Source organism: Micromonospora sp. BL1 (assembly GCF_003667485.1).
Taxonomy (GTDB): Bacteria; Actinomycetota; Actinomycetes; order Mycobacteriales; family Micromonosporaceae; genus Micromonospora; species Micromonospora tulbaghiae.
In genome coordinates this window covers 1-48,145 of the sequence record NZ_RCVK01000266.1, presented here as the reverse complement: position 1 = coordinate 48,145, position 48,145 = coordinate 1, and the positions used below count along the sequence as shown (strand labels likewise).

The 48,145-nt window shown below is 72.6% G+C and carries 48 protein-coding genes and 1 tRNA gene; 26 read left to right on the top strand and 23 right to left on the bottom strand.

Features of this window, described 5'->3' with window-relative positions; translation table 11 throughout:
* Together EAD96_RS19000 and EAD96_RS18995 are read left to right on the top strand one after the other, a co-directional pair.
* On the top strand, nucleotides 1–1,168 hold a 1,168-nt coding region (locus tag EAD96_RS19000), incomplete at its 5' end, for a glycoside hydrolase family 16 protein (RefSeq protein WP_121685255.1).
* Between the two features lie 203 nt (nucleotides 1,169–1,371).
* The gene (locus EAD96_RS18995; protein ID WP_121685254.1) at nucleotides 1,372–2,019 is read left to right on the top strand and encodes a GNAT family N-acetyltransferase; all 648 of its coding nucleotides are present in this window, start codon (nucleotides 1,372–1,374) and stop codon (nucleotides 2,017–2,019) included.
* Nucleotides 2,020–2,049: 30 nt separating this feature from the next.
* Here EAD96_RS18995 and EAD96_RS18990 read toward each other — a convergent pair whose 3' ends face one another.
* Nucleotides 2,050–7,824 (bottom strand): TIR domain-containing protein, encoded by a 5,775-nt coding sequence (locus tag EAD96_RS18990; RefSeq protein ID WP_121685253.1) that lies wholly within the window; start codon nucleotides 7,822–7,824, stop codon nucleotides 2,050–2,052.
* Between the two features lie 108 nt (nucleotides 7,825–7,932).
* Between EAD96_RS18990 and EAD96_RS18985 the strand changes: the two genes are divergently transcribed.
* Genes EAD96_RS18985 through EAD96_RS18975 form a run of 3 tightly spaced genes read left to right on the top strand, consistent with a single transcriptional unit; the run spans nucleotide 7,933 to nucleotide 10,455 of the window.
* A complete protein-coding gene (locus tag EAD96_RS18985; RefSeq protein ID WP_121685252.1) occupies nucleotides 7,933–9,165 on the top strand; it encodes an SLC13 family permease in 1,233 nt (410 codons plus the stop codon).
* Nucleotides 9,166–9,175: 10 nt separating this feature from the next.
* Nucleotides 9,176–9,499, top strand: coding sequence for a nuclear transport factor 2 family protein (locus EAD96_RS18980; RefSeq protein WP_120569723.1), 324 nt, complete (start codon nucleotides 9,176–9,178; stop codon nucleotides 9,497–9,499).
* Nucleotides 9,500–9,555: 56 nt separating this feature from the next.
* The gene (locus tag EAD96_RS18975; RefSeq protein ID WP_121685251.1) at nucleotides 9,556–10,455 is read left to right on the top strand and encodes a GNAT family N-acetyltransferase; all 900 of its coding nucleotides are present in this window, start codon (nucleotides 9,556–9,558) and stop codon (nucleotides 10,453–10,455) included.
* Nucleotides 10,456–10,474: 19 nt separating this feature from the next.
* Here the strand turns inward: EAD96_RS18975 and sigJ are convergent, their stop codons facing one another.
* Nucleotides 10,475–11,341, bottom strand: coding sequence for an RNA polymerase sigma factor SigJ (gene sigJ / locus EAD96_RS18970; protein WP_091418102.1), 867 nt, complete (start codon nucleotides 11,339–11,341; stop codon nucleotides 10,475–10,477).
* A gap of 138 nt (nucleotides 11,342–11,479) precedes the next feature.
* Between sigJ and EAD96_RS18965 the strand changes: the two genes are divergently transcribed.
* Nucleotides 11,480–12,256 carry an SDR family oxidoreductase gene (locus tag EAD96_RS18965; protein WP_121685250.1) on the top strand — a complete coding sequence of 259 codons (777 nt, stop codon included), beginning with the start codon at nucleotides 11,480–11,482 and terminating at the stop codon, nucleotides 12,254–12,256.
* Nucleotides 12,257–12,282: 26 nt separating this feature from the next.
* Here the strand turns inward: EAD96_RS18965 and EAD96_RS18960 are convergent, their stop codons facing one another.
* The 6 genes from EAD96_RS18960 to EAD96_RS18935 all read right to left on the bottom strand — a co-directional run bounded on the left by EAD96_RS18960 (nucleotide 12,283) and on the right by EAD96_RS18935 (nucleotide 17,180).
* The gene (locus EAD96_RS18960; protein ID WP_121685249.1) at nucleotides 12,283–12,690 is read right to left on the bottom strand and encodes a VOC family protein; all 408 of its coding nucleotides are present in this window, start codon (nucleotides 12,688–12,690) and stop codon (nucleotides 12,283–12,285) included.
* A gap of 24 nt (nucleotides 12,691–12,714) precedes the next feature.
* On the bottom strand, nucleotides 12,715–13,617 hold the full coding sequence (locus EAD96_RS18955) for an inositol monophosphatase family protein (RefSeq protein WP_120569719.1): 903 nt from the start codon (nucleotides 13,615–13,617) through the stop codon (nucleotides 12,715–12,717).
* A gap of 15 nt (nucleotides 13,618–13,632) precedes the next feature.
* The gene (locus EAD96_RS18950) at nucleotides 13,633–14,286 is read right to left on the bottom strand and encodes a hypothetical protein (protein ID WP_121685248.1); all 654 of its coding nucleotides are present in this window, start codon (nucleotides 14,284–14,286) and stop codon (nucleotides 13,633–13,635) included.
* Nucleotides 14,283–15,284 (bottom strand): hypothetical protein, encoded by a 1,002-nt coding sequence (locus tag EAD96_RS18945; RefSeq protein WP_121685247.1) that lies wholly within the window; start codon nucleotides 15,282–15,284, stop codon nucleotides 14,283–14,285. Before EAD96_RS18945 ends, EAD96_RS18950 begins: the two co-directional genes overlap by 4 nt.
* A 55-nt stretch (nucleotides 15,285–15,339) precedes the next feature.
* The gene (locus EAD96_RS18940) at nucleotides 15,340–16,116 is read right to left on the bottom strand and encodes a class I SAM-dependent methyltransferase (RefSeq protein WP_121685246.1); all 777 of its coding nucleotides are present in this window, start codon (nucleotides 16,114–16,116) and stop codon (nucleotides 15,340–15,342) included.
* Nucleotides 16,117–16,223: 107 nt separating this feature from the next.
* On the bottom strand, nucleotides 16,224–17,180 hold the full coding sequence (locus tag EAD96_RS18935; protein ID WP_233585994.1) for an LpqB family beta-propeller domain-containing protein: 957 nt from the start codon (nucleotides 17,178–17,180) through the stop codon (nucleotides 16,224–16,226).
* 148 nt (nucleotides 17,181–17,328) lie between these two features.
* On the opposite strand from EAD96_RS18935, the gene EAD96_RS18930 reads away from it, so the two are divergent.
* The gene (locus EAD96_RS18930; RefSeq protein WP_120573759.1) at nucleotides 17,329–17,922 is read left to right on the top strand and encodes an HD domain-containing protein; all 594 of its coding nucleotides are present in this window, start codon (nucleotides 17,329–17,331) and stop codon (nucleotides 17,920–17,922) included.
* A 93-nt stretch (nucleotides 17,923–18,015) separates the two neighbouring features.
* Entirely contained in the window at nucleotides 18,016–18,657 is a 642-nt protein-coding gene (locus EAD96_RS18925) for a dihydrofolate reductase family protein (RefSeq protein WP_121685244.1), read from the top strand.
* 12 nt (nucleotides 18,658–18,669) lie between these two features.
* On the opposite strand, the gene EAD96_RS18920 is transcribed toward EAD96_RS18925, so the two are convergent.
* From EAD96_RS18920 to EAD96_RS18900, 5 genes are read right to left on the bottom strand one after another with little or no spacing between them, the layout of a single operon-like run.
* The gene (locus EAD96_RS18920; protein ID WP_121685243.1) at nucleotides 18,670–19,182 is read right to left on the bottom strand and encodes a hypothetical protein; all 513 of its coding nucleotides are present in this window, start codon (nucleotides 19,180–19,182) and stop codon (nucleotides 18,670–18,672) included.
* An 11-nt stretch (nucleotides 19,183–19,193) separates the two neighbouring features.
* Entirely contained in the window at nucleotides 19,194–19,997 is an 804-nt protein-coding gene (locus EAD96_RS18915) for an ABC transporter permease (protein ID WP_121685242.1), read from the bottom strand.
* Nucleotides 19,994–20,944, bottom strand: a complete 951-nt coding sequence (locus tag EAD96_RS18910; RefSeq protein WP_121685241.1) for an ABC transporter ATP-binding protein — start codon at nucleotides 20,942–20,944, stop codon at nucleotides 19,994–19,996. The genes EAD96_RS18915 and EAD96_RS18910 overlap by 4 nt, the downstream gene beginning before the upstream one ends.
* Nucleotides 20,937–21,584 carry a GNAT family N-acetyltransferase gene (locus tag EAD96_RS18905; protein WP_121685240.1) on the bottom strand — a complete coding sequence of 216 codons (648 nt, stop codon included), beginning with the start codon at nucleotides 21,582–21,584 and terminating at the stop codon, nucleotides 20,937–20,939. The genes EAD96_RS18910 and EAD96_RS18905 overlap by 8 nt, the downstream gene beginning before the upstream one ends.
* On the bottom strand, nucleotides 21,581–22,945 hold the full coding sequence (locus EAD96_RS18900; protein ID WP_233585992.1) for an aldehyde dehydrogenase family protein: 1,365 nt from the start codon (nucleotides 22,943–22,945) through the stop codon (nucleotides 21,581–21,583). The genes EAD96_RS18905 and EAD96_RS18900 overlap by 4 nt, the downstream gene beginning before the upstream one ends.
* 261 nt (nucleotides 22,946–23,206) lie before the next feature.
* Here EAD96_RS18900 and EAD96_RS18895 point away from each other — a divergent pair, with 261 nt between their 5' ends.
* The 3 genes from EAD96_RS18895 to EAD96_RS18885 all read left to right on the top strand — a co-directional run bounded on the left by EAD96_RS18895 (nucleotide 23,207) and on the right by EAD96_RS18885 (nucleotide 27,336).
* The gene (locus EAD96_RS18895) at nucleotides 23,207–23,881 is read left to right on the top strand and encodes a flavoprotein (protein WP_199733228.1); all 675 of its coding nucleotides are present in this window, start codon (nucleotides 23,207–23,209) and stop codon (nucleotides 23,879–23,881) included.
* Between the two features lie 11 nt (nucleotides 23,882–23,892).
* Nucleotides 23,893–26,499, top strand: coding sequence for a class III lanthionine synthetase LanKC (gene lanKC, locus EAD96_RS18890; protein ID WP_121685238.1), 2,607 nt, complete (start codon nucleotides 23,893–23,895; stop codon nucleotides 26,497–26,499).
* A gap of 165 nt (nucleotides 26,500–26,664) precedes the next feature.
* Nucleotides 26,665–27,336: a GAP family protein gene (locus tag EAD96_RS18885; protein WP_121685237.1), complete on the top strand. Its 672-nt coding sequence runs from the start codon at nucleotides 26,665–26,667 to the stop codon at nucleotides 27,334–27,336.
* A 1-nt stretch (nucleotide 27,337) separates the two neighbouring features.
* On the opposite strand, the gene EAD96_RS18880 is transcribed toward EAD96_RS18885, so the two are convergent.
* From EAD96_RS18880 to EAD96_RS18870, 3 genes are read right to left on the bottom strand one after another with little or no spacing between them, the layout of a single operon-like run.
* Nucleotides 27,338–27,637: a phosphopantetheine-binding protein gene (locus EAD96_RS18880; RefSeq protein WP_158614805.1), complete on the bottom strand. Its 300-nt coding sequence runs from the start codon at nucleotides 27,635–27,637 to the stop codon at nucleotides 27,338–27,340.
* A complete protein-coding gene (locus EAD96_RS18875) occupies nucleotides 27,634–29,121 on the bottom strand; it encodes an AMP-binding protein (RefSeq protein ID WP_121685235.1) in 1,488 nt (495 codons plus the stop codon). Before EAD96_RS18875 ends, EAD96_RS18880 begins: the two co-directional genes overlap by 4 nt.
* Entirely contained in the window at nucleotides 29,118–29,657 is a 540-nt protein-coding gene (locus tag EAD96_RS18870; RefSeq protein WP_121685234.1) for a hypothetical protein, read from the bottom strand. Before EAD96_RS18870 ends, EAD96_RS18875 begins: the two co-directional genes overlap by 4 nt.
* Nucleotides 29,658–30,487: 830 nt before the next feature.
* On the opposite strand from EAD96_RS18870, the gene EAD96_RS18865 reads away from it, so the two are divergent.
* From EAD96_RS18865 to EAD96_RS31225, 11 genes are read left to right on the top strand one after another with little or no spacing between them, the layout of a single operon-like run.
* A complete protein-coding gene (locus tag EAD96_RS18865; protein ID WP_121685233.1) occupies nucleotides 30,488–31,522 on the top strand; it encodes a 3-oxoacyl-ACP synthase III family protein in 1,035 nt (344 codons plus the stop codon).
* A gap of 16 nt (nucleotides 31,523–31,538) precedes the next feature.
* Complete coding sequence (locus EAD96_RS18860) at nucleotides 31,539–31,802, top strand: phosphopantetheine-binding protein (protein ID WP_121685232.1); 264 nt, start codon at nucleotides 31,539–31,541, stop codon at nucleotides 31,800–31,802.
* Between the two features lie 11 nt (nucleotides 31,803–31,813).
* The gene (locus EAD96_RS18855) at nucleotides 31,814–32,470 is read left to right on the top strand and encodes a GNAT family N-acetyltransferase (RefSeq protein WP_233585998.1); all 657 of its coding nucleotides are present in this window, start codon (nucleotides 31,814–31,816) and stop codon (nucleotides 32,468–32,470) included.
* Nucleotides 32,463–33,449 carry a TauD/TfdA family dioxygenase gene (locus EAD96_RS18850; protein ID WP_121685230.1) on the top strand — a complete coding sequence of 329 codons (987 nt, stop codon included), beginning with the start codon at nucleotides 32,463–32,465 and terminating at the stop codon, nucleotides 33,447–33,449. The genes EAD96_RS18855 and EAD96_RS18850 overlap by 8 nt, the downstream gene beginning before the upstream one ends.
* Nucleotides 33,446–34,672 carry an aminotransferase class V-fold PLP-dependent enzyme gene (locus tag EAD96_RS18845; protein WP_158614804.1) on the top strand — a complete coding sequence of 409 codons (1,227 nt, stop codon included), beginning with the start codon at nucleotides 33,446–33,448 and terminating at the stop codon, nucleotides 34,670–34,672. Before EAD96_RS18850 ends, EAD96_RS18845 begins: the two co-directional genes overlap by 4 nt.
* 35 nt (nucleotides 34,673–34,707) lie before the next feature.
* A complete protein-coding gene (locus tag EAD96_RS18840) occupies nucleotides 34,708–35,460 on the top strand; it encodes an SDR family NAD(P)-dependent oxidoreductase (protein ID WP_199733227.1) in 753 nt (250 codons plus the stop codon).
* Complete coding sequence (locus EAD96_RS18835; protein ID WP_121685227.1) at nucleotides 35,457–36,398, top strand: ACP S-malonyltransferase; 942 nt, start codon at nucleotides 35,457–35,459, stop codon at nucleotides 36,396–36,398. The genes EAD96_RS18840 and EAD96_RS18835 overlap by 4 nt, the downstream gene beginning before the upstream one ends.
* The gene (locus tag EAD96_RS18830) at nucleotides 36,395–37,312 is read left to right on the top strand and encodes an ACP S-malonyltransferase (RefSeq protein ID WP_121685226.1); all 918 of its coding nucleotides are present in this window, start codon (nucleotides 36,395–36,397) and stop codon (nucleotides 37,310–37,312) included. The genes EAD96_RS18835 and EAD96_RS18830 overlap by 4 nt, the downstream gene beginning before the upstream one ends.
* A 21-nt stretch (nucleotides 37,313–37,333) precedes the next feature.
* A complete protein-coding gene (locus EAD96_RS18825) occupies nucleotides 37,334–37,813 on the top strand; it encodes a DUF2975 domain-containing protein (RefSeq protein ID WP_121685225.1) in 480 nt (159 codons plus the stop codon).
* Nucleotides 37,813–38,031: a helix-turn-helix transcriptional regulator gene (locus tag EAD96_RS18820; protein WP_013476639.1), complete on the top strand. Its 219-nt coding sequence runs from the start codon at nucleotides 37,813–37,815 to the stop codon at nucleotides 38,029–38,031. Before EAD96_RS18825 ends, EAD96_RS18820 begins: the two co-directional genes overlap by 1 nt.
* Nucleotides 38,028–38,192, top strand: a complete 165-nt coding sequence (locus tag EAD96_RS31225) for a hypothetical protein (protein ID WP_174536834.1) — start codon at nucleotides 38,028–38,030, stop codon at nucleotides 38,190–38,192. Before EAD96_RS18820 ends, EAD96_RS31225 begins: the two co-directional genes overlap by 4 nt.
* Nucleotides 38,193–38,224: 32 nt before the next feature.
* On the opposite strand, the gene EAD96_RS18815 is transcribed toward EAD96_RS31225, so the two are convergent.
* Both EAD96_RS18815 and EAD96_RS18810 read right to left on the bottom strand, forming a co-directional pair.
* A complete protein-coding gene (locus EAD96_RS18815; RefSeq protein ID WP_121685256.1) occupies nucleotides 38,225–39,424 on the bottom strand; it encodes an RtcB family protein in 1,200 nt (399 codons plus the stop codon).
* Between the two features lie 30 nt (nucleotides 39,425–39,454).
* A tRNA-Glu gene (locus EAD96_RS18810) sits at nucleotides 39,455–39,527 on the bottom strand.
* Nucleotides 39,528–40,010: 483 nt separating this feature from the next.
* Between EAD96_RS18810 and EAD96_RS18805 the strand changes: the two genes are divergently transcribed.
* A complete protein-coding gene (locus EAD96_RS18805) occupies nucleotides 40,011–40,703 on the top strand; it encodes a DUF6218 family protein (RefSeq protein ID WP_255498996.1) in 693 nt (230 codons plus the stop codon).
* Nucleotides 40,704–40,711: 8 nt separating this feature from the next.
* Nucleotides 40,712–41,935, top strand: a complete 1,224-nt coding sequence (locus EAD96_RS18800) for an exonuclease domain-containing protein (RefSeq protein WP_121685223.1) — start codon at nucleotides 40,712–40,714, stop codon at nucleotides 41,933–41,935.
* Nucleotides 41,936–42,066: 131 nt separating this feature from the next.
* On the opposite strand, the gene EAD96_RS18795 is transcribed toward EAD96_RS18800, so the two are convergent.
* Nucleotides 42,067–42,459: a hypothetical protein gene (locus EAD96_RS18795; protein WP_120569714.1), complete on the bottom strand. Its 393-nt coding sequence runs from the start codon at nucleotides 42,457–42,459 to the stop codon at nucleotides 42,067–42,069.
* Nucleotides 42,460–42,606: 147 nt separating this feature from the next.
* On the opposite strand from EAD96_RS18795, the gene EAD96_RS18790 reads away from it, so the two are divergent.
* The gene (locus EAD96_RS18790; RefSeq protein WP_121685222.1) at nucleotides 42,607–43,380 is read left to right on the top strand and encodes an alpha/beta hydrolase family protein; all 774 of its coding nucleotides are present in this window, start codon (nucleotides 42,607–42,609) and stop codon (nucleotides 43,378–43,380) included.
* A gap of 26 nt (nucleotides 43,381–43,406) precedes the next feature.
* Here EAD96_RS18790 and EAD96_RS18785 read toward each other — a convergent pair whose 3' ends face one another.
* The 3 genes from EAD96_RS18785 to EAD96_RS18775 are packed head-to-tail and all read right to left on the bottom strand — an operon-like array spanning nucleotide 43,407 to nucleotide 45,796.
* Nucleotides 43,407–43,913 (bottom strand): DinB family protein, encoded by a 507-nt coding sequence (locus tag EAD96_RS18785; protein ID WP_091418060.1) that lies wholly within the window; start codon nucleotides 43,911–43,913, stop codon nucleotides 43,407–43,409.
* Between the two features lie 44 nt (nucleotides 43,914–43,957).
* Nucleotides 43,958–44,782 (bottom strand): M15 family metallopeptidase, encoded by an 825-nt coding sequence (locus EAD96_RS18780; RefSeq protein WP_121685221.1) that lies wholly within the window; start codon nucleotides 44,780–44,782, stop codon nucleotides 43,958–43,960.
* A gap of 48 nt (nucleotides 44,783–44,830) precedes the next feature.
* Nucleotides 44,831–45,796, bottom strand: coding sequence for an acetylxylan esterase (locus tag EAD96_RS18775; protein WP_120569711.1), 966 nt, complete (start codon nucleotides 45,794–45,796; stop codon nucleotides 44,831–44,833).
* A 197-nt stretch (nucleotides 45,797–45,993) separates the two neighbouring features.
* On the opposite strand from EAD96_RS18775, the gene EAD96_RS18770 reads away from it, so the two are divergent.
* On the top strand, nucleotides 45,994–47,019 hold the full coding sequence (locus tag EAD96_RS18770) for a LacI family DNA-binding transcriptional regulator (RefSeq protein WP_120569710.1): 1,026 nt from the start codon (nucleotides 45,994–45,996) through the stop codon (nucleotides 47,017–47,019).
* Between the two features lie 15 nt (nucleotides 47,020–47,034).
* Here EAD96_RS18770 and EAD96_RS18765 read toward each other — a convergent pair.
* A partial coding sequence (locus EAD96_RS18765; RefSeq protein WP_147457902.1) for a D-alanyl-D-alanine carboxypeptidase family protein occupies nucleotides 47,035–48,145 on the bottom strand: 1,111 nt, incomplete at its 5' end.

Sequence of the window (48,145 nt, the reverse complement as noted above, 5' to 3'; positions counted from 1 at the left end):
CGTCCCCCACTCCCCCGCGATCGCCGCCCCCGGCGCGGTCACCTGGTCCGACGACTTCAACGGCCCGGCCGGCGCCGCCCCCGACGCGAGCAAGTGGCGCTACGACATCGGTGGCGGCGGCTGGGGCAACAACGAGCTGCAGTACTACACCAACAGCACCCGCAACGCCGCGCTCGACGGCAACGGCAACCTGGTCATCACCGCCCGAAGGGAGAACCCGTCCGGCTACTCGTGCTGGTACGGAAGCTGCCAGTACACCTCGGCGCGGCTGCTCACCAACGGCACGTTCGCGCAGGCGTACGGGCGGTTCGAGGCGCGCATCAAGGTCCCGCGCGGGCAAGGGCTGTGGCCGGCGTTCTGGATGCTCGGCAACGACATCGGCACGAACCCGTGGCCCGGCAGCGGCGAGATCGACATCATGGAGAACGTCGGCTACGCGCCGTCGACCGTCTGGGGCACGCTGCACGGCCCCGGCTACTCCGGCGGCGGCGGCGTCGGCGCGTCCACCTCGCTCCCGGGCGGCCAGGCGCTCGCCGACGCCTTCCACACGTTCACTGTGGACTGGGCACCGGACTCGATCACCTGGTACCTCGACGGCGTGGCGTACTCGCGCAAGACGCCCGCCGACATCGGCGGCAACCGCTGGGTCTTCGACCACCCGTTCTTCATGATCATGAACGTGGCGGTGGGCGGCAACTGGCCCGGCTCGCCGGACGGCAGCACCACGTTCCCGCAGACCATGACCATCGACTACGTCCGGGTCCAGGCGTGGGACAACGGCGGCGGAGGCACCGGCGGGCAGATCGTCGGGTACGGCGACAAGTGCGTCGACGTGGCCAGCGCCGGCACCGCCAACGGCACCCCGGTGCAGCTCTGGACCTGCAACGGCACCGCCGCCCAGCGCTGGACCTGGAACGCCGACGGCTCGGTACGCGCGCTCGGCAAGTGCCTCGACGTGGCCGCCGGATCGACCGCGAGCGGCGCCAAGGTGCAGCTCTACGACTGCAACGGCACCGGCGCGCAGAAGTGGGTGTTCAGCGCGGCCGGAGACATCGTGAACCCCCAGGCGAACAAGTGCCTGGACGCCACCGGTCCCAGCTCGGCCGACGGCACCCGGCTGCAGATCTGGGACTGCACCGGCGCCGCCAACCAGAAATGGCGCCGCTGACCGGCGTCCCCGCCACCCCTCCCCCGCGATCTTGCACTTTCGGCCCGAGCGGCGACGCGAATGTCCCATCCGCCCGGGCACAAACTGCAAGATCGCGAGGGGTGGCGCCTCGCCGGGGGCACGAATGGCGTTGCGGGCTGGGATACCGTGAGGTCCGTTTCGCTCCCGCGAGACCAGGTCATCGATCCCCTGGAAGCGCCATCATGGATGAACCGACCGGCGCGCTGCCGTCGACGAGCGGGTTCACGCCGGAGCCCATCTCCACCGCACGGCTTGACCTGCTGCCCCTGGCCGTCGAGCACGCCCAGGAGATGGCCGCCGTCCTCGCCGACCCGGCGCTGCACACGTTCATCGGCGGCGAGCCCGCTTCCCCCGCCGCGCTGCGAGCCCGCTACGAACGGCTGGTCGCCGGCTCGCCCGACCCGGCCGAGTCGTGGTGCAACTGGGTCATCCGGCTCCGGGACGACGGCCGGCTGGCCGGCTTCGTCCAGGCCACGGTCACCGAGCCACACGAACCGGTGGCGGACACCGCCACGGCGGGTGCGCGCGCGGTCGGGCACCGGCACCTCGACGAGGCGACACCGGCCGCCGCGGGACCGGTCGCGGAGATCGCCTGGGTGGTGGGAACACGGTGGCAGGGGCGCGGGATCGCCACCGAGGCCGCCCGTGGAATGGCCGGCTGGCTGGGGCGACGCGGTGTGCGTACCCTCGTGGCCCACGTCCATCCCGACCACCGCGCGTCGGCGGCGGTGGCCACGGCCTGCGGCCTGGCCCCCACCGACGTGTGGCAGGACGGCGAGGTCCGCTGGACCGGACCGGCCGCCCCGCCTCCCCCGCCTGCCCGGGGTTGACCAAGGAGTTCGTGTCGGATACGGCGGGGATCAGAAGGGGGCGTCCACGGACAGGCGGCGGACCTGGGTGAGGTAGGGGTCCAGTTCGCCCACCTCGAACCGGCACGTGCCGATGACGTGCCAGAACTGGCCGCCCGGGTCGCCGTCCAGCTTGTACCGGCCGTCCGGGCTGACCGCCGCCCATCCGTCCGGCAGACCGATGAGCGTGGTCCGCAACTGGGCGTGCTCCGGGTCGGCCACGTCCCACAGCCGTACCGTGCCGTCGTCGCCGGCGCTGGCGAGCAGGCTGCTGTCCGGGCTGAAGTGCACCGACCAGACACGCCGGGTGTGCGCGGCCAGGGTGCCGTGCAGACGGCCGGTGACCGGATCCCAGAGCCGGATCACCAGATCGTCGCCGGCGGTGGCGAGCAGGTTGCCGTCCGGGCTGAACGCGCAGGACCAGAGCCGGCCGTCGTGTTCGGTGAGCACCAGGCGCCGCTCGCCGGTGACCGCGTCCCAGACCACCGCCGTGCCGTCGTTGCCGGCGCTGGCCAGCAGCGTGCCCTCGCTGTTGAAGCCGACCGAGTAGACCCGGTCGGTGTGGTGTTCGAGGGTGAGGCGGCAGGTGGCGGTGGCGGCGTCCCAGAGCCGTACCGTCTGGTCGTCGCAGCCGGTGGCGATGGTCTCGCCGTCGGGACTGAACGCGACGGTGCGCACGCGCCCCCGGTGCGGGGTGAGCGTGGCGAAGTGCCGGCCGGTACGGCGGTACCAGAGGCGTACCGTGTCGTCGTCGTTCGCGGTGGCGAGGGCGTCGCCGTCGGGGCTGAACGCGACCGCCCACACGTGGTCGGTGTCCACGTTGAGTTCGCGCTCGTCGGCGCCCGTGTCGGTGTTCCACAGGTGCACGCCGCCGTCGCCGCTGGGCGTGGCCACGAGCGGCTCCTCGGGGCAGAACACCACCGACAGCAGCCGGTCGGCCGGGCTGGCGAGCTGCCGCAGCAGGCGGCCCGTGCGCGGCTCCCAGAGCCGGATCACGCCGTCGTTGCCGCAGGCGGCCAGCACCTCGCCGTCGTCGCGGAAGGACAGCGCGGTGACGCGGCGGCCGTGCCCGCGCAGCGTGTGCTGGAGCTGCCCGCTGCGGACGTCCCACAGCCGGGTCGTGCCGTCGTTGCTGCTGGTGGCCACCTGGTTCTGGTCCGGCCGCCAGACCACCGGCCAGACCGAGCCGCGGTGCCGGGTCAGCTCGTGCCGCACCTGCCCGTCGTCGGTGTCCCAGAGCTGGATCGCGCCGTCGCTGGCGGCGGTGGCGAGCAGGCTCCCGTCGCCGTTGAACCGGACGCTGTAGATCGCGCCGCGCTGTCGCCCGAGCACCCGTACCGGACGGCCCGTCTCGGTCTCCCACAGCCGCAGCGCGCCGTGCGTGTCGCCGGTGGCCATCAGCGTGCCGTCGGGGTGGATGTCGAGGGCGTACACGTCGGCCTCGTGGCCGCGCGGCGCGCGCAGCAGCTCGCCGTCGATGGCCCGGCGGATCCAGATCCGGCCGTGCTGCCCGACGGCGGCCAGCAGCCGGCCGTCCGGCGAGTGCACGACCCGGTAGACCACCTCCGGCTCCTGCACCTCGAACGCCAGCTTGCCGGTGGGGATGTCCCAGCCGCGAACCGTGCCGGCGCTGTCGGCCACCACGACCCGCCGCCCGTCCGGGCTGAACGAGGTGCCCCAGATCGGCGCGGAGTGGCCGGGCCACTCGTGGCGCAGGCGGGCGCCGCGGGTGTCGTACAGCCGCACCACGCCCGCGGCGTCGCCGACCACCAGGCGGCCCCGGCGGCCGTCGGTGAGCAGCGGCCACACCCAGCCGGCGAAGACGTCCTCGATGACGTGCCGCACGTCGCCGTGGTCGGCGTCCCACAGCCGTACGGTGAGGTCGGCCGAGCCGGTGACGAGCTGGTGGGAGGCGGCGTCGTAGCGGACCGCGTACACCCGGGACCGGTGTCCCTGGAGCGTGCGCACCGGCAGCCCGGTGGCGGTGTCGCAGAGCAGCACACCACCGTCGTCGCTGCCGACCGCGAGGACCGCGCCGTCCGGGCTGTACGCCACCGGCACCGGCAGCCGGCCCACCTCGAAGCCGTAGCCGACGCCCACGGCGGGCGGGGCCAGGCCCGGCGCGACCGGCCGGCCCGGCGCGACGACGGCGCCGCGCAGTTCCGGGGCGCGCAGCAGCGCCGGGTCGGCGCTGACGTCGATCAACGCGGTGCGGTGCCAGCTGCTGCCGGCGACGCGCGCGCCGCGCAGGTCGGTACGGAACAGGCGCGCGCCGGCCATCTCCGCGTCGCGCAGGTCCGCCCCGGCGAGGCGGGCCTGGTCGAGGCGGGCGCCGCGCAGCCGGGCGTGTTCCAGCCGCGCCTCGGTCAGGTTGGTGGCGACCAGCCGCGCGTCGGTCAGGTCGGCGCCGGTCAGGTCGGCCCCGGCGAGTTCGCGGTGCGACAGGTCCTCGCCGCGCAGCACCGCGCCGCGCAGGTCGGCCCGGTCGGGCAGGCGCAGCCGGGCGGACAGCCGCAGCGCGTTGGCGCGCAGCGTCTCGCCCGCGGACTCGTCGCCGAGCACCCGCGCGGTCCACGCGGTGCAGCGCGCCGGGTCGGCGAGGTCGCCGAGGAACTCCACCGCCAGCGCGGACAGCGACCGTACCGCCAGCGCGGACGGTTCCTCGCCCCTGTTGATCTGCTCGGCCACCCCCTCGGCCACCAGCCACTCCATCACCGAGGTGTGGATGAACCCGAACAGCCCGTCGTCGGTGCGGACCAGCAGGCTGCCCGCGCCGACCGCGTGCGCCGCCTGCGGGCCGGACAGCCGGGAGTCGGCCCGCCCGGCGAGCTGGCCGGTGGACTCGGCCAGTTCGGCCAGGCGAAGGTACGCCTCGCCGCTCTCCCAGAGCTGGAACGCCAGCCGGCTCACCGCCTGCCACAGCTCGGGGCGGCGCAGGCTCACCGGCGCGCCCGGGATGCCCTGGGTTCGGCGTTCCTCGAAGTCCAGCCAGGACTCCAGGATCTCCCGGTACAGCGCGGCGGCGCTGAACGTGCCGCCCGCCCCGGCGACGGCCGCGAGCCGCCCCTCGTCGAGGTTGGCGATGAAGCCGAGCATGCGCGGGTTGCGGGAGAGCCCGAGCAGGTCCTTCACGCCGGCGAGCAGGTCCATCCGCTCGCGGGCGGCCCGCTCGTCGCCGCCGTACCGGTTGCGCAGGAACGCCTCGATCTGCCCGGGGGTGAAGTCCTCCACCGCGAGTACGCGCCGGTGCGGCAGCAGGCCGACCCGCTCGCCGAGCGCGGTCAGCACCTGCGAGTTGGTCTTGAAGTGCTGGGTACGGCTGCTCACCACGATCTTCGCGTTGCCCTCGGCGGCCTGCAGCAACGTCTCCAGGTGGTCGGCCGCCCGGTCGTACGTCACCCGGGCCACCAGCTCGTCGAACCCGTCGAACAGCAGCACGATGCGGCCCTGGCGCAGCATGTAGCGGAACGCCTTGAGGTCGATCACCTGCTCGCCGTGGTTCGCCAGGTGCGCGGCGACCAGGCCGTCCACGGAGTGCGCCTTGTCCAGCGCGCGCAGCTCCACCAGGATCGGGATCAGGTCCGGTGCGGCGGTGGGCAGCCGCCGGGCCACCTCCCGCAACGCGAACGTCTTGCCCCGGCCGAAGTCGCCGAGCACCAGCACGAAGCGGCCGTCCGGCGCGGAGACGGTCTCCAGCAGCTCGTCCACCACGTCGTCGCGGACGCGTTGGTCGGCGCCGACGAGGTGGCGGTAGCGCTGCGGCACGTACTGCCCGGGCGGGTAGAGCCGGTCGGCCTGGAGCCGGGCGGTCTGCGCGGCGACGTACTCGCGCAGGTCGAGCAGGCCCTGGAACTCGGTCAGGTGCAGCACGCGTACGCCACGGCGCTGCGCCTCCTCGGCCAGCCCGCGCGGCACCCGGTCGCCGTCGTAGACCAGCTCCGAGGCGATGTCCGGGTCGGTGGCGTGCACCCGCCGGGCGAAGACGTCCACGTCGGCGGCGGTGGGGGTGCCGACGTGCGCGCCGACGCGCTGCTGGCGGACCACCCCGTCGGAGCGGTAGCTGATGTACAGGTGCGGCGGGTCGGTGTCGACGCGGCGCACCACCACCCGGTCGTAGCGGGCCTCGCAGACCTCGGCGAGCCGGTCCAGCAGCCGCTGCACCGGGGCGACCGGCGCGGCGGCCGCCGCCACGCCCTGGGTGGCCCCCTCGACGGCGACCGGGCGGCGCGGGTCGGGCACCTGCGCCGGTCCGGACGCGCCGAAGGTGGCCTCCGCGTGCGGCCAGGACACGGCGGTCGCCGTGCCGCCGTCGAGCCGGTCGTCGCGGCCGAGCACCCAGCGGGTCATCCCGTCCACGCCCAGCCGCAGCACCTGCGCCCGGCCGTCGCGGGGCGCGGCGGCCAGCGGCACCACCGGGTCCACCCGGGCCGACGGTGCGGCGTCGGCCAGCAGCAGGTTGAGCATCGGGCCGACCAGCCGGTTGACCGAGCCGCGGTCGCGCAGGGACATCGGGTCCGGCGGCACCTCGTCGGCGTACGGGCTGCGCGCCCCCGGGGCGTGCGCCATCGCGCCCAGCCGCAGCCAGCCGGACTGCTGGTAGTGGCGCAGCCGCTGGGCGAACCAGCTGGACTGCGCCTCGCCGAGGAAGCCGTACCGGTCCTCCTCGCGGTGGGTGATGGCGATGGTGGAGTTCAGCCCGGCCACCACCACCCGCAGGTCCGGTACCGGGAACAGCGTCCAGGGCTGCTCGCTGTCGAAGATCCGGTCGTCGAGGCCCTGGTAGAGGTCGTCGAACAGGCGCGCGTAGTGCCGCCACTTCGGCCAGTACGGCGGCTGCGGGTCGACGTCGTCGGCCTCGCAGGTGGCGAAGTACGCGCGGCAGGCGGCCATCGTCACGTCGCGCGGGCCGGGCACCACGACCAGCCGGTGCGGTTCCAGCCCGAGCAGCACCCGCAGGCCGGTGAGGAAGCTCAGCGCGTCGGAGAACTCGCGCGGGCTGCCCGACTCGGTGAGGTTGCCGGCGACGACGAGCAGGTCCGGCCGGGGCACGCCGTCGTTCATCAGCAGCGTGAGGTCGCCCATCAGGTGTTCCTGCACCTCGCCCGGGGTGACCGGCGCGCCGGGGGTGATCACGCCCCGGCCGAAGCGCGGCCCGGCGACCTGGAGCACGGTGACGGTGTCCCGGGCGGTCGGTGGCGCCACCGCGGCCGGTGGGAACGGCGGCGGGTTGATCGGGGTGCGCCGGGCGCGGCGGGGCGCGGGCGCTCCGGCGGCGGGCGCGGCGAGCACCCCGTGCGGGTCGGCCGGGTGGTGCGGGAAGGCCGGCTGCCGCATCGGCTTGGCCCGGCCGTCGAGCGCCTCCCGGATGCGGTCGAGCACCCGGTTGCGGGCCTGCACCGGGTCGTCCACGCCGACCAGGTCCACATAGGTGATGGTGGCGAGCAGGCCGTCGATCGGGCAGTCCTCGACGCGTACCGTGACGAGCTTGTTGCCGGTGCCGTCCGGGTCGGCGCGCAGCGCGGCCTGCCATTCCAGCTTGCCGTACGTCGAGTGCAGGTAGCGCTCGGACAGCACCGCCACCACCACCTCGGCCTCACGGACACCGCGGTCCATGAAGTCGATGAAGTTGGTGCCTGCCACGAAGTCCCACGCCTGCAACAGCGTGCGATAGCCGGCCGCCTCGAACTCCCACGCCAGCCACGTGGCCCAGCGTTCGTCCGCGGGCGAGTAGCTGATGAAGAAATCGATGGGGCGGTCGGACCGGGTGGGGTGCGCGCCTACAACCACATGGTCATTATGGCCACCGACGGTCAACAGATCGACACCCTCGGCAGCTCGGATCGCGCCCGCGTCGGGCTCCTCCGGCCGCGCCGGCGTGTGCGAGGATCATCCCTCGTGGAGACCCCCGGCGATCCGCCGAACGCCGTGCCCGACCGTTCCCGCTGGGGCCGCCTGCACGTGCTGGACCGGATCGCGATCGGGCTCGCGGTGCTCGGGGTGGTGTGCGTGCTCACCGGGCTGCTGCCCCGCGCCGACGCCGAGGGCACGATGCGGCGGATCGTCCCGATCCTGATCTTCCTCGGCACGGTGGTGGTGCTGGCCGAGCTGACCGCTGTGGCCGGTGTGTTCGACGCGCTGGCGACCCGGGTGGCGGTGACCGCGCGGGGCAGCTTCCGGGCCCTGTTCTGGCTCTGCGTCGGTTTCGCCTCGATCACCACGATCGCGCTCAACCTGGACACCACGGCGGTCCTGCTCACGCCGGTGATGATCGCGCTGGCCCGGGCGCTGAACGTGCCGCCGACGCCGCTGGCGATGACCACCGTGTGGCTGGCCAACACGGCCAGCCTGCTGCTGCCGGTGTCGAACCTGACGAACATCCTGGCCAGCGACCGGGTCGACCTGAACCCGGTGCCGTGGGCGGCCCGGATGTGGTGGCCGCAGCTGGTCGCCGTCGCGGTGACCGCGCTGCTGCTGTGGTGGTGGTACTGGCGTCCGGCGCGCGCCGGGGCCGACCCGTTCGTCCCGCCGCCGCCGTACGTGCCGCCGGACCGGGTGCTCTACCGCACCGCGCTCGCCGCCTGCCTGCTGTTCGTCGCCGGGATCCTCGCCGGGGTGGAGATCGGCGTCGCCTCCGGGGTGGCCGCGGCGATCCTGGTCGCGGGCTTCGCGGTGCGGGCCCGGCACCGGCTGCGGCTCGCGCTGGTGCCGTGGCGGCTGCTGGTGTTCGTGACCGGGCTGTTCCTGGTGGTGCAGACCATCGGCCGGTACGGCCTGGACACGGTGATGGGCACGCTCATCGGCGCCGACCCGGGCGCGGAGGGGGCACTGCGGGCGGGCGCGGTCGGCGCGCTGTTCAGCAACGTGGTCAACAACCTGCCCGCGTACCTGGCCGGCGAGGCGGTGATCGCGGCCGACCGGCACACCCAGTTGCTGGCGCTGCTGATCGGCACGAACGTCGGCCCGCTGGCCACGCCGTGGGCGTCGCTGGCCACACTGATCTGGTACGAGCGCTGCCGGGCCGCCGGGGTGGCCGTGCCGCTGGGCCGGTTCGTGGCCACCAGCGCCGCGCTCGCCGTGCTCGCCACCACCGCCACAGTCACGGCGCTTCTTGTCGGACCCGGCGCCTAGCATCGCGACCATGAGCAGCACGCCCGAGATCGTCCGCCGCTACTTCGCGCTCGCCGGCCAGGCCGACACGGAGCCCTACCTCGCGCTGTTCGCCGACGACGCGGTGGTCGAGGACGAGGGACGCACCCACCGCGGGATCGACGAGATCCGCGCCTGGCGCAGCGGCACGCCGCTGGTGTCGTACGAGATCACCGACGTCGAGCAGACCCCGGCCGGGACGGTGGTGACCGCCACGATCAGCGGTGACTTCCCCGGCAGCCCGTTCGCCGGGCTGCGGTTCCGGTTCGAGGAGTACGACGACACGCGCATCCGCCGGCTGCGCATCGCCCCCTGAGCCGGGGCGGGAAAACCGCTTCGGCGTGGTTCCGGCCGCTGGCTACCGTGGCCCGCATGACCGCCGCGCCGACGCTGCACTTCTGCACCGACCCGGGCGAGTTCCTCGCCGCCGCCGAGGCGTACCTGGCCGCCGATCCGGTGGTCAACACCGTCGTCGCGACCGTCGCGCGCCGGATGGCGGCCCGCCGCGCCGAGGGCGTCGCGCTGCCCGAGGACGACTGGTGGCTCGTGGTCCGGGACGCCTCCGGGGCGGTGGTGGGCGCCGCGATGCGTGCCGCGCCGTTCCCGCCTCGACCGCCGTTCCTGCTGCCCATGCCACCGGAGGCCGCCGTGGCGCTGGCCCGGGAGTGGCACCGGCGCGGCGAGCGGGTGCGCGCGGTGAACGGCGCGCTGCCCGCCGTGCGCGCCTGCGCCGACGAGGTGGCCCGCCTCGACGGCCGGCGGGTCGAGGTCGCCCAGCACACCCGGCTGCACCTGCTCGGCCACCTGACGCCGCCCGCACCGGTGCCCGGCGCCCTGCGGGCGGCCACCGCGCACGACGTCGACCTGGTCGCCGCGTGGTTCGGCGCGTTCATGGCCGACGCCGACGAGCAGGCGGGCCGCCCGCGCGGGACGAGCGCCCACGAGGCGCCCGACCACGCCGAACTGCTGCGCCGGATCCGGGACGGGCGGGTCTGGTTCTGGACCGACGGGTCGGGTGCTCCGGTACACCTGACGGCCGCCAACCCGACGTCGTTCGGCGTGGCCCGCGTCGGACCGGTCTACACGCCACCCGAGCAGCGCGGACGCGGCTGGGCCGGAAACGCGGTCGCCGAGGTGTGCCGGCTGCTCACCGCCGAGGGGGCGCGGGTGTGCCTGTTCACCGACCAGGCCAACCCGGTGTCGAACCGGCTCTACGCCCGGCTCGGCTTCCGCCCGGTGGTCGACATGGCCAACCTGACTCTGGGCGACTGAGACGAGTCCGCGGCTCCGGTCAGCCGGCGAGGCCGAGCGCGGCCAGCCGGTGCGGGTCGGCGATCACGTCCACGGCGGCGATCCGGCCGCCGGTGACGGTGAACGCCATCACCGACAGCGGGCGGTCGCCGGCGGTCACCAGCACCCCGGCGGCGCCGTTGACGAGCACCGGCCGGGCGTGCGGGAACAGCCGGCCGAACGTGGTGGCCTGCGCCGCCACAGTCGCCGCGCCGGTCAGCACGACCGTGTGGCGGGCGTGGGCGCTCCCGGCGTCGGAGCGCAGCACCACGTCCGGGTGCAGCACGGCGATCAGCGCGTCGAGGTCGCCGTCGCGGGCGGCGGCGAGGAAGGCGTCGACCACCGCTCGCTGCCGGGTCAGGTCGGGATCGGGCGTGGGCGCCTGCCCGCGTACCCGGCGGCGGGCCCGGCTGGCGAGCTGCCGGGCCGCCGCCGGTGAGCGGTCGACGAGCGGGCCGATCTCGTCGAACGGCACGCCGAACATGTCGTGCAGCACGAACGCGAGCCGCTCGGCCGGGGTCAGCGTGTCCAGCACCACGAGCAGCGCCAGGCCCACCGAGTCGGCGAGCACCGCGGCCTGCGCCGGGTCGCCCGCGCCGGCGTCCACCACCGGGTCGGGCAGGCGTACGTCGAGCGGGTCCTCCCGGCGTGCGGCGCGGGACCGCAACGTGTTGAGGCTGACCCGGGCGACCACAGTGGTGAGCCAGGCGTCCAGGTTGTCCACCGAGGCCGCGTCGGCGCGGGACAACCGCAGCCAGGTCTCCTGCACCGCGTCCTCGGCGTCGGTGAGCGACCCGAGCAGCCGGTACGCCACCGCCCGCAGCCGCGGCCGCTCCCGCTCGAACCGCTCCGCCAGCCCGGTGTCCATCACCTGAGCCTCCCCTCCCGCACACCGTCTCGACCCGCCGGGGAGCGCCGACGTGACCGGACGTGACGACGCTCACACCTGTCACACCGGCGGGCCGGCCCGGGTCGACGTGACAGCACCGACAACGGGAGGACGACGATGAACGCACCCATTCTGGTCACCGGCGGCACCGGCACGATCGGCCGGCACGTCGTACCGCTGCTGCGCGCCGCCGGGCACCCGGTGCGCGTGCTCAGCCGGCGCGGCGGGCGACCCGGCGACGGCGTCACCCACGTGACCGCCGACCTGCTCACCGGCGCGGACCTCGACCACGCCCTGCGCGGGGTGTCCACGGTGCTGCACCTGGCCGGCGGCGCGAAGGGCGACGACCGCGCCGCCGCCAACCTGGCCCGGGCGGCGCGCCGGGCCGCTGTGACGCATCTGGTGCACATCTCGGTGACCGGCGCCGACCGGGTGCCGCTGGCCTGGACGCGGTCCAAGCTCGACGCCGAACGCGCGGTGGCGGACTCCGGCGTGCCCTGGACGGTGCTGCGTGCCGCGCAGGTGCACGACCTGGTGCTGTCCATGCTGGCGGCGATGACGAGGCTGCCGGTGGTGCCGGTGCCGGGCGGGCTGCGGTTGCAGCCGGTCGACGCGGCCGAGGTGGCGGCCCGGCTGGCCGAACTGACGCTGGGCGCACCGGCCGGGCTGGTCCCGGACCTGGCCGGGCCTGATACGTACGGCATCGGCGATCTGCTGACCGGATACCTGGCGGCCACCGGGAAGCGCCGGGCGCGGCTTCCGGTGCGCATCCCCGGGCGGGCCGGCCGGGCATACCGGGACGGCGCGAACCTGGCCCGGCCGGGTGCCGCGAGGGGTGTGCGGACCTGGGCCGGCTTCCTGGCCGACCGACTGCCGTCGCGGCCGGTCGCCTGACCCGCCGCGGCGGCCCTCGCCGCCGGTCAGGCGCCGGCGCGCGCCGTCGGGTGGAACTGCTCGAACATGACCTCGTAACCGTCCGGGTCGAGCCCGTAGAAGATCCGTGCCCAGCCCACGTCCTCCGGCTCCAGCGTCACCGGCAGCCCTTCGCCGCGCCACAGCGTGTACGTGGCGTCCAGGTCCGCGGTGGGCACGGTGAGTACGACACCGAGCCCCGGCGGCCCGGCCTTGACCTCGCGCTCCCGCTCCGCGTCGTGGTGCCCGTGGCGGTGCAGGTCGGACAGGATCAGCCAGGTGTGGCCGAACGTGAGGTAGCGCAGGTTCGGCTGATCCACGTTCGGGATCTCCTTGAAGCCGAGTCGCAGGTAGAGCCGGTGGGAACGGTCCAGGTCACGGACCCGGAGCCCGAGCTTGAGCTGTCTGGCGGCCATCCGGCCGAGGCTAGCGGACCCCGCTCACCAGCCGACCGAGCCGAGGCCGACCGGGGTGAGGCGGCGCACCTGCGGCTCGATCCACTGTGCCGCGGTGACCAGTTTGACCAGCCGGTCGATGGTCTCCGGCGGCCCGGCCACGAAGCTGCGCCGGTCGGCCGGGCAGCCGTACCGGTCGTCGAACGTGCCGCCGTCGAGCGCGCGTACCGCCATGCCGGCCTCGACGGCGAGCAGCATCCCGGCGGGCAGGTCGACCGCCTCGGGACGGTAGCCGACGATGCCGTCGATGTCGCCGCGGGCCAGCATCACCCAGGACAGCAGCGGCGCCCACAGTTGCAGCACCCGGCGCGCGCTGGTGTCCAGCACCACCTTCAGCGCCCGGGCGGTGCTGTCGTCCCGGCGTACCTCGTGCCCCTGGGTCCAGGCCAGCACGGGCGCGGACGGCACCGGGCGGCGCGCGGCCCGCAGCGGCCGCGCGGCCGGGCCGGACGCGTGCACGAACGCGCCCCGGCCGCGCACCGCCGACCAGGTGCGGCCCGCGACCGGGTCGTGCACCACGCCGAGCACCGGCGAGCCGCTGTCGCACAGGGCGATCCCGACGACGTACGCGGGCAGCCCGATCGCCACGTTGTTGGTGCCGTCGAGCGGGTCGACGAGCCACGCCCAGGTGGTGTCCGGGGCGTACTCGCCGCCCTCCTCGGCGATCACGCCGTGCTCCGGCCAGCGGGCCCGGATCCGGTCGACGATCAGCCGCTCGGCGGCCAGGTCGAGGTCGGTCACCAGGTCACCGGTGTCGTTCTTGGCCCGGGCGTGCACCTCTCCCCGGGTGCCCCGGCGCAGCAGGCGGCCCGCCGCCTGGGCGGCCTCCACCGCGAAGCGGTGCGCGTCGCGCAGGTCGGGCCCGCCTCTGCTCGGCTCCACGTCCATGGCTCCTCCAGCCAGTCAGCCCCGTGCCACCAGTCGCGCGATCTCCCGCGCCATCCGCGCGGTCTCCGCCGCGTCGCAGCGGTCCCGGCGTACCCGGTGGCTGCGCCCGTCCACCGCGCCGAGGCTCAGGTCGCACGCGCCGGGAGTGGTCCGGCCGAGCGCCACAGTCACCGCCGGCTCACCGGCGTCCACCTCCGAGGTGTGGAAACCGCCGGCGCGCAGCGCGTACGAGTCGCCGGCGGAGTGCGTCTCCACCGCCGCGGTCATCGCGGTGACCAGCCGGTCGGTGGCGGCCATCTCGTCCACCTCGCCGAGGCTGTGCACCTCGTAGATCCGCCAGGACGGGTCGGCCGGCGCGTCGTCGACCTCGATCAGCTCGTTGCGGACGGTGCCGTGCAGCACGTGGCTGAGCAGATCCCAGCTGTGCGAGTGCATCGTGGAGGTGGTCGGGCGCACCGGCGGCGGGTCGGCCGGCCAGGCGTGCACGCAGATGCCGTCCGGGCCGTCGCGTTCCACTGGCAGGCAGGTGAAGCCGAGCGGGTGCCGGACCGCTCGCAGCGGCCGCCGCCCGTCGGCCACGTCGCCGAGCACGTCCAGCACCCAGCCGCGCAGCATCTCCGGCCGGGTGCCCCGGTCGATCTCCCGTTCGAGGTCGGCGTAACTGGTCATGAGTAGGGGTTCCTCGCCTGGACGGCCTTGCCGATGATGTCGGCGACCTCGCGGTCGCCGAAGGACCGGGGCAGCGTCAGGCCGAGGGCGGTGAACAACCGCCGTACCTGCTCGACCGACGGCTCGTCGTCGAGCTTGACCTGGGCCGCCGCCTCGATCGGCACGCGCCGGCTCTGCCGGCGGCTGTAGTCCAGCTCGATGTTGAATCGGTTGTAGTAGACCTCGCCGCGGTCGATGCGCAGCGCGGGCGTCTGCGGGTTCTCCTGCGTGATGACGACGCAGGAGGAGGAGAGGTCGTAGCGGAACGTGGTCATCTGCGCGGAGAGCCGGACGTCGACGGTGAGCAGGCCGGAGCGTTGCAGGTGCCAGCAGGCGGCCAGCACCGTCGCGTACGACTCCTTGCGGGTGCGGTCGACGGTCCACGGCTCGCCCGGCGCGTCCGGGTCGAGGCTGCGCCGGAAACGCGCGTACCGCTCGCAGACCTCCTCGTCGGTCGGGTCGATGATCTCGATCGCGACGGTGAGCGTGGCGTTGCGCCGCCGGGCGTGTTCCAGGCAGTCGGGCAGCGTGACCGCGCGCAGGAAGGTGCCGGTGCCGCCCTTGAAGCTCCACTGGTCGGTGTGCCGCCGCGCCTCGGCGAGCGCCTGCCCGACCTCGCTGCCGTGCAGCACGCGCACCATGGAGACACTGTCGATGGCCTCGCGGGCCCGGTTCAGCGCGCCCTCCGGCCCGGTGATCTCCTGCATCTGCGGCACCAGGTCGGTCAGCCGGTCACGGGTGTCCGAGATGACCTGGCGGATCTCCCGCTCGGTGGTGCGCCGGCGCAGCCGGTCCCGCAGCATCGCCTGCGCGAGCAGGCCCAGGACCAGCAGGATCGCGCTGTTGACGACCTCCTGGTCGACCGCGTTGGTGAGGCCGAGCACGGACACCGTGAGCGCCAGGACGAGGCCGATGAACGCGTCGAGATTGGTCACGACCCAGGCGAGCAGGCGCGTCATGACATCCCCCGGTCGACGACGGAACCTCCATGATAGCCCGCTGTCAATGTCGCCATCACGCCCTGTTCCGCGGCGGTGGCGGTGCGCCGTGCCGGCGGGCGGCGCAGATCAGCGAACCGCCGAGCCCCGGCGCGGCGCGGGCCAGCCGCCGCGAGGCCACCCAACGGCCGCCCGGCAGCCGCCAGCCGACCTCGTTGGACCGCAGCGCCACCGGGGTGAACCCGGCCCGGCGCAGCGTCCGGCGCAGCAGCGAGGCGGTGAACGGGCGGATGTGCAGCCAGAGGTACGGGTGCAGCGGGTCGACCTGCCGCGGCGCGCGGCCGGCGAGGAACGCCAGCCGGTCCTGCACCGGCGCCAGGTTCGGGGTGGTGAGCACCAGCAGGCCGTCCACGGCCAGCACCCGGTGACACTCCCGCAGCAGCGTCAGCGGGTCGTAGACGTGCTCGATCAGCTCCCCGGCGAGCAGCCCGGCGAAGCTGCCGGCCCGGAACGGCAGCCCGCGGGTGGCGTCCAGCCGGACCGGCAGCGCCCGCCCGCCGGCCGCCGCGCGGGCGGTGCGCAGCGCCGTCTCGGCCATGTCCGCGAGCACCACCGGGCCGGGCAGCGCGGCCGGGTCGAGCATGCCGCGCGGCCCGCAGCCCAGTTCCAGCACCGGCCCGCGCCGGGTCACCCCCTCGGCCATCAGCCGGGCCGCGACCGCGCGGCGCACCCGGTGGTACGGGTCGTCGACGTACCCGTCGACCTCGGCGCCGTCGTGGTAGCGGTGATGGTTGGCGTGCCTGCCGTGCGCCTGCGCGCGGTGCGACGACGTCCCGGTCGGCGGCTCGGCCATCACCCCTCCACAGCGGACGCCGGCCCCTTCGGCGGCGTCCGCTCCAAGCCTCGCACCGGTCACGCCCGGCGGCGCGCATCCGGTCCGTGATGCGCGCGCCCGGTACGTCAGATCGCCCGCGCCCAGTCCAGCCGGGTGCTGTCGTCGTACTCGTCGCCGGGGATCCACCACTGCTCGCCGAAGCCACTGGTGGACACGATGATGTTGCCGCCGTCGGGGTACTCGTTCTCCGGCGGGATCGAGAGCGCGGCGCAGTAGCGGCCGTCCGGGGAGAACACCGGCGACAGGTAGAACCGGGGCTCGTCGGTGAGCTTCTTCAGCCCGGTGCCCCCGATCCGCACGGACGCCAGCGAGTGGTTGCTGGACTCCAGGTCGGGATACCAGCGGTCGGTGCGGAACACCACGCGCCCGGAGTCGGGCGTGAAGACCGGCGAGCCGAACAGTTCACCCGGCGTGCCGGGCGTGTAGAGCCGCCGCGCCGTGCCGGTCGCCAGTTCGAGCACACGCAGTTGCGGACCCTCCGAACGGCTGCGCCACCGCAGGACGATCATGGAGCCGTCCCGGGACCAGTCCGGGTCGGCCATGGAGTGACCCTGGACCAGCACGCGGGTGCCGCCGGTCGCCACGTCGACAGCGATCAGCCGGTCGTTGTTCTCCCCGGTGACCAGGGCGATCTCCGAACCGTCCGGCGACCAGGTCGGCGCGCCGTAGCGGACACCGAACGGGTCGGCGAGCAGCGTGCGCTTCTGGCCGGTGATCCGGTCGTACACCGCCACGAACGGCTCGAGCGTGCCGTCGCCCGAGCGGGCCGTGTTGACCCAGGCCACGTACCGGCCGTCCGGCGACGCCTTCGCGTGGTCCCCGTTGGGCAGCAGCTCTCGCGGCGTGGTCCGGCCCGGGTCGACCTGGAGCACACCCCAGCCGACGCTGACCAGCCACGACCCGTTCACCGCGTCGGCGGCGGACACCGGTGCGGCGGACGCGGCGGAGGGCGCGGCGGCCAGCCCGGTCGCGGCGGCCAGGCCGGTCAGCGCCGCGGTGCGCAGCAGGGCACGACGATTCATTGCGGTCATTCGACAACCCCCGTGATAGACGTGGCCCCCACCCTCGCGAGTGGATCGACGCACCGGAATCGGGCGAGTGGCCGCTTCACGTTCGGCTGCTCGTCCATCACCGCCGGTGAGCCCGGAGCGGCCCGGTACGCTCGCCCCGATGACCTCCGACGCGCTGCGCCGCGCCCTCACCGAACCGGGCGACCCGCCGCTGCTCCCGCTGCCCGGCGTGGCGGTCGAGCTGCTGGACGCCCTGGCCGCCCCGCCGCGCCTGGGCGCGCACCTGCGGCTCGTGCACGACGTCGCCTGGCACCTGACCGCCGCGTTCGCCGACCGGTTCGCCGCGGTGCCGTTCGACAGGCAGGCGGTGCTGTTCGGCGCCGCGGTGCACGACCTCGGCAAGGTCGAGCATCCCGGCGAGCTGACCGGTCCCGGATCGGCGCACGAGGAGGCGGGCTACCAGTTGCTGCTGCGCTTCGGCGTACCGGAGGAGCGGGCCCGCTTCGCGGTCACCCACGCCGCCTGGCACTCCCCCGGCGTGCAGTTGGAGGACCTGCTGGTCAGCCTCGCCGACAAGGTCTGGAAGGGCCGTCGGGTCACCGACCTGGAGCAGCTCGTGGTCGACCGGCTCGCCGGCATCACCGGCCAGGAGCGCTGGCAGACGTTCCTGGACCTCGACGACGTGCTCGCCGAGCTGGCCGCCGGCGCGGACCGGCGGCTGGCGTTCCAGGCCGAGCATCCGGTGTACGGCTGACGCCACGCCCGATCCGGCTCCGGTGCGACGATGAGTCCGGCGCCGGCGGGCGGTCTTCCCGGTGTCGGTGTTCTCCGATCTCCGGGAGGAAGCATGAGCACGAGCGAGGCGCGCGGCCGGGTGCGGGCGTCCATCACCGTCTCCCTGGACGGCTACGTCACCGGTCCCGACGACCACGCGGGCCAGGGGCTGGGCGTCGGCGGCGAGCGGCTGCACTACTGGGTGATGGGCGGCCCCTGGACGTACGACACGCAGCGCGAACCCGGCGCCGGCATGGCGGACGAGGACCGCGCGTACTTCGACGAACTGCTGGCGGGCACCGGCGCCGGGCTGTGCGGCCGGGGCATGTACGACAGCGCGGGCGCCTGGGGCGGCCGGCACCCGTTCCAGGGGACCCTTGTCGTGCTCACCCACCGCACCGCCGACCAGCCCGACCCGAGCACCGGCTTCCTGCTGGTCGACGGGTTCGACGAGGCGCTGGCCGCAGCGAGGCGGGCGGCCGGCGACGGCGCCGTGGCCATCGGCGGCGGCGCCGACGTCATCCGGCAGGCACTCGCGGCCGGCGTCGTGGACGAGCTGGGCATCAGCACCGCACCGGTCGTCCTCGGCCGGGGCAAGCGGCTGTTCGAGGGTTTCGACCGGGACATCGACCTGGAGATCCGCGCCGTGCACCACTCACGCTACGCCGTCCACGTCCGGTACGCCGTCGGCCGCCGTTCGAGAGGCACCGCCTGACGTCAGCGGCGTTCAGCCGGTGACGGCCTCCCACGCCTGCTCGGTGGCGTCCCGCGTCCGCTCGGCGGACCGGCCGTCGCGGGCGGTGACGGTCACGACGAGCGTGTCCGCCCGGCGCCAGCAGGTGATCGACCCGTCGGCGCCACTGTGGCAGGTGGTCTCGGCGCCGGGCGCGGCCGTGCCGCCGCCGAGGCGCGACTGCAACGCCCGCCCCACAGCGGTGATGCCGACCGGATTGCCGTAGTAGGCCTCGAGGGTCAGCGGCGGCGGGATCGCCTCGCCGTACCCGTTGATCACCACGGCGAGCCCGGGTGGGCCGTCAACCAGCGGCGGGAGTTTGTCGCGCCCGGTGTCCTGACGGGGCAGGCCGGCCAGCTCGGCCGGAGCGGTGAGCCGGTCGAGCTCCAGCGGGCCGGACCGGGCCGGATCCGGCTCGTCCCGCCCACAGCCGGCCGAACCGATCGAGACGGCGACGGCCAGGGCACTGGCAGCCAGTCGGGCAGCGCGACGGGGATGTCCGGTCACGAGATCCTCCCTCACCGTGGGGCGGCTGTGTAGCGTCGGTATCTCCAGGTCGCAAGCGGCGCGAACATGAGCAGGATGCCGATAATCCATCCTATCGACATCCAAACCGGATGCTCGGCGGCGAATCCGTTCGGCGGTGCCGTGCCGGCCCCACCGGCCGCCTCTCGGACGGCCTGCGTCACCGCACTCACCGGGTTCCAAGTCGCTATCCCCCGAAGCCCGGAGGGCAGTTGGTCGATCGGCACGAATGCGCTCGACAGGAACGTGGCCGGAAAGAGCCAGATGAGGCTCGCGCTCTGCGCCACCTCGGCGTTGCGCACCGCCAGGCCGAGCGTGGCGGTGACCCAGGTCAGCGCGTACCCGAAGCCCAGAACCAGCGCGCCACCGGTAAGCAGTCCGGCCGCGTCGCCGGCCGGCCGCCATCCCACTGCGAGTCCCGCGCCTGCGCAGACCAGGACCACGAGCACCATGCTGAGCAGATCCCCGGCCGTGCGCCCGACCAGGACCGCGGCACCCGCCATCGGCAGCGACCGGAAACGATCCACGATACCGCGTCGCACGTCGTCCGCGAGGCCGATGGCGGTGATCGCGGAGACCCACACCGCGCTCTGCACGATGACGCCCGGCATCAGGTACGCGCGGTAGTCCGACCCGGGCACCGTGATGGCATCCCCGAAGACGTACGCGAAGAGCACGACGAACAGCACCGGCTGGATCGTGGTGAAGACCAACAGGTCAGGCACCCGGCGGATGCGGATGGCGTTGCGCCAGGTCAGGATCGCGCTGTCGGTGAGCGCCCCGCGCAGGGTCGTCATCGGTGTCCGCCTTCCTCTGCCGCAGTCAGGGCCAGGAAGACGTCGTCTAGACTGGGCCGCTCCGTGCCCAGTTCCAGCGGCTCCACACCGTGCGCACGGAGGTCACCCGCCAGCCCGATCATCGCGACGGTGGCGTCGGCCACCGGCACGGAGAGCCGGCACCCGTCCGGGCTCCGGTCCGGCTCCCGCAGGCCGTGTGCCGCCAGCAGACGCGCCGCGCGGTCAGCGTCCCGCCGGTCCACTGTCACCGCCAAACGATCGCCGCCGAGGCATTTCTTGAGATCCTCGGGCGTGCCCTCGGTCACCAGGCGGCCGCCGGCGAGGATCGCGATGCGATCGGCGAGCCGGTCCGCTTCGTCCAGGTACTGCGTGGTGAGCAGCACGGTCACCCCGTCCTCGGCGAGCCCTCTGACGATGTCCCACAGGGCCCGGCGGCCGGCCGGGTCCACTCCCGTCGTCGGCTCGTCCAGGATCAGCACGTCGGGACGCCCGATCAGCGCACAGGCCAGATCGAGGCGTCGACGCATCCCGCCGGAATAACCTCGGGCCGGGCGGTCCGCGGCGCTGTCGAGCCCCAGCCGCCGGATCAACGATGCGGCTCGGCTGCGCGTGGTGCGGCGGTCGAGCTGGTAGAGACGGCCCACCATGGTCAGGTTCTCCAGACCGGTGAGGTACTCGTCGACTGCGGCGAACTGACCGGAGAGGCCGATCCGGCGCCGGACCTGGGCGGGCGCGGCCACCACGTCGACGCCGCAGATCCGGGCGCTTCCGGCGTCCGGTGGCTGCAACGTCGACAGGATGCGGACCAGCGTCGTCTTGCCGGCCCCGTTCGGGCCGAGGACCGCCACGATGCTGCCGCGCGGGACCGCCAGGCTGAGGCCGTCCAGAGCAGGCGTGCTGCCGTACGACTTGTGCAGGTCGCGCACGTCGATGGCCGGCTCAGTCATCGGCCGGCTCCCCGACGAGACGGCGGGCCACGTCGACGGGCGCGGCGGCGAGGTAGCGGGACAACACCCGTCGCGCGGCCCGGCGGTCCTCGGCCGGCACCGCTTCCGCCGACGGGTGCCGGCCGGGCGAAGCGGCGTACTCGGTGGCGAGCAGCGACGAGACGACGGCGTGGTGGAAGCGCCCGTCGAGGTAGAAGTAGTCGCGGAGCACCCCTTCCACCGTCAGCCCCAACGCCGCCACCGTCTCGATCATCATGCGGTCGAAGGTGGCGGTGACCAGCTCCACGCGGTGGGCGTTCAGGGTACGGAAGAGGTAGCCGAACAACAGGGCGAACGCCTCCCGGCCGGCGTCGGCACCCCAGCGCTCCGGATCGCCCACCACGTGCTCGATCGTGTAGCCGCCGGTGACGCCGGCACGTCGCCACGACAGCGCGCCGATCGGGTCGCCGTGCGCATGCTCCACGACGAGAGTGGTCTGCCGGGTCCCCCCGATCACCTCCCGGGCCTGTGACGGCGTCAGGAACCGCGGCCCTCGCGACGAGTGCACCACGGTCTCCGCGGCCAGCCAGCGCGCCACCAGTGCCACGTCGTCGTCATCCAGGGCGCGTAACCGGACCGACGTCCCACCGAGCATGCTCATCGGGGCGCCCCGGACACCGTCATCGCGTGCTTGATCCTGCTGTACTCGTCCAGGGCGTAGATGGACAGCTCCTTGCCGTGACCGGAGACGCCGAAACCTCCGTGTGGCATCTCCGAGGCGAACCGCAGGTGCGTGTTGATCCAAACGCAACCGAACTCGAGCCGCCGGACGAGCTCCATCGCCGTACCGTGATCGCGGGTCCAGACGCTTGCCGCGAGACCCTGTTCCACCCCGTTGGCCAGGTCCAGCGCCGTCTCCAGGTCGTCGAAGGGCTGGACGGTGACGACCGGGCCGAAGGTCTCCTCCTGCACCAGGCGGTCATGCTGTCGCACGCCGGACACCACTGTCGGTTCGAAGAAGTAGCCGGTCTCGCCGATCCGCCGGCCACCGGTGTGGATCCGGGCGCCCGGTGTCAGAGCGAACAGCAGGGAGGTCAGCCGGTCGAGCTGAGCGGCGTTGTGCAACGGGCCGAGGTCGCAGTCGTCGCCGGGCGGGCCCACCCGCAGCGACTCCGCGCGTTTCACCAGCGCCGCCACGAACTCGTCGTGCCGCTCGGCGGCCACGATCACCCGGGCCGCCGCCACGCAGTCCTGGCCGGCGTTGCCGAAACCGGACGTGGCGACCGCGTCCACGGCCTCGGTCAGGTCCGCGTCGGCCAGCACCACCACCGGCGCGTTGCCCCCGAGTTCGAGGTGTATCCGTTTCAGTCTGTCGCCAGCGGCCGCCGCGACTTCACGACCGGCGCGGGTGCTTCCGGTGAGCGACACCATGGCGACGTCCGGGTGGACCGCCAGCAGTCGCCCCGTTTCGGCGTCTCCGCAGACGACGTTGACCACGCCAGGCGGCAGATGCGCGTCGGCGAGCTCGGCCAACCGCAGGGCCGTGACCGGGGTGGACGGGGCCGGCTTCAGCACCACGCAGTTCCCGGCGGCCAGAGCCGGGGCGAGCTTCCACACGGCGGTCAGCAGTGGGAAGTTCCAGGGCAGGATCTGCGCAGACACCCCCACCGGTTCCCTGCGCACGAGCGAGGTGAGGCCGGCTTCGTACTCCCCGGCGGCCGGCGCCAGTGCGAGGCGAGCCGCCCCGGCGAAGAAACGAAGATGGTCCACGGCCGGCGCGATCTCGTCGGCGGCGACCAGGCGGGCCGACTTCCCGGTCATGGCAGCCTCCGCCTCCGCGAGAGCGGTGGTTTGCCCCGCCACGGCGTCAGCCAGCGCCAGCAGCGCCGCCGCTCGGCGTGCGGGCGGTTGCCACCGCCAGTGCCCGAACGCCGACGTGGCGGCGCGCACCGCCTCGTCCACGTCCGCAGCGTCGGAGCGGGGTGCAAGGTACGCGGCCCGGCCGGTCGACGGGTCGTTCACCGTGTCCCACCGTCCCGACCGGGGCGGCACGGCCGCGCCAGCGATGTGGTTGTCGTATCGCGGTGGGTGATGGTGCTCCGGTGTGCCGGACATGCGCCCCCCTGGTCTGCCGCGGTTCATGTGGGGGCGAAGCTACCGCTCGCCGCGACGCGTTCCGTAGTGGCTGGCCGGTAGCGGCCAGCGGCGTTGACCAGCCGGCGCGGACGTTCCTACGTTCGGCGCACAGTCCGTATGACGAGCCGGGAGTGGGGCTGATTCACCGTGCCGCAGAACGAGCGCGAACCGACCGCCGACAGCGCGAAGGCCGTTCCGGAGTTCGGCGGCCGGCGTCTGCTGCTGGTCAGCAGCGGCGCGGTGGCGGTGATGCACCTGCCGTTCTGGCTCAACTGGATCAGCACCAACTATCCGGATCTGCAGATCCAGGCGGTCGTCACACCGAGCGCCCAGCGCTTCGTCAGTCAGGACGCGCTCACCCTGCTGACCGGACGCCGGGCCCACCTCGACCGGTGGCCGGCGCAGACCGACACTGGCGCACTGCACGCGCAGTGGGTGGAGTGGGCCGACTGCGCCCTGGTCTACCCCGCGACGCTGAATTACCTCGGTCGACTCGCCTCAGGGCTGGGCGACAGCCCGAGTCTGCTCGCCCTCCAGTGCGCTGCCACGATCCCCATCGTGGTGGCGCCGTCCCTGCCCCCCGGTGCCACCGACAATCCAATCGTGCAGGGGAACCTGCGACGGCTGGCCACCCGGCCGAACCTCGTGGTCGCACCCACGCAGCCGGCCCGGAGCGCGACCACCGGCCGGCGCGACGCCGCGGGCGCGGTGCCGGTCTGGTCAGCGATCGTCCTCCTTGAGCGCTGCCGCCGGGCGCTGGCCGGAACCGGCGACGAGCAGGTGACACCACACCGCACGACCCAGCCTATCCGCAGCGCCTGAGGGGGACGCCGATGTTTGAGCTCAAACAGGTCTACTGCTTCGCCGACCAGGTCTTCTTCGACGACGTGAGCAACTGGCGGGACGGACCGGGGTTCGATACGGCGGCGGGATTCCGGGTCGACGCACGTCAGGTGCCGGACGGGTGGACGCGTGTCGAGCGCGGCATCTGGACGGTGCTACGTCCCGATCGGACGGAGGGTCCGGAGCAGGGGTGGAAGATCCACGCCGCTGCCACGCCGCAGAACGCGGACGAGGTGATCTCCCGGGTGTGGGACTACTGCACGGCGCGTGACATCCGGTTCAAGTACCTGCGGAACCCGAACGTGCTGGTCGCGCTGAATGCCAAGTACGCGCCACGCTCGGCCAGCGGCAAGGCCGTGACGATCTACCCCGTCGACGAGGCGGCGCTACGCCTGATCCTCGAGGAGCTCGATCCGCTGCTCGCCGGGCTCTCCGGCCCGTACATCCTCAGCGACCTTCGCTACGGCGCCGGCCCGCTGTACGTCCGCTACGGCGGCTTCCGCCGCATGGAGTGCCTCGACGACGCCGGTCAGCTCGTGCCCGCGATCCGGGACCCCGACGGGACGCTCGTGCCGGACGTCCGGCGGCCCGTCTTCGCGCCACCCTCGTGGGCGACCCTGCCGGAGTTCCTGCGGCCACACCTCGCAGCGCGTACCGCGGGCAGCGGCGGTGAGCTGCCGTACCGGGTGGAGCGGACCCTGCACTTCTCCAACGCCGGGGGCGTCTACCAGGCCGTCCGCACCACCGACGGCAAGCGGGTGGTGCTCAAGGAGGCGCGGCCGTACGCCGGTTTCGACGAGCACCGGCAGGACTCGGTGGCCCGCATGCGGCGGGAACGATGGGCGTTGGAAAAGCTTGCCGGTGTTCCCGGCGTGCCGGAGGTGTACGGCTCTGTCGAGGCCGGCGGCCACCACTTCCTGGTCCAGGAGTTCCTGGATGCTCAGTCGTTGCACGTCTGGCTGGGCTGCAACCACCCGTGGGTGGTACTGGCCGACCCGACCCCTGACGACTTCGCCGCCTTCACCAAGCGGGCGCTGGCCATCGCCGAACGGATCGAACGGCTCCTGGCCGCCGTCCACGAGCGCGGGGTCGTCTTCGGGGACCTGCACCTGGGCAACGTGATGGTGCACGCGGACGACTCGGTCTCCCTCATCGACTTCGAGCTCGCCTTCGATGCCGCGCAGGCCGACTGGCGGCCGGGGCTCGGGGCTACCGGCTTCACCAGCCGGGACCGCAGCGGCGCCGACCTGGACCGGTACGCGCTGGCCGCCGTCCGCCTCGGCATGTTCATGACCTTGAATCGTGTCGTCGCTCTCGACCCCGACAAGGTGGTCCAGTACGCCCACGAGGCAGAGCGGCACTTCCCGCTCCCGGCCGGCTGGGCGGACGAGATCATCGCGGAGCTGCGCCCACCCGGCGCGAAGGTCCACAAGCCGTGTGGCGACGAGCCGCTCGCGGTCGACCTAGACGCGTCCCTCCCGGACTGGTCCGCTGCCACCCGGTCGATGGCACGGGCCATCATGGCCTCGGCCACCCCGGACCGGGAGGACCGGCTGTTTCCCGGCGACACCCGGCAGTTCTCGGTCGGCGGGCTGAACCTCGCCTACGGCGCGGCGGGAGTGCTGTGGGCCCTGTCGGCGACCGGGCAGGGGCGGTGGCCCGGTCACGAGGAGTGGTTGCTGTCGGCGGTACGACGGCAGACGGGCATGCGACCGGGCTTCTACGACGGGGCAGCCGGTGTGGCGTACGCCCTGCACCACCTGGGGCACGAGGAGGCCGCGTACGACCTGGTGGCACGCTGGGGTGGCGGGCCGGGCGCCGTGCTGCCGATGGACCTCTTCTCGGGGTACGCCGGCGTCGGGCTCAACCTCCTGCATCTCGGCCGAGCGGCCGGGGAGTCGAGCTGGCGGACCGACGCACTCGCCATCGGCGACCGCCTGGCCGACGCGGTCCGGTCCGGTAACCCGAATCTTCCCCGGGGCGAGCGGCGCCCGCCCCGCACTCCGGTGGAGGCGGGCCTGATGCGCGGCTGGTCGGGCGTGGCCCTGTTCCTGCTGCGTCTGTATGAGGAGACCGGTGACCGCGGCTTGCTGGACGCGGCGGTGACCGCGGTGCACCGAGACCTCGACAGGTGCACGACAACCGCCGACGGATCCCTCCAGGTCGAGGAGGTCGGGGTCCGGACGCTGGGGTACCTCGAGGTGGGCAGCGCCGGCATCGCCCTGGTCGCGGACGAGCTGCTGGAACACCGCGACGACGAACGGGTGCGGGCGAGTCTGCCCGCCCTGCTGAGTGCCTGTGCCCGGGGCTTCGTCATCCAGGTCGACCTGTTCCGGGGACGGATAGGGCTCGGCGCGACGCTCGCCCGGATCGCTGGCAGGCACGGCATCACCGACGTGGAGTCCGCTGTGGACCGGCATCTGCGCCGGCTCTCCTGGCACGCCATCGCCTACCGCGGTGAGCTCGCTTTCCCCGGGGACCTCGACTTCCGGCTGTCGATGGACCTCGCGACCGGCACCGCGGGTGTGCTCCTGGGTACCGCCGCGGCGACCGGGCGCACCCCGGACTTCCTGCCGTTCCTCTCACCTCGCCCTTGATCGCCCCCCGGGGGGGCACCGCGCCGGTACGCCGCCGTCCGCACCAGACGGCCGTCTCACGAGGACAAATCCGGCGCCGTCCGGGACACGGCCCTACAATGGTCGTGCCCCGGACGCCCACCCCCGGCTGAACCGAGAGGGACCACCCGTGACCAGGAGGCCACGATGATCGCCGGTCTCTTCGGCCTCGCCCTGCTGGACAGCCTCAATCCGTCGGCGCTCGCCGTCACGGTCTATCTGCTGCTCTCGACGAGACCGCCCGGGGCCCGCGTGCTCGTCTACGTGGGTGCCATCTACGCCTCGTACCTCGCCCTCGGCGTGCTGCTGTTCCTCGGCGCGGATTCGTTCCTCGACCGGGCGGGTGGATACCTCGCCAGTGACGCGGGCTACGTGCTGCAGGGTGTGGTCGGCGTGGCGCTGCTGCTCTATAGCTGGCTGGCCGGCCGTCGCCGAGGCGGCGAGCGGCTGACGCCCCGCCGGCCCCGATCCCACTCCTACGCCGCGATCGCGTTGCTCGGTGTGATCGTGACCGTCGCGGAGTTCGGCACCGCGCTGCCCTACCTCGGCGCGATCGGCATCCTGGTCGGCGCGGACACGTCCATCCCGCAGGCGATCGTGCTGCTGGCCGCCTACAACGCGGTGATGGTGTTGCCGCCGCTGCTGGTGCTCGCGGCCTACCAGGCACTGGGTAACCGGATCCGGCAACGGCTCGAGTCCGCTGGCACATGGCTGATGCGGCAGGCCGCTGAACTCTGGCTGTCGGTACTCAGTGCGGCAGGGGCACTGCTGGTCCTTAGCTGCGTGCATCACTTCGAGCTGTGGAAGAAGATCGGCTGAGTCAGTCGGCGCGGATCTCGTCGAGCGTCCGGTGCGGTGACCCGGTGCGGTCCGGATCCGCCAGCCGTGCCGCGACGAACCGCTCAATCGTGTTCACCGAGCGAAAGTCGGCCAGGTCGAGAGCGTCCTCGGCCAGCGGGACGGACCATCGGTCACCCAGCCAGGCCACCACGACATAGACGGCCAGGCTGTCCAGGATTCCGGTTGCCACCAGGTCTTCGTCGAAGGAGAGTTCGTTGGCCGGCACGCCGGGCAAGAACTCGGCCAGCAGGAAGTCGCGGATCTCGTCGTGGCGGCTCACGGCGTCGCTCCAAGATGGACGCGGGCGGTGGCGATCCGGTCCGGCTTGCCGCTGCCGGTGCGTGGCAGGGGTGTGGTGACCAGGTGGAACCTGCTCGGGACTGAGGTGCGGGCGAGCTGGCCGGCGCAGTGCCGCCGCAGAGCCATCTCACCGGCCGGGGCGCCGCCGGCGGTGCGTACCACGGCGTGCAGGCGCTTGCCCGCCACCGGGTCGTCGAGGGCGACGACCACCGCCTCGGCTACCCCCGGACACTCCAGCAGGACCCGCTCCACCGCCTGCAGGTTCACCTGGACGCCCCGCACCTTGACGTGGAAGTCGATCCGGCCCTGCAGATGCAGCGCGCCGTCGGTGCAGCGCCGGACCACGTCGCCGGTGCGGAAGAACGGCTCGTGGGGAACGCCGGCCACCGGGACCGCGAACCGCTCGGAGGTACGCGCGGCGTCCAGGTAGCCGCTCGTCTGGAAGGGGGTACGCACCCACAGCTCACCGGAGCCAGGGCCGTCGACGGGCCTTCCGTGGTCGTCGGCCAGCAGCCATTCGACGCCGGGCACCGGTTCGCCCAGTGGCACCGGATCCGGGGCCGGCCGGCCGGGAGGTATCTGGTAGACGAAGGCATCGTTGATCTCGGTACAGCCGTACACGCTGCTGATCGCGGCCCGCGGTAGGAGACGAGGCAGTTCGGCGAGGAGCCGGGCCGGTGCCGCATCGCCGCTGTAGAGCACGTGCCGCACCGACGGCAACGGCAACCGAGGCCGGGCGGCCACGAGGAGCTGGTAGAACATCGGCACGGCCTGGACTATCTCGGGCCGTTCCCGGGCGAGCAGATCGAGCAGCCGCCTTCCGTCGGTGGCGTCGTTCCGGGCGACGGGCACGACACAGCCGCCCCGGTGCAGGGTCGTCCATACATCGAGCAGGCTGAGGTCGAAGTTGAGCGGCGCGTAGCTGAGCACCCGGGTGCCGGGCCCGATCCCGAAACGTCCACCCGCCCATCCGGCGAACCGGTGGATCGCACGGCCGGAGACCGGCACCACCTTCGGCACGCCCGTGGACCCCGAGGTCGTCAGCAGGAAGGGGGTATCCGCCGGGACGGCTGCGGACGGGTCGGTGACCGGTTCGGCCGAGGGCACCACCGTCACCTCGTCACCGTCGGCGACGACCTGGTGCCGGCAGCCCGCCTGCCGCAGTAGCGCCGACAGTGTCTCGGCGGGCAGTTCCCCGGAGGGCAGCAGTACCGGCGCACCGATCCGGTGGCAGGCGAGGATGAGGGCGACGGTGTCGGGCGCGACCGGGGCCACCGCCGCGACAGGGTGGCCAGCCCGGATTCCGAGCATCGTCAGCCGGCGTCGGTGGCGGTCGACGAGACGGGTCAGGTCGGCGTAGGTCACGTCCTCGCCGAGCCAGCGCATTGCCGTCGAGGCGGGCGCGCGCTCGGCGTGCCCGGTGACCCGCTCGGCCAGGGTTCGGATGCCCGGTCCCGGAGTCATCGGCTGCCGTCCTTGACCGCGCGCCGGTTCCGGTGATGTCGTAACGCGAGATGCATTCCGAGCTGGAATCGGCTCCGCGCTCCAGTGGTGGCCATCAGAGCCTGGATCTCCCGGCGGACGGTCCGTTCCCCGATGCGCAGCGCCGCGGCGATGGCGGCGTCGGTCAGTCCGCGAGAGAGTCCCGCCATTATGGCCTCGCGGCGATCCCGGGGACCGCTGTCGCCGTCCGGGAGTGGATGGCTCGCCGCCCACATCCGCTCGAACGTACGGGTGAGTTCGTCCAGGGTGTCCGAGCCCCGCACGAGCACCGCCGAGCGCTCCGGACGCACCGTGTTGAGCGACACGATCGCCATCCTGCGGTCCACCATCACGATCGGAAGCGCTGCCGAGTCGACGGGCTGGATGCGGGCCTCGGTCGCCGGCAGCGCCTGCACCACCGGCGCCGCCGGGTCGGGCAGATGGATCAGCCGTTGGACGGTCTCCCCCTGGCCGCCCCGACACCTATCGACCAGATCGGGCGCGATCAGGCGCGTCACGCGGTAGGGCAGAGCGGCGCAGAACTCCCTCGTGCAGCCACGGACCGCCTCGGAGACAGAGCGGAGATAGAGCTGGCGGTCGACTCGGACGATGGTGGCTTCCGCAGACCCTGGCGCTGCATCGCTACCTCCAATTGAGGAGACAAGACGGCGCAGTTCATGCATAGCGAGCCCCCGCAGCGCTTAGGTGCACTTCAATTATTGCCGAGAGATTACCTGGCATGAATCTTCTTAGCAACCCCTCGCAGGACACTCGCAGGAAATCAATGCGATCGAATGACAATTGCGATTTCTCATTCCCCGTCAACATCCCGCCATGTGAACAATTCGGTCAATCCATCCTTGATCGCCCCGATCGGAGGGCCGCCATCTGCATGATGGCCGGATGCTGCCATCGGCTTGACGCTCACATTGAACCGACCATAACCTCTGACTCAGCCTCAACAAAGCTTTTCCGGTGCCACGAAGCTCGCTGCGCCAAGCGCCCGAGACAAGCCCATAGGCACCGAGTTAACGCATCTGATCGCTGGCCGATGCAGTCCGACGACTACGCGCGTCGCAATTGGCCAACGCTGTTTTCGGAGCACCATCCGGTGATTCCGTGAGCACGCACAGGGAAGGGGGTGAAGAAAATGGACCTGTCCAACGTTCTGGACCTTCAGGGCACCGAGGTGGTCGTCGAGCACGTCGACCTGCCGGCCAGCTTCGACAGCTCGACCTGCTGATCGCGGCGCACCACACCGCGCGACGTGGACCTCTCCGGTCCACGTCGCGCGGTACCCCATCGTTCGTACCCAGCCCAGCCCGGCCCTCCGGGAAGGAAGCCACCCATGACAGCGCAACAAGCACCGGCGGCCTACCGGGCGCTGACCGCGGGAGCGCCGGCCGTCCCCGTCGGCATCTTCGGCTCAGGGCTGTACGTACCCGAGCGGGTGGTCGGCAACTCCGAGATCGCCGACGGCCTGGACACTACCGAGGCGTGGATCGAAAGCCGGACGGGCATTCTGACCCGTCACTTCGCCGCCGCCACCGAGTCCACCTCCGACATGTGCCTGCGCGCCGTCCACAACGCCCTGGAGGGGGCACGGATCGACCCGGGCGAGGTGGACGCGGTCATCGTTTCCACCATCACCGCCGACCAGCCTCTGCCCTCCACGGCGGCGGCGGTCGCCGAAGCGCTCGGCGCTCACGCCGCCTGGCCGATCGACCTCACCCAGGCCGCCTGCGCGGGCGGGGTGCACGGCCTGGTGCTCGCCGCCCACCTCTTGCAGAACCCCGAAATCGGAACAGTGGTGGTGGCCGGCGCCGAGACGCTGTCCCGGATCACCGATCCGGCCGACCGCACCACCAGGGTCTTTTTCGGCGACGCCGCCGGCGCTGTGGTGCTACGCCGGACCAAGCCGGGTGGCGGTCTGCTCGCCTGGGACGCCGGCTACAAGCTCTCCTACCGCGTCGGCATCACCGCCGGCGGCAGCCGACGGCCTCTGACCCCGCAACGGGTGGCCGACGGCGAGCACTTCCTGCGGATGGACGGCCGGGCGGTCTGGCGGGAAGCCACCCAGGCTCTGCCCGCCAGCATCCGCAACGTCGCCCGGCGCGCGGGAGTCGCCCTCGACGATCTTGATCATGTGGTGCTGCACCAGGCCAACCTCAACATCATCCACGAAGTGATGGACCAGCTCGGCGTGCCCCGCGGCCGGGCCACGACCACTGTCGGCGACCTCGGCAACACCGGCTCCGCAACCGTCTTCACGGTGCTCCACCAGTTACTCACCTCCGGTCGGCTGCGCCCCGGCGACCTGGCCGTCGTATCGGCCATCGGCGCCGGGTTCGTCTGGGGATCGGTCTGCCTGCGCCACCATTGATCCGAAAGGTCTACACATGCGCGACGAACTCCGGGAGCTCTTCGTCTCCACCTACGATCTCGACCTGCCACCGGGCGATGTCGACCCCACCGAACCGCTGTTCGGCACCCGCTCACGGTTCGGCCTCGACTCGATGGACACCCTACGCTTCATCGCGCTGCTCAACGAGCGCTACGGCCTGGACATCGCCGCCACCAACACGGACACCTTCCGGACCATCGAGCGCATCGAGGCCGTTCTCGGACCCCGGCAGGCGACAACGGTACGGGAGGAGCGCTGATCGTGGAGGGCATGCTCGTCCGGCTCAGACCGGTCAGCGAGGACGACTACGGCCGGCTACCGACGTGGACCCGGCACTCGGCCGCCGGAGTACTGGTAGGCGGAGGACAGAGCGACGGGCTTGATGCCGCGGGATGGCGCTCGGCCATCGAGTCCGGCCACACCGAGTACGCCGCCATCGAGACCCGCATCGACGGCGAGACGATAGGGATGGTCTCCTGGCGGCCCCTGGCGCACGACCGCAGCTTCGCCGTCGGCGCGGTCGTGGGCGATGACCAGTGGTGGGACAGCGGAGCCGGCCTGGAGGGGGCGCTTCTGCTGGTCGACCACCTTTTCCAGCGGGAGCGGGCACACCGGCTGGAGCTGCTGGCGGCCTGTTACAACCGGCGCTCGGTGGCCTTTCTCGCCAAGGGGGATCTCGTCGTGGACGGCGTCCTGCGCGACTACCTTTACGTCGACGGCGGCTACCACGACGCCGTGATCTGCTCCATGAACCGCGAGGAGTACCTCGCTCCCCTCGACGGCTACCTGCCGTCGCTGCGGTTGATCTGCGACGCCGACGCCGACGCCGCGGCCGGCACGCTGCGCCGGTACCTCGCCGGTTCCGGCGGTGACCACCTGCGTGGTGTGCTCTCCGACTGGCGGATGCCGGAGGCCGCGCATGCCTGAGGAAGCGACCACTGCTGCCGCGGACCTGGTCGCCGATCTGGCGGCCACCGCGGAGAGACTCGCCGGCCTCGGAGCGGTCCCGGACCGGCTGCTCCAGACGCACGCCGGCCAGATCCCGCGCGACCTCGTGGCCCGCCTGAGCAGGCAGGTGGGCCGGCCGCCGCGGCACAGTGGCGCACTGCTGGTCCGTGGTCTGCTCGCTCCGCTGGCCGCGAAGTGCGGGCCGACGCCCGCCCACTGGTCCGCCGCGCCCACCGGCCCGATGGACCTCGCCCTGGTGCTGGTCGCCGCCGCGCTCGGCCAGGTGTTCGGCTGGGCGGGGCAGCAGGACGGGCGTCTGGTCCACAACATCGTGCCCAGCCAGGGCTACGAGAACCTGCAGGTCGGTGCCAGCAGCAGCGTGCCGTTGGAATGGCACACCGAGGACGCCTTCCATCCCGGCCGGGCCAGCCTGCTGATGCTCGCCTGCGTCCGCAATCCCGCCGGCGTCGGTACCCGGATCGCGTCGGTACGTGAGCTGGGACTGCCGCGCGAGGACCTGATCCGGCTCGGCCGACCGGTCGTGCGCATCTCCCCCGACGCGTCGTACCCGGCGACGGGGAGCGGGCCGGGTACGACGCGGCCCGGCGTACCGACAGTGTGGTGGGCGCCGGACGGCCCCTGCCTGCGTTACGACCCCGCCTACAGCACCCGCAGCCACGACGATCCCGCCTTCGAAGAGTCCTACCGGTCCCTGGCGGAGCGGCTGGAACAGAAGGCTCGTTCGGTGCCGATGGGCGCAGGCGATCTCGCACTGATCGACAACGATGTGGCGGTGCACGGGCGTGTGCCGTTCACACCGCGGTACGACGGCACGGACCGTTGGCTCAAGCGCATCATGGTGCGATTGCCCAGCCAGCGCCCGGAGGCCGAACGTCGCGAGGACGGCTACGGCCAGGTCGACATCGTCCTGCCGACGACAGCCGGAGCCGTCCGGTGAGCCCGACGACGCGGATCGGCCTGCCCGAGCACCCGGTGCCGGAGTTGAACGACCTCCTGCGCGCGCCGGCCGACGAGCAGTTTCCCGGGCTGCGCGGCGCCGGCCACCGCTTCGACGCCCCCGGCGGCACATTGGTCCACGCCGCCGTGGTGCGGGCGATGAGCAGGTATCTCGGCAGCCGGCACGTGGCCAACGACCACGGCCCCTTTCCGGCCAGCGCCTACTCCGACGTGATAGTCGAATGGGCCGCCGACCGTGTCCGGGCCCTCCTCGGGGCCGCCGGTGGACACATCCTGTTCGGCCCGAACATGACCACGCTCACCACTATGTTCAGCCGTGGGGTCGCCGGCGATCTGCGGCCGGGAGACGAGATCGTCTGCACCGAGCTCGATCACGAGGCCAACCACTGGCCGTGGCGTGCGGTGGCGGAGCGGACGGGCGCCCGGGTCCGCCTCGCGCGGTTGCACCCGGACGGCGCCCTGCCGGCGGAGGCGATCATCCGCGAACTGACCCCACGGACCCGGTGGGTGGCGATCAGCGGCGCCTCGAACGCACTCGCCACCGTGCCGGACGTGGCCGCGGTCTCCGCAGCCGCGCACCGGGTAGGCGCGCGTGTCTACGTCGACGGGGTGCAGCGGGTGGCGCACAGCCGGGTGGCTGTCGACGAGTGGGGAGTCGACGCCTTCGTCACGTCCGCCTACAAGTGGTACGGCCCGCACTGCGCGGCGCTGTGGCTCTCCGACCACCTGGACCCACTGCTGCCGGAGCAGGTGCCGTCCGCCGGGGACGCCCTGCCCGGCAGGCTGGACCTCGGCACCACCCAGTTCGAGGCGGTGCTCGGCACCGGCATCGCGGCCGAGGTGCTGTTGGGCTGGGACCGGACCGTCATCGCCGAGCGCGAGCACGCCCTCGCGGAGCGGATTCGCACGTGGCTGCGGGCGGACAGCCGATTCAGGGTGCTCGGGCCGGCCGGGGGAACCCTGATGCCGATCATCACTTTCCAGGTGGCCGGAATGGCTGCGACGGCAGTGGCGACCAGCCTCGCGGCGCGGGACGTCGCGGTCTGGGACGGCACGTTCTACTGCGGGCCGGCGTTCCAGGCGTTGTCGCCCGCGACGTCCGGCGCCGTCCGGGCGGGCGTCGCCGCCTACACGACCGACAACGACGTCACGGCGTTCCTCGACGCGCTGGTCGAGGTGACGCGGAAGAAGCGGGCCGGCTGACGCCGGCCGGCATCCGGTAGGCAGGAGGAGAACGGGTGGACCTCACAGCTCGCGTCGCAATGGTCACTGGCGGGTCGAGTGGGATCGGGCGAGCGGTCTGCCTGCGCCTGGCGCAGGCGGGCGCCCGGGTGGTGATCGGCTATCGCGGCAACCGCGACGGCGCCGACACCACCGCGCAGGCGATCCGGGACAAGGGATGGCCGGAGCCCGCGACGGTCCGTGTCGACGTCACCGATGCCGAGGACACCCAGCGAGTCTTCGGGCACGTGGTCCGGGCGAACGGCAAGCTGGACATCCTGGTCAACAACGCGGGGGTGGGCCAGCCCTCCGCAGTCGTGCCGATGAACCCGGTCGGCGAATGGGCGGCCAGCGTCGAGACCAACCTGCTGGGAACGCTGCACTGCATCAAGGCGAGCTCCCTGCACATGCTCGTGGCCCGCTCAGGCTCGATCGTGAACATCTCCTCGATCGCCGGCCGCGTCGGCATACCCGGTTTGAGCTCCTACTGTGCGAGCAAGGCCGGCATCGAGGGGATGACCCGGGCATTGAGCCGGGAGTTCGCCCCGTACGACGTCCGGGTCAATGCGGTGGCGCCCGGGTACACCGCCGACACGGGGATGGTCGACCGGATCGACGACAAGCGACTGAGGGAGTTCCTCGACCGGATCGCGATGAAGCGGCTCGCGGAGGCACACGAGGTGGCCAATGCAGTGGCCTTCCTGGCAAGTGACGAGGCGAGTTACATCACCGGGCACACGCTGGTGGTCGACGGAGGGCTGACCGCATGAACCGGGAGACGCCCGACGCGGTGCTGTTCAACCCCCAGGTGGTCGTCGAGCCCGGCGACCACCGGGACTTCTACGACGAGTTCCCCGAGGTGCACCGCCGGATGGCGGAGGCGTCGGACGTGCTCGGCGTCGACCTCGCGGCGCGCTTCTACGCGGAGGACCCGGCGGCCATCAACGACGGGACGGTCGTGCGCCCGGCCTCGGTCGCGATCGCGGTGGCGATCTGCGATGTGATCGGCCTGCGTAAACGACCGCCCCGGTACATGGCGGGCCTGAGTCTCGGTTCGATCGTGGCCGCGCACCTCGGCGGATTCATGTCGTTCCGGGACACCATCCGCATGGTGTCCACCATGCCCGCGGTTGAGGACCGGGTGGTGGCGGGGCGGCCGTTGGGCGTGGCGTTCTACTACAACGTCGACCTCGACCGGTTCCAGGCCGAGATGCGGGAGGTATCCACCGCCGAGTCGCCGCTGCTGACCTGCGCGATCACCGCCGACAACCAGATGATTGCCACCGGCGCGGTGGCCGGGCTGCAGGAGCTCAATCTGCGGGCCGCCTCGATCGGCGGCGTCGGCCTGGTGATCCCCTACGGACCGCCCGCGCACAGCCCGCTGCCGGTGCTGTACGACATCAAGGAAACCTTCGCCCGCGAATGGAGCTATCTGGATCCGACGTCGGATCCGCAGGTGCCGCAGCTATGCAATCACACCGGGGCGGTCATCGACCGACGCGAGGACCTGATGGCCGCCTTCGTCGAGCAGTACACGAGAACGGTCCGCTGGGACCTGGTGGTGCGACGGCTCGCGGACCTCGGCGTCAAGCGGGTGACGGTCGTCGGGCCCGGGCACTTCGTGTACCGGTCGATGCAGTTCGTCGACGTGTCGTACCAGGTGCAGACGGTGCTGACCTGCGCCGAACTCCGGAGCGCGGCCGAATGACCGAGGCGGTGCTGCTTCCCGGGCTCGCCCCCTCGAATCACCGCGCGGTGGGTGAGTTCATGGTGACCGATCCCTATGCCCGCCGCCGGGTGGCTCAGGCCGACGCGGTGCTGGGCCGGTCGCTGGTGGACGGTTTCCGGACGGCCGGGCCGGCCGGCAACGCTGACAGTCAGCTCGCGTTCATGGTCAACTGCATCGCGCTGGCCGATCGCGCCGATCAGGCCGGCATGTCCGCCCGGCTGGCCATCGGTCCGAGCTTCGGCCAGTTCGCTCTCGCCGCGCACCTGGGCGTGCTGCCGTTCGAGATCGCCGTCGAGCTCGTCATCGCCTTCTCCGACTGCGAGCGGGAGTACTTCCGAACCCGGCACACCGGCCTGGTGACCCGGTTCTTCTACCGGCTCGACACGACAGGTCTGGCAGTGGTGCGCCGTGAGTTGACCGTGCGCGGCGCCTGGAACGAGCTGTCCTGCGATCTCGACGCCGGCTTCGCCGCGCTGACCCTAGCCAGAGACGCGGTGCCTGCTCTGGACGCCGCGGTGCGAGCGATCGGCGGAATCCCCCTCTACAGCCTCTCGCCGCCCGTGCACAGCTCGGCCTTCGGTGAGCTCCGGGATCGGTGCGCCGAGGTCTGCCACGGTGTCGACTTCGCCGCGCCTCGCATGCCGGTTGTCTCCGACCACGACGGCACACTCGTCACGACCGGGCCAGGCGTACGTGAGCTCCTGCTGGCCGGGATCGTCCGCCCGGTGCGGTGGCCCGCCGCGATGGCCGCCCTGACCGGGGCCGGGGTGCGCATCGTCTGGGTTCCCGGACCGAGCAACCTGTTCGACCGGCTGGCGCGCACCGCCTTCGAGGTGCGCGCGGTCAACCCGGAGAACGCAGCAACAACGTGTGAGGCGATTGACTTTCGATAGGTTCCGCGCGATAGTCGATGCATGTTGATGGCGCAACGTGCGGTGACACCACTCCGCGCATTCCTGGTCCTGCTGTTCGCGATCCTGGTGCTGTTCCAGACCATGTCGCTGCCCGGGCAGTTCGCGCACATGGCGCGCGAGAACCCGGACATGGCGTACCTGCGGTGGCCCGCCACCGCGGTGACGATCTTCTGGGTGCTGTGCGTGCAGGTGGTGATCGTCTGCACCTGGCACCTGCTCACCCTGGTCAAGAACGACCGCATCTTCACCGAGGCGTCTCTGGGCTGGGTCGACGGGATCGTCTGGGCGGTCGCCGCCGCCTGGGTGGTGCTCGTCGGCGTATTCCTCTACGTGGGCTTCAACGCCGACGACCCGGGGCTGCCGCTGCTGCTGTTCCTGCTGGTCACCGGCGTCAGCGTGCTGGGGCTGCTGATGGTCGTCCTGCGCGCGCTGCTGCGCCAGGCCACCACGCTGCGCACCGACATGGAAGCGGTGATCTGATGCCGATCGTCGTGCGCATCGACGTCGAACTGGCCAAGCGCAAGATGAGCGTCGGCGAGTTCGCCGAGCGCGTGGGGCTCACCCCGGCGAACGTCGCCGTGCTCAAGAACGGCCGTGCCAAGGCCGTCCGGTTCAGCACGCTGGAGGCGATGTGCCGGGTGCTCGACTGCCAGCCCGGCGACCTGCTCGAATGGGTCGCCGACGAGGAGGAACGATGAGATACCTGGCCGCCGCCGTAGCCCTGCTCGCCGTCGCGCTCGGCGTCGCCGGCTTCGTGTACGGGGAGGCCGACGACTCCCCCGGCCTCCAGCTCCTGTCCGCGCTGCTCGTCATCGGCGCGGTCGCCATCGGCGTACGCGTCGCCCGGCGTACCCGATAGGGCCGGCGCCCCCTCGACGCCGGCCCTGTCGCTCAGCCCTTCACGCAGACGACCTGCTTGAGGTGGGCGACCACCTCGACCAGGTCCTCCTGCTGGGCCATCACCTCGGTGATGTCCTTGTACGCGCCGGGGATCTCGTCGACCACACCGGCGTCCTTGCGGCACTCCACCCCGGCGGTCTGCGCGGCCAGATCCGCCGTGCTGTACGTCCGCTTCGCCTGCCCCCGCGACATCCGCCGCCCGGCACCGTGCGACGCCGAGCAGTACGCGTCGAGGTTCCCCTTACCGCGCACGATGTACGAGCCGGTGCCCATCGAGCCGGGGATGATGCCCAGGTCCCCCTTCCCGGCCCGGATGGCGCCCTTGCGGGTCACCAGCACGTCCACCCCGTCGTAGGTCTCCTCCGCCACGTAGTTGTGGTGGCAGGAGATCGGCTCGTCGTAGCCGACGTGCAGGAACGCGTCCCGGACCACCTGGCAGAGCAGCGCGACCATGACCGCCCGGTTGCGCCGGGCGTACTCCTGCGCCCACCACAGGTCCCGCCGGTACGCCTCCATCTCCGGCGTGCCGGCGAGGAACACCGCGAGATCCCGGTCCGGCAGGCCGGTGTTGTGCGGCAGGCCGCGCGCCACCGCCATGTGCCGCTCGGCCAACTCCTTGCCGATGTTGCGGGAACCGGAGTGCAGCATCAGCCAGACCCGGCCGTCGTCCGCGCCGCCCTGCTCCAGGCAGACCTCGATGAAGTGGTTGCCGCCGCCGAGCGTGCCGAGCTGCCGCTGCGCCCGCGTCTGGAGCTGGGCCACCTTCCGGTCCAGCGTCGCGAACCGCCGCCAGAAGTCGTCCCAACCGGCCTGCTCCAGCCCTCGGACTCGGCGCGGGTCGACCGCGTCGTCACGCATCGCAAAACCGACCGGGATCGCCGCCTCGATCGCCGAACGCAGCGGCGCGAGGTCGTCGGGCAGGTCGGCGGCGGTCAGCGAGGTCCGCACCGCGGACATGCCGCAGCCGATGTCCACGCCGACCGCGGCCGGCGACACGGCCTGCCGCATCGCGATCACCGAGCCGACAGTGGCGCCCTTGCCGAAGTGCACGTCCGGCATCACCGCGACGCCCTGCACCCAGGGCAGCGCGCCGATGTTGCGCAGCTGCCGGGCCGCCTGCGCCTCGATCGCGTACGGGTCGGTCCAGACCCGGACCGGTGCCCGGGTACCGGCCAGCGGGGTGAAACCCATCGTCGTCTCCTTGCTCATGTCCGTCTGACGTAGGCCGTACGGGACTCGAACCCGTAGCCTCCCGGGTGAGAACCGGGTGAGCTGCCAATTGCTCCAACGGCCCTCCGGCGGCGTGACGCCGTCGGCGGATCCACCCCGGACACGGAGAACCGCCCGGCTCCGGTCTGGGGGCGGGCGGTTCGCGCGGATCGTCGCGCCGGCGCTAGACGCGCCACCACCCTGGTTGCCACTGCCGTCGCCGGCCCGTGCCCGATTCGGGCAGCAGGGCACCGGCGCGCGGCGCTTGCCGCTCGGCGCGGGTGCGGTTCTGCTGCGACACGGCAGGCTCCTCTGGTGGATCAGATCGACGTTGCCCGCTCACGGTACGGCCGCTCCCCATGGGCCGCAACACGAATTCGCAGTACGCGCTGCGCCGTTCGAGCTGGGGCGATTCCCCTGGCGAGGACTGGCGAGATGGACAGCGGTGCGAGGCCGTGACCCGATTCGGGCAGTCGAACGGCCCGAATGGCCGAGTTTCGATATCGCGGCCGCCGACTAACTTGATCCTTTCGCTGTCAACAATTGGGACCTGACAAGGAGCTTCGGCTTGGAGGCATCGGAAAACGAGCTGTCCATACCGGTTGACTACGTGCCCGGCGCTCGCGGTCATACAGTTCTCGCCGTTGGTCGCGACACGGACGGCCGTGACGCAATGGCGATGTGGCGCCTCAGTCCAACAGGGCGCGCCGGTGGAGCGTGGGTGGAACGGTTCGACGAGGTCGAACGCGAACCCGAGCGGTTGATCCGAGTCATGTCGATGCTGCAGGACCGATGTGTCGTCGACTGGGACAGTGAAACCATTGAGGGCGTCCTGGCGAGACTCGCCGAATTTCTGCCCGCCGAAACGCTCTCCGATCTCCGGGCCCACATCCTCGTCGTCCCTGAACTCCTGGCAGAGATCAGCGAGCACAGAGCCGCCTACTCCGCTGCGGTGGAACAGCAAAGGGCGCGCACCAAGTCCAAACTGGCACCTCTCGCGTGGCCCACCGAGGTACCGGACCGGCAGGAACTGATCGCCTGGGCCTCCCGCGCCCAGTCGACGGCGGCGTCGCCTGTCGCTGGCACAGCTCTGACGCTGACCGCTGCCGTCGCCAGAACCGCGCAACTGTGGCAAGACACCGAACAGGCCCGGTACCGCCGGACCTACTTGCGCTCGTTGGGAGAGCCCCAGCCGTTGCCGCCGCGATGGCTGGCTGAACTGCGTAAGGCCGTGGGCAGCTCATCCGTGGTGTCGGTGTAGGGGGCGACGTGTACGCAGTCATCGACCTTGAAACCACTGGCCTTCGGACGAGTTGGCATGACCGGATCGTCGAAGTGGCAGTCGTCCAGCTCGACGAGAACGGCCGCATCACTGACGAGTGGTGCAGCCTGATCAACCCCGACCGCGATCTCGGCCCGCAGGCCATTCACGGGATCTCGGCAGCAGAAGCACGACGCGCACCGCGCTTCGGTCAGGTGGCCGGACACCTCGCCACGATGCTGCGTGGTCGAGTCCTCGTCGCCCACAACTTTCATTTCGACGCCCCCTTTCTCGACGCCGAGTACGAACGAGCAGGGATCCGCACACCGATCCGACACACCACCGGTCTCTGCACGATGCAGTTGGCATCGCACTTCCTGCCCTCGGCCGGCCGCAGCCTGCACGACTGTTGCCACGCGGCTGGGCTGCCGGCACATCAGGCACATTCAGCGCTGCACGACGCCCGCGCCGCCGCTCAACTCCTGACTTACTACCTCGCGGCAGCCGGTAGTCCGCCGCCGTGGAATGCTGCTGTGGCGTCTGCCGTCCGAGCGCCCTGGCCGACGATCAATGCGCAGCCAGTGACGGCCGTCCTACGACGCGCCCCCGGCGAGCGTGAACAGCACTTTCTGGCCCGCCTTGTCGACCGGCTGCCACGGCTGCACGAGCCGCAAGGAGACGCCTACTTGGATATCCTCGACCAGGCGCTCCTTGACCGCCACATCTCCGCTACCGAGGCCGATGCGCTCGTGGCCACTGCGGATGCCCTCGAACTCGCCCGCGTCGACGTCCAGCATCTGCATCTGACCTACCTGGCAAGCCTTGCTCAGATCGCGCTCGAGGACGGCATTCTGACCCCGGCTGAGCGCCATGACCTGGATCTGGTGGCAGGGCTGCTCGGTCTCGAACGGTCTGACGTCGACAAGGCTCTCGCGGCAGCGCCAACTGTCGACCCCGGGCAGCGCCGGGGTGGCGAATGGCGGCTTCAACCTGGTGACGTCGTTGTTTTCACCGGCGCGATGGAGCCGCCGCGGGAAAAGTGGGAGGAGGAGGCCCGAACTGCAGGTCTCGATGTCGGCAGCAACGTCACCAAGAAGACACGTCTGCTAGTCGCCGCCGATCCGGACACCATGTCGGGGAAGGCCAAGAAGGCCCGCCAGTACGGCATTCCGATCGTCCACCCCACGGCCTATCAGAACATGCTGGCCGGGCTTAGCGCCCTTGCCGTGTAGGTCGCCCGCCTAGCAGCGCCCGCCCATCGGCTCGACGTCGCTCCCGGACGGACACCTCGATCTCGCATGGCGAGCCCGAGCGTCTGGGAGCGGCGGCGGCCTTGATTGAGCAGAGGTTGAGCCGCCTTGCCTCAGCCGGCGTGCGCCACCGGGTGGCGCCGCATCTCCTCCATGAACGGGTAGCGCGCGGTCAGCTCGGCCAGCGTGATGCCGACCCGCCACGCGGCGGCGACCTGCGCGACCTGGAGCAGGTCGGTGGCGTCGCCCCGGGCCTGGACGTCGCCGTCCACCCGCAGGTCGATCATGAAGTAGCGGGCCTGGGAGCCGAGGCTGACGCAGACCACGCCCCGGGCGGAGGTCATCTCGGCGCAGGTGAACCGGCTGCGCCCCTGCTCGGGCGCGGTCACCTCGCCGACGTCGAGCTGGTGCGCGGCGGCGGTCGCCACGAGCGCGGGGGCGAGACCGCCGGGCTCGACCAGGTCCGGGTAGAGGCGCACACCCAGTGCGGCCGACACGTCGCTCATGACTGACTCCCACTTCCTCGTGACAGAGACCAGCAGCGCGCAGGTTACGGGTGTGTTTCCGGCACGCACGGCCATCTTTTCCCGTGCGACCGTCCCGGGGCAATAGGAACGCCCTCATCGAACCCCTCCGAGGTAGGCTGCCGCCTCATGGCGCTGATCCGGTGTGACTTCTTCTCCGAGGCGCTCGGCATGGGCACGTCGATGACGGTGCTACTGCCCGATCGCGGCGCGGCCGGGATCGGCGTGCCGGGCGCGGCCGCCGACGGCGACCCGCCGGTGCTCTACCTGTTGCACGGCCTGACCGACGACGACACGGTGTGGACCCGGCGCACCTCGATTGAGCGGTACGTGGCGCCGCTGGGGCTGGCCGTGGTGATGCCGCAGGTGCAGCGCAGTTTCTACTGCGACGAGGCGAACGGCAACCGGTACTGGACGTTCCTCAGCGAGGAGCTGCCCGAGGTGTGCCGGTCGTTCTTCCGGCTGTCGGCCCGCCGGGAGGACACGTTCGTCGCGGGCCTGTCGATGGGCGGCTACGGGGCGGTGAAGTGGGCGCTGCGCCACCCGGACCGGTTCGCGGCGGCGGCCAGCCTGTCCGGGGCGCTGGACGTGACGCGCCGCCGCCACCATCCGACCCATCCGGTCGACCCGGCGGTGTGGCACACCGTCTGGGGTGACGGCCCGGTGCCCGCCGACGACGACACGGTGGGGCTGCTGGAGCGCTCCGGCGACGACCGGCCGGCGCTCTACGTCGCCTGCGGCACCGAGGACTTCCTGTACGAGGACAGCATGCGGTTCCTCGACGTGGCCCGGAAACGCGACGTGCCGGTCACCGTCGACTTCGGTCCGGGCGACCACGACTGGGCGTACTGGGACGCGCGGATCCAGGACGTCCTGGCCTGGCTGCCGCTGCGCACGCGCTGACCGGTGTGCGCGGGCGCTGAGTTGGCTCAGACGCCGACGGTGCCGTCGATCGCCTCGCGGATCAGGTCGGCGTGCCCGTTGTGGCGGGCGTACTCGTGCAGCATGTGCAGCATGACCAGGCGCAGCGAGACGTCCTCGCCCCAGCGGGCCTGGTGACCTGTCACGTCGAGCGACTCGGCCTCGCGCTCGATGCGCCGGGCGTGCTCGATCTCGCGCCGCCACGCCTCGAACGCCTCCGCCGCGTCGGCGTCGCGGGCGTCGTACGCCTGCTGGAAGTCGCCGCTGTCCGACCACACCAGCGGCACGTCCTCGGCGGCGATGACCCGGCGGAACCAGGTGCGCTCCACCTCCGCCATGTGCCGGACCAGGCCGAGCAGCGACAGCGTGGACGGCGGCGACGCCGGCCGGCGCAGCTGCTCGTCGGTCAGCCCCTCGCACTTGAGGGCCAGCGTCGCCCGGTGGAAGTCGAGGAAGGCGCGCAGCGACTCCCGCTCGCCGGCGAGCAGCGGCGGGCCGATCCGTTCGGTCTCCATGAGCGCCGAGCCTAGCCGCAATCGATCATGATGGAACGACCGCGTCACCGCAGCGACGAACCGGCCACCGGGAAGTCGAACCAGGTGTCCGGGTACGGCTCGTCAACGTACCGGTAGTGCCACCACTCCAGCGGATAGTTCTCGAAGCCCTGCGCGGACATCAGCCGGCGCAGCAGGTCCCGGTTGCTCCGGGCGGTGTCGCTGATCCGTGCGTCGGCGGTGTGGGCGCGCGGGTCGAAGCAGTCGAACCCGGTGCCCATGTCGATCGAGTCGTCGGCGAAGCGGCGGCCGGCCGGGTCGGTGCACGGCACGAGCGGCCGGCCGGGCGTGTACGCGGGCTGCGCGGCGGCGGAGACCGGGACCAGGGTCAGGTCGACGGTGCTGCCCCGGCTGTGCGCGGTGGGGGCGCCGATGTAGCCGTCGGCGAACAGCCGGTCCTTGGGTACGCCGGGGTAGAACTCCCCCTTCATCCGCTGCTCGGCGGGGAGTTTCGCCCAGGCGACGAAGTCGTCCGCCGCGCGCTGCGGGCGGTAGCAGTCGTACACCTTGAGGCTGTGCCCGCCGGCGAGCGCGGCGGTCTGCACCCGGTGCAGCGCCTGCGCGGCCGGGCGGGTGAGCAGGCAGCGCGGTTCGGCGTACCCGTCGATCGGGCGGCCGACGAAGTTGTGCGGGCCCGCGTACCGGATGTCGGTGCGGACGGTGGGGTCGACGGTGGTGAGGTCCACGAAGTCCGCCGGGGCGCGCGGGCCGGTCGGCGTGGGTGAAGGCGGCGCGGACGGCGACGGGGACGGCGCGGGCCGCTGGCAGGCGGCGGCGAGCAACGCGGCCGCGACGGCCAGGACCGCCGTCGCGCGTCTGCCGGTGCCCACCCGCCGTGTCTACCAGCCCGGGCGGGCCGGCATCGGCGGAACCGGTGGTCAGCCGCCCAGCACGGTACGGAGGAAGTCGACAGCGGCGGCGTCGTCGTCGATGCCGCCCGCCTCGTGGCCGTTGAACCGCCACACCGTCAGGTCCTTGTCGCCCCGGTACTCGTGGTAGGCGGCGTAGACGGTGGACGGCGGCGTGATCTCGTCCATCAGCGCGACGGAGAACCGGGCCGGCACCGTGGCGCGGCGGGCGAACGCGACGCCGTCGACGTAGCCGAGCGTGCGCAGCGCCTGCTCCTCGCGGTCCCGGTGCACGGCGAGGTAGTCGCGGATCTCCCGGTACGGCGTGGCGTCGGTGATCGTGATCGCGCGCGGGATGTCGCAGAGGAACGGCACGAGCGCCACCGCCGCGCGCACCCTCGGCGCCAGCGCGGCGGCGGCGAGCGCGGCGGCCCCGCCCTGGCTGTGACCGAGCACGGCGATCCGGTCCGGGTCGACCGCCGGCAGCTCGCAGGCGGCGTCCACGGCGCGGACCGCGTCGGTGAGGAAGCGCCGGTAGTAGTACCGGTTCGGGTCCTCGATGCCCCGGGTGGCCATGCCCGGCGCCTGCGGTCCGCCGGCGGCGACGTCGGGTGTGTCGCCGCGGCTCCACCCCGAGCCCTGCCCGCGCGTGTCCATCTGGAGGTGGGCGAAGCCGGCCGCGGACCAGAGCAGGTTCTCCAGCGCGTGGCCGCGCCCGCCGCCGTACCCGACGTACTGCACGATCGTGGGCAGCGGTCCGGCGGCGCCGCGCGGCACCCGCAGCCAGGCGCGGATCGGCTGTCCGGCGAAGCCGGGGAACGTCACGTCGAAGACGTCTACCCCGGTCAGCGGCGTCGGCAGCGGGGTCGCCGACACGGGGTCGCCGCACGAGCGCGCCTGTGCCAGAGTGTCAGCCCAGAAGGCGTCGAAGTCCGGAGGCTCGTGCAGGTCGCTGCGGTGGGTACGGAGTTCGGCCTCGGTCAGGTCGGTGAACACGCCTCGGATTCCTCGTCCTTCGTCGGGGGTGGACGGCGAGCCGTCGAAGATGGCGGGCGTATTTCCGGAAGGTTTCCGTAACTCGTGCGAACGCTAGGGCCGGTCCGGCCTGTCGTCAAGCCCTCGGCGTACGGCAAGATGTGCGTGGGGCGGGACGGTCTACCGGTCGGTTCCGGCAGCCGGCGAAGGGAACACGGGTGAGCGCGGACGACGAGCGCAGGGTGACCATCACCGCGATCGCACGGGAGGCCGGCGTCTCGGTCCCGACCGTGTCGCGCGTGCTCAACGGGCGTTCCGACGTCGCGCCGGACACCCGGGAACGGGTCGAGGAACTGCTGCGCCACCACGGCTACCGGCGCCGGGGCAGTCGTACGGTGCGCCGGGCGGACCTGGTCGACCTGGTCTTCAACGACCTGGACAGCCCGTGGGCGGTGGAGATCATCCGCGGCGTGGAGGACGTCAGCCACGCCGCCGGGGTTGGCACCGTCGTCTCGGCGATCCACCGCGAGTCCAGCTCCACCCGGCAGTGGCTGCACAACCTGCGCGCCCGCGCGTCCGACGGCGTGATCGTGGTGACCTCGCACCTGAGCCCGGCCGTGCAGGCCCAGCTGCGGCGCCTCAACGTGCCGGTGGTGGTGGTCGACCCGGCGGCCGGCGTGGCCGCCACTGACGTGCCGGCGATCGGCGCCACCAACTGGACCGGCGGCCTGGCCGCCACCGAGCACCTGCTCAAGCTCGGCCACCGCCGGATCGGTTTCGTGGCCGGCCCGCCGCACCTGCTGTGCAGCCGGGCCCGGCTGGACGGCTACCGGGCCGCGCTGGCCGCCGCCGGAGTCGCCGCCGACGACCGGCTGGTGCAGCCCGGCGACTTCTACCACGCGTCCGGCTTCACCGCCGGTGGCGCGCTGCTCGACCTCGACGACCCGCCGACGGCCATCTTCGCCGCCAGCGACCAGATGGCGTTCGGGGTGTACGAGGCGGTGCGCCGCCGCGGGCTGCGGGTCTGCGACGACGTGAGCGTGGTCGGCTTCGACGACCTGCCCGAGGCGCGGTGGGCGTCACCGCCGCTGACCACTGTGCGCCAGCCGCTGGTGGAGATGGGCCGGCTCGCCGCGCGCACCGTGCTGCGGCTGGCCCAGGGCGACGAAATCGACTCGCCCCGGGTCGAATTGGCCACCGAACTCGTCGTACGGGACAGCACCGCCGGGCCCGCCTGCCGCTGATCCGGGCCGCTCCTTTCAGTCCTGTTCCGGAATTTCCGGCTCCCGCAGGGCCGACCCGGTCGACATGGCGACGGCTGCGGCGTGGCGGCGACGCCGGGCCAGCAGCAGCGCTCCCCCGGCCGTCAGCACCGCGCCCACCGCCACAGTCACACCCGCGCCCGGCCGCGGCCCGGGTGCCGCCCCGCCGCCGGCCAGGCCGGCGTGCCCGGCCAGGGCCGAGGCCGCCCCGCCCGCCGGAGGCGCGGACCGGTCCAGCTCCCCCGGCTCGACCAGCCGTCCCACCGAGGCGTCGCGCGGCTGCGCGAACCCCCAGTCCAGCAGCGCCGCGCCCTGCTGCCAGCCCCGCTGCGTGGTCACCTCGGCGCCCAGCAGCGTGACCACCAGGCGCCGTCCGCCGCGCTCGGCCGCCCCGACGTACGTGTGCCGGGCCAGGTCGGTGAAGCCGGTCTTACCGCCGAGCGCGCCCGGATAGTGCTCCAGCAGCATGTTGTCGTTGGCGATGGCGAACGCCTTCGCCCGCTGCGCCGGCTGGGCCGGTATCTGCGCGGACCGGGTGGCGGCGTACCTGCGGAACGCCGGGTCGGCGAAGCACGCCCGCGCGATGAGCGCCAGGTCGTACGCGCTGGTGAACTGCCCCGGCCCGTCCAGCCCGGACGGGGTGACCGCGTGCGTCTGCCGGGCGCCGAGCCGGTGCGCCTCCTCGTTCATCGCCCGTATCCCGCCGGGCAGCCCGTCCGGGCCGCCGCCGAGCCGGGCGAGCGCGTTGGCCGCCTCGTTGCCGGAGCGCAGCAGCAGGCCGAGCCAGATCGTCTCGATCCGGTAGCGCCCGCCCTCGACCAGCCCGGCCGCCGAGCTGCCCGGCTCGACAGCCAGGTCCCCGGCGGTCACCGTGACCTCCCGGTTCGGGTCCAGCCGGGGCAGCATGGTGGCGGCAAGCAGCAGCTTCTGCACGCTCGCCGGTACGCCGTACTCGTGCGGGCCGCAGCCGCCGAGCACCGCGCCGCTGTCCAGGTCCGCGACCACCCAGGAGGTGGCGGTCACCGCCGGTGGCGCGCTCGACGCGGGCGGGACGACCAGCCCGGCGGTGTCCAGCGCCGCGCCGCCGACGGCCCGCGCGGCGCTGGAC

Excerpts from the sequence above, each read along its gene's own strand:
- EAD96_RS18995 (WP_121685254.1), top strand. The coding sequence starts at position 1,372 with ATGGATGAACCGACCGGCGCGCTGCCGTCGACGAGCGGGTTCACGCCG.
- EAD96_RS18980 (WP_120569723.1), top strand. The coding sequence starts at position 9,176 with ATGAGCAGCACGCCCGAGATCGTCCGCCGCTACTTCGCGCTCGCCGGC.
- EAD96_RS18975 (WP_121685251.1), top strand. The coding sequence starts at position 9,556 with ATGACCGCCGCGCCGACGCTGCACTTCTGCACCGACCCGGGCGAGTTC.
- sigJ (WP_091418102.1), bottom strand. The coding sequence starts at position 11,341 with ATGGACACCGGGCTGGCGGAGCGGTTCGAGCGGGAGCGGCCGCGGCTG.
- EAD96_RS18965 (WP_121685250.1), top strand. The coding sequence starts at position 11,480 with ATGAACGCACCCATTCTGGTCACCGGCGGCACCGGCACGATCGGCCGG.
- EAD96_RS18960 (WP_121685249.1), bottom strand. The coding sequence starts at position 12,690 with ATGGCCGCCAGACAGCTCAAGCTCGGGCTCCGGGTCCGTGACCTGGAC.
- EAD96_RS18955 (WP_120569719.1), bottom strand. The coding sequence starts at position 13,617 with ATGGACGTGGAGCCGAGCAGAGGCGGGCCCGACCTGCGCGACGCGCAC.
- EAD96_RS18950 (WP_121685248.1), bottom strand. The coding sequence starts at position 14,286 with ATGACCAGTTACGCCGACCTCGAACGGGAGATCGACCGGGGCACCCGG.
- EAD96_RS18945 (WP_121685247.1), bottom strand. The coding sequence starts at position 15,284 with ATGACGCGCCTGCTCGCCTGGGTCGTGACCAATCTCGACGCGTTCATC.
- EAD96_RS18940 (WP_121685246.1), bottom strand. The coding sequence starts at position 16,116 with ATGGCCGAGCCGCCGACCGGGACGTCGTCGCACCGCGCGCAGGCGCAC.
- EAD96_RS18935 (WP_233585994.1), bottom strand. The coding sequence starts at position 17,180 with ATGAATCGTCGTGCCCTGCTGCGCACCGCGGCGCTGACCGGCCTGGCC.
- EAD96_RS18930 (WP_120573759.1), top strand. The coding sequence starts at position 17,329 with ATGACCTCCGACGCGCTGCGCCGCGCCCTCACCGAACCGGGCGACCCG.
- EAD96_RS18925 (WP_121685244.1), top strand. The coding sequence starts at position 18,016 with ATGAGCACGAGCGAGGCGCGCGGCCGGGTGCGGGCGTCCATCACCGTC.
- EAD96_RS18915 (WP_121685242.1), bottom strand. The coding sequence starts at position 19,997 with ATGACGACCCTGCGCGGGGCGCTCACCGACAGCGCGATCCTGACCTGG.
- EAD96_RS18910 (WP_121685241.1), bottom strand. The coding sequence starts at position 20,944 with ATGACTGAGCCGGCCATCGACGTGCGCGACCTGCACAAGTCGTACGGC.
- EAD96_RS18905 (WP_121685240.1), bottom strand. The coding sequence starts at position 21,584 with ATGAGCATGCTCGGTGGGACGTCGGTCCGGTTACGCGCCCTGGATGAC.
- lanKC (WP_121685238.1), top strand. The coding sequence starts at position 23,893 with ATGTTTGAGCTCAAACAGGTCTACTGCTTCGCCGACCAGGTCTTCTTC.
- EAD96_RS18885 (WP_121685237.1), top strand. The coding sequence starts at position 26,665 with ATGATCGCCGGTCTCTTCGGCCTCGCCCTGCTGGACAGCCTCAATCCG.
- EAD96_RS18875 (WP_121685235.1), bottom strand. The coding sequence starts at position 29,121 with ATGACTCCGGGACCGGGCATCCGAACCCTGGCCGAGCGGGTCACCGGG.
- EAD96_RS18865 (WP_121685233.1), top strand. The coding sequence starts at position 30,488 with ATGACAGCGCAACAAGCACCGGCGGCCTACCGGGCGCTGACCGCGGGA.
- EAD96_RS18860 (WP_121685232.1), top strand. The coding sequence starts at position 31,539 with ATGCGCGACGAACTCCGGGAGCTCTTCGTCTCCACCTACGATCTCGAC.
- EAD96_RS18855 (WP_233585998.1), top strand. The coding sequence starts at position 31,814 with ATGCTCGTCCGGCTCAGACCGGTCAGCGAGGACGACTACGGCCGGCTA.
- EAD96_RS18850 (WP_121685230.1), top strand. The coding sequence starts at position 32,463 with ATGCCTGAGGAAGCGACCACTGCTGCCGCGGACCTGGTCGCCGATCTG.
- EAD96_RS18835 (WP_121685227.1), top strand. The coding sequence starts at position 35,457 with ATGAACCGGGAGACGCCCGACGCGGTGCTGTTCAACCCCCAGGTGGTC.
- EAD96_RS18830 (WP_121685226.1), top strand. The coding sequence starts at position 36,395 with ATGACCGAGGCGGTGCTGCTTCCCGGGCTCGCCCCCTCGAATCACCGC.
- EAD96_RS18825 (WP_121685225.1), top strand. The coding sequence starts at position 37,334 with ATGTTGATGGCGCAACGTGCGGTGACACCACTCCGCGCATTCCTGGTC.
- EAD96_RS18820 (WP_013476639.1), top strand. The coding sequence starts at position 37,813 with ATGCCGATCGTCGTGCGCATCGACGTCGAACTGGCCAAGCGCAAGATG.
- EAD96_RS31225 (WP_174536834.1), top strand. The coding sequence starts at position 38,028 with ATGAGATACCTGGCCGCCGCCGTAGCCCTGCTCGCCGTCGCGCTCGGC.
- EAD96_RS18815 (WP_121685256.1), bottom strand. The coding sequence starts at position 39,424 with ATGGGTTTCACCCCGCTGGCCGGTACCCGGGCACCGGTCCGGGTCTGG.
- EAD96_RS18795 (WP_120569714.1), bottom strand. The coding sequence starts at position 42,459 with ATGAGCGACGTGTCGGCCGCACTGGGTGTGCGCCTCTACCCGGACCTG.
- EAD96_RS18790 (WP_121685222.1), top strand. The coding sequence starts at position 42,607 with ATGGCGCTGATCCGGTGTGACTTCTTCTCCGAGGCGCTCGGCATGGGC.
- EAD96_RS18785 (WP_091418060.1), bottom strand. The coding sequence starts at position 43,913 with ATGGAGACCGAACGGATCGGCCCGCCGCTGCTCGCCGGCGAGCGGGAG.